We start from the raw sequence: 57671 nt of genomic DNA, 5'->3' as shown, positions 1-57671 counted from the left end.
CCTTGCTCGGCTATAATGCTCAGCTTGTTTTCAGCCCGCCAGAACCGTCAGTGGATAGGGTTATATGTCCGGAAAAGCGCAACAGCAGTCCCGTCTCAAAGAATTGATCCAGCGTGGCCGTGAGCAGGGTTACCTGACTTACGCCGAGGTCAATGACCACCTACCGGAGGATATTTCCGATCCGGAACAGGTGGAAGACATCATTCGCATGATCAACGACATGGGTATCAATGTATTCGAGGTTGCCCCGGATGCCGATGCCCTGTTGCTGGCCGAAGCCGATACCGATGAAGCCGCAGCCGAAGAGGCCGCGGCGGCACTCGCCGCTGTCGAAACCGACATTGGCCGCACCACCGATCCCGTGCGCATGTACATGCGCGAAATGGGTACCGTCGAACTGCTGACCCGCGAAGGCGAGATTGAAATCGCCAAACGCATCGAGGAAGGCATTCGAGAGGTGATGAGTGCCATTGCCCATTTCCCGGGCACCGTCGACAGCATCCTCGCCGATTACGATCGCGTCACCTCCGAAGGTGGGCGTCTCTCCGACATTCTCAGCGGTTATATCGACCCTGACGATGACGGCGCAGCCGGCCCGCAGGCAGAAGTTGAACCTGTCACACCGCAGGCAGCGGCAAAGCCGGCCGGTGACGACAAGGACGACGAAGACGAGGACGATTCGGACAGCGAAGAAGAAGAAGGCGATGGCGGTCCGGATCCGGAAGTTGCCCGCATTCGCTTCGGCGCCGTGGCTGAACAGCTCGACGTCGCCAAGAAGGCGCTGAAGAAGCATGGCCGCGGCAGCCAGCAGGCCACCGACGCTCTGCAAGAGCTGGCCATCCTGTTCATGCCGATCAAGCTCATCCCCAAGCAGTACGATGCGCTGGTAGAACGAGTACGTGACGCTCTGGCCCAGATCCGCGCTCAGGAGCGCGCAATCATGCAGATCTGCGTCCGCGACGCACGCATGCCGCGCGCCGACTTCCTGCGTCAGTTTCCTAACAACGAAACTGACCTTGATTGGGCTGACAAGCTCGCCAACGGCAAGAGCAAGTACGCCGAAGCAATTGCTGCACGCAAGGAAGACATTCAGCGCTGCCAGCAGAAGCTGCTCGCACTGGAAGAAGAATGCGTACTGGCGATTGCCGACATCAAGGACATCAACCGTCGGATGTCGATTGGTGAAGCCAAGGCTCGCCGCGCCAAAAAAGAGATGGTCGAAGCCAACCTGCGTCTGGTTATCTCGATCGCCAAAAAGTACACCAACCGCGGCCTGCAATTCCTCGACCTGATTCAGGAAGGCAACATCGGCCTGATGAAAGCGGTAGACAAGTTCGAATACCGCCGCGGCTACAAGTTCTCGACCTACGCCACCTGGTGGATTCGCCAGGCGATCACTCGCTCCATTGCCGACCAGGCGCGGACCATCCGTATCCCGGTCCACATGATCGAGACGATCAACAAGCTCAACCGCATCTCCCGTCAGATGCTGCAGGAAATGGGCCGCGAGCCCACACCCGAAGAGCTTGGCGAACGCATGGAAATGCCCGAGGACAAGATCCGCAAGGTATTGAAGATCGCCAAAGAGCCTATCTCCATGGAAACACCCATCGGTGACGACGAAGATTCGCACCTGGGTGATTTCATCGAAGACTCGGCCATGCAATCGCCGATCGACGTCGCTACCGTGGAAAGTCTCAAGGAAGCCACTCGCGAAGTACTCTCCGGCCTTACCGCACGGGAAGCCAAGGTACTGCGCATGCGCTTTGGCATCGACATGAACACCGACCACACCCTTGAGGAAGTCGGTAAGCAATTCGATGTCACCCGCGAGCGAATCCGACAGATCGAAGCCAAGGCGCTGCGTAAGCTGCGCCACCCGACGAGAAGCGAGCATCTGCGCTCCTTCCTCGACGAGTAAGACCAAAACCCCCGGCACGCGCCGGGGGTTTTGCATTTCTGGCCACTCAAAACAGTTCGCACGCACAGCTTCGCTTGGCGCACGCGCAACACCACCGGTATAATCCGCCCGCCTCTGAGGGCCTATAGCTCAGTTGGTTAGAGCAGAGGACTCATAATCCTTTGGTCCACGGTTCGAGTCCGTGTGGGCCCACCAACTCGAAAGCCGCGCACTGCGCGGCTTTTTATTGCTCGATGGAAAAGCCGCATCGCCAGCCCTATACGCTCCAAGGTACGAGTGCAGTCCCGTTCGCCTGTAACGCTTGGAGCACGCTCCACATCATCAAGCATTGATCGCTCTGGCGTCTCCGAAAATGCTGAAACGGGGCGCGCATTGATGCAAAGCCGAGCCAGCCGGCGGTGGCCCGCTGCGCAGGCGTATCGCACTCCACGGTGGCGCGCATCGAAACACTGGCCAAAGGCGATATGGGCATCTCAGTACTGGTTCAGCTGCCGGAAGCGACAGGCTATGTCGTCAAGCTGGCTAAGGCCGGACAGTAACGCACGGCTGAAGGCAGCCTCGACGAGCGGTGAACGCCATAAAAAAGCCGCGCTGATCAAGCTCACTCGAAACAAGCAGCCGGCTGGAGTTAGGCAGCGAGCTGAATCTCCACCGTTATTCGGCTCACGCGATGAGCCGAATAGGCTCGCTAATCGGCTCACTAAAAACACCCCCGAATGACAAGGTATGGATCAATACCTTAGGCATGGTGCGGGCACGTCCGCCGGACACCAACGCTTCGAACAGTGACCTCGACCACATCGAGAGTCACCGATACCGCCCAGAATGCACACCCCATGCACAAGGACGTTCAACCATGGCCAAACCCGCCGCTCGACTTACCGATCTAAATGCCTGTCCAAAAACCGGGCACGGCACCAACGCCACCACCAGCGGCTCTCCTAACGTGTTGATCAATGGGTTGCCCACTCTGAGGGTCGGGGACAGCACAGCCTGTGGAGACGCGGTGGCCGAAGGTATCGGTAGCATCTTGATTAACGGCCAGCCCATCGCCTTTCTGGGCAGCGCCACCGCTCATGGCGGGGTCATCGTTACCGGCTCTGGAAATGTCCTGGTCGGAACCCAATCGGGCAGTGCACCCTTCACCGCACCTGAAGTTTTACCCCGGCACAGCGAGCAATATCAGCTGATCGACAGCAATACCGGCCAGCCAGTTGAGGACGCGCTGTATTGCGTGGAGTGTGCCGACGGCCAGCGTTTCGTCGGGTACACCAACGCCTATGGCAATACCGAGCGCGTGTTTACCAACGACCCGCAGGCCGTGGTCGTTCGCTGGGGACGGGATGCGGCCAAACACCTCAAGCAACAGGGCATTCGCTTCTAAGGACAGATGCAATGACAGCACCACACCAAGGCAGGACCAACGCCGAGCATGCGATTCAGCAAATCCCCGTTTCGCTGCAGCGCGATTTCATTACCGTAGTCGGTGCATCGCATATGACGATCATCGAAAGGCTGCGGGGCCAAAAAGGCAACAAGATGCGCTTCATCAACCAAGGCATCCGCCAGGTCCGCCTCTACCCAGAAGCAAGCGCGGACGACGCTACACAGCGTATCTTCCTCATTTTTACCGAAGACTATGACCGCCCCCTGCTCGACGCTGTGAAGGAGGTGGTCGAAACCCATTATGGCGCCAAGTATAGGGAACTCGATTCGATCGCCCACCTGCTTGATTTCATCAACCTACGCATCAGCAAAAATCGAGAGATCAAGCAGCTCGACCTATTCGCCCATGGCTTGGTAGGGACCATCGAGTTTGGTTACGAACTCGCCAAGGCTGATAGCTACCGTATGCGCGACGCCCAGGCCCAGATGCTCAAGCCCGAAGCGTTCGACTTGAGGGGCAAGATTCACTCCTACGCGTGCCGCACCGGTCTCGGCATCGAGGCGGATCTGTACGTGAGTGAAGGTGAAGACCCACGCTATGACAGGAGCCTGGCGCAGATCATGGCCAATACCGCTCAAACCCCGGTCTGGGCGTTTGCGCGGCGCAGCAACTACGATCAGACCTATGGAAATTCTGAAGACCGAGCCGGACTGACAAGTGCCCGCTCTAGAGTCCAAGCGGACGCAAACGCTATGAGGGTGTACAGGCGCCAGCTGAGTCACTATCAAAAACGCCTGGACGCTCACCGTCAGGCGAGCAACGACCTCAGCGCCGAACACCCTAACGAGCCCAAACCACAGCCACCCCTCAAAACGGCCAGCGATCACGATAAGGCCCTCGTACGCCACGCCAACAGTCGTGACGGATATGAGCAATCCATAGGTTACCCATTGGACGCTGAAGGCGCGGTTCGCCCGGTTCGCGCGGGAGATTCGCCGACCGGGGTGCCAGCAACCTTGCTGGAATTCAAGCCGCTATGAAAACCGCTATCAGAACGCTACTCGGGTACGCCGCTATCGCCGTCAGCCTAGCCGCTGCGCCTAATCTAAACGCCAAGGAGGGCGAGATGCCTAAGAAAATGATGATGTACTACGGCGGTTTTGAAATCGAAGAAATGTTCGACGCGAGCCAATGGTTTACGCGCGGCATGTACACCACGCGCAACATCGAAGCCGACGGTGGCGCCAGCAATGTCACCATGCTACGTAGCCAGCCCAAGCCCTTTACCCGCGAGCAGCTGAGCGAACTCCCCTATGCCGCAGCCGAGGCATTCGATGGCAGCGACTTCGAACAGATCGATACCGAGGCACTGGTGCTCAACCCACCAGACCTCACCCACCGCATCCGCTACGCCTACAGCGCATTCGCCGAGCCGAACAAGCCGGAAGACTATTACTACCTCTATCTGGATCTAGCCGGTAGGCGTTTCGCAGTCACCTTCTCTCGCGACGCTCAAACGGGCGACAACCTCACCGGAAAGGCAATCAAGGAAATCGTTGGTGAGTACGCGTCGCAAGCCGAGCACCGAAAAGCCTTCGCCGAAATAGACGCGTTCGAGCGTAAAGCACGCTGATCACCTCCGCATTCGCCCACCTGGTGGCAACGAACCCTGACATGAACAAACGACTGCGCATTGCGCTCGCGGCCGGTTTGCTAATCCCACTGGCCGCGCTGGCAGTTTTTGCCGCCGTTACCCGCCTAGACCCCAACCCCCAGCATGCCGTGGGCGAGCCGCTCGATGAGCTAAACGGCGTAGTCATTTACTACAACGGAGGGGTCAACACGGTGCAAGGCCGTAACCTGACTCAGGACGGATACAACCTGGGCCTTCGCTATCAGTGCGTCGAGTTCGTCAAACGCTACTACTTCGAGCGCCACGGCCACCGCATGCCGGACAGCTACGGGCATGCCAAAGACTTCTTCGATCCACAGGTCGGTGACGGCGCCCTGAACGCCCGGCGCGGCCTGTTGCAATTCACCAACGGCAGTACCGCGCCGCCGCAAGCGGACGACCTGCTGGTGTTCGCCCCCTCGCTGCTCAACCGCTATGGGCACGTTGCGATCATTGCCAGCGTCGGCAGCGACACGCTGGAAATAGCCCAACAAAACCCAGGCCCCTTCGCCAGCGCCAGGGAATCAATCCCCTTCGCCCAGCGTGAAGGCCGCTGGTATATCCAGCATGACCGAGTGCGCGGTTGGCTCCGGCTGCCTGCTGCAGATGAGCAAAACCCAACGCTCGATCAAAGCGTCGGGTTGATTCAATAGCCACGGTGTGTAGGGTTCGCAGGAGCGACAAATGACGAATTCGAGTCTTCTTATGGGAGGCCTTTCGACACGGCATGACCAAGTCAGGCTTTGGGCAGCGCTCTCGGACGTATTCGTAGATAACGCCGTCGACTACGCCAGCGTTGCTAGAAACCTTAAAGGCTATGAACGCTCAGCCATCGAGACGGCGTTCTTCGTAGACGTCGCCCCCGCTTGCTACTCGAACATGCAGGCGCCCATTCCTCCCATCTGGACAGCGTTCGACTCCGCCTGGCTTGCTGAAACGATCGACTGCATCCATGAAGCGCGAGGGTCGTCTTCCCTCAGGCGTCTGCGCGACAGAGCCTTCATCGCCTATCTTCGCAATCGGCTCAAGCCTGAATGGCAGTGCATCGAAATGGCTCTGGATCAATAGAACCAAAGATTCATCCAACTACACTCGCTTTCGGTAAGCTCCGGCCAGTGGCTGAATCAATCGAGGCAGAGAAATGGACTTCACTCCCGTCATCGCGCAGGTTTGGGGCATGTTGGTCTGGTTTATCCCGGCAGCCCTGCTGCTCAGCCTGCTCAAGTCACCTTGGGCCAAGGGCCATATTGGCGAACTCCTGGTGCGGCTGTTCGCTCATTGGCAGCTGGACAAGCAGACCTACCGCCGCCTGCATAACGTCACGCTGAACACGCCAGACGGCACCACGCAGATCGACCACGTATTCCTCTCGCCCTACGGCCTCTTCGTGCTGGAAACGAAGAACATGAGCGGCTGGATCTTCGGCAGCGAAAAGCAGGCACAGTGGACGCAGAAGCTCTACAAACGCACCTTCAAATTCCAGAACCCGCTGCGGCAGAACTACAAACACCTCAAAGCCCTGGAAACCACCCTTGGCGTTAACCCAGAGCACCTGCACTCGGTCATCACCTTTGTCGGCGGCAGCACCTTCAAAACCGAAGTGCCAGCCAACGTGACCCAGGGCATCGGCTTTATCCGCTATATCAAGTCATTCCAGCAGCCGGTATTCAGCGAGTCTGAAGTCGACGCCATGCTGCACGCCCTGCAAACCGGCCGCCGCGCGCCGACCCTAGCCACCCACCGCGAGCATGTGCAAAACCTCAAACGCCGTAGCGACCCAACAGCAGAGCGGCAATGCCCGAAATGCGGCAGCGCGCTGGTTATACGCATCCGTAAAACAGGGGCCAATGTCGGCCAACAGTTCTGGGGCTGCTCAACCTTCCCCAAGTGCCGAACCATGCAGAGCCTTTAACCCCCCATCCATTGATACGCAGGACGCTCATCATGAAATCAAGCAAAACCTGGCTACTGGCGATTGCCGCTATCACACTCAGCGCTGGCGTACAGGCAGCGGACGATGGCTACAGCACCACCTACAGCGCCTTCATGGATGAGTCCGGCGGTGTGACGATAAATATGCTCGATTGCATGGGCAGCGAGACGGAACAGCAAGACGCACGCCTGAACCAAAATTACAAAGCCGCCATGCAATCGCTAACACCTGCACAGCAAACACAACTGCGCGACGCGCAGCGGCTGTGGATCAAATTTCGTGATGCTGATTGCGATTTACTAGGCAGCTTGACGGGCGGCAGCATCGACCGCATTAGCAGCGCCTCGTGCTTTATGGATATGACCAAGCAGCGCGCCGATGATCTTGCGAGATTGGCCGAGCCTAGTCTGTGAATGGACAACAGAAAACCAAAAATCAATCTGTCCCCTTTTCGCTAGAACTGATGTTTAAGAAAAGACCAACTATTCAAGCACTATAAAACTAATCATCAGTTACTAGTGCCAAGGAGAGACGCAGTATGAAGTTAGGCGTATTACATCTGAGTGATATTCACTTTCGTAGAGAGAATGATCCTGCAAGAAAATATTGCGAGTGCATAGCAAAAGCATGTTACCAAACAGCTCATCAAAGTGACGAATTTGTAATAGTAGTGACCGGCGATATTGCTTTCGGCGGGCAAGCTATTGAGTACCAATATGCAAGTGAATTCTTGGCGTCAATTTCATCGAAGCTGCAAACAGAAACCGGCAAAAAAATTAATGTATTTCTAGCCCCTGGCAATCACGACTGCGCACTGATACCTGAAGACGAAATACGAACCCTCACCATCAATAAGATCATTGAGACGCAAGGAAAAGACCTCAGTCAAGCGCTCATAGACAAATGCACCGAAGCCCAATTTGAATACATAAAATTTGAGGAAAAAATACGCCTATTGGAACCGGTCTTCGAAGATAGATTATGGAAAGAATTTGAATTGCCTGTAGGTGGAGGAATCCTGCGTATCTCGTCAATTAATGCGGCCTGGATGTCGACACTTCATGAAAGCGCTGGCCAGTTAGTTTTCCCTATTCAAAACTACGCTGAGCATTTGGAAGCGCCCTGCTCACTACGCCTAGCGCTGATACACCACCCTCTAAATTGGTACTGCCAAAGCACGTATCACCCGATGCGCAGGGCGCTAAAAACACACTGCAATGCTATTTTATCTGGACATGAACATTCGATTGGCTCGGAAATAGTATCAGACTTGAATGGTAGCACTCTCATACTTGAAGCCCCGGCACTGCAACCCCACGAGAGCAACTTAGAGCCGCAATTTAACTGCTTATTATTCGAAACCGAAAACAAAATCGTGTATGAAAATCGCTACAAGGCCACCGAGCATATGCCTTTGCCGGTAGAGCAAGAGCGTGAGCACAGCTTTGACACCAACGGCAAATGCACCAGATTAAATAAAATCAATCCTGATTTTTTAAAATTATTGATGGATCCTGGCGGTAATTTCACACACCCAGTCCGAGGGGCATTGAGCGCTGAGGAGATTTTTGTTTATCCACAGCTCGAAGAAAATGACTCTGAAGTTGCAAAAAAACTGTCTTTGCTGACGAAGTTTGTGCTGACTGGAAAGCTGGTAAAAAGATTTTAATCTTGGCAGACGACGAGGGCGGGAAAACTTTTCTACTGCGACGATACTTCTGTGATATTCATGAGCAGGGCGGCCTACCGATTTACATAAAAAGTGAGCATATCAAGTCAGTTACCGAGCGAGACATTGACAAGTTAATTGACCAGCTAGCAGAACAGCAATATTTAAATCCTGCCGAATTTAAATACGCAGAAAAGTCCAAGAAAGTAGTATTGCTTGATGATCTTGACCGAATAAAGGGCGATCTGAAAGTTCAAGAGCGCTTAGTTGAGATACTCCAGAATCGCTTCACCTCAGTTATTCTTACAGGCAGCTCTAGATATAAGTTGAATGAACTACTAGGCAGTGAAGCATCAAAATACATCATCGAGTATGAAACTTACAAAATTAGACCATTCGGACATCTTCTAAGAAATGCCCTAATCAAAAAATGGTGCCTGCTTGGCGATGTTAAAACCTTGGTGGAGTTCGACAGAAAAGTCCACGGGGCTGAAAAATTAGTAAATGGTATTCTGGGAAAAAGTATAGTCCCGGCAAAACCAGTTTATTTATTGATTTTCCTCCAAAGCAACGAACAGAATGAGCAAGGAGCACTACAAAATAGCAGCTTCTCTTATTACTATCAGTATCTAGTCACCAAAAGCCTGAAAGATGCCGGCTATAGATCAGATGAATTTGATGAGATGTTCTCTTATCTCTCACAAATGGCATGGTACTTTAAAGAAAATGGCCGAAAAGAGCTCAGCCTTTCCGAGCTACGAGAGTTCAACATAAAGTTTTCCAATGAGTTCACTTCGGTTGACTTCGACCAACGCATTGGTCTGCTGTACAACTCAAAAATAATCGCAAAAAGTGGCGAGCATTATCGCTTCACCTACTCATACATATATTATTTATTTGTGGGGAAATATTTAAGCGACAATCTTCATGAAGAAGCCGTGATGCAAACTGTGGAGCAATACTGCGAGCAATTGCACATCCGCGAAAATGCTAACATCATAATGTTCCTAACTCACCATACCAGCGACCCAAGAGTTATAAACAAAATTTCATCCACACTGGACTCTTGTTTTTCGGAGAATGAGCCACTTCATCTAAATGGAGACATGACTGCCATTAACAGTTTGGTCGAGTCGGCCGCCAGACTGGTAATCAAGGATCCTAATGTAAAAGAAAATCAGCTAAACAGCATGAAAAATAGAGATCAGTTTGAAGCTGATCAAGTCGAAAATGATGATCACGAAGCTAATCTCGAGGAAGCCGAAAAGGGAGAATCGTCAGCAACAATGCTCAGTATAAGTTCAGACATAAATCTAACAATAAAAACCTCTGAGATACTGGCAAACATATTAAAAAGCTACTACGGCTCGATAAAAAAAGACAGAAAACAAAAATACGTTACAAGCATTTTAGACAGCTCCCTTCGCACACTAAACAAATTATTTTCTGAAATACTAGAACAACCCGATAGATTTATCGCCGAAATTGAAAAGGAACTGGCCGACCGATTCCCGAAAATGCATGACATTGAGCGAACAGCACAAGCTAAAAAATTTGCATTTCAGCTTGTAGGCCTAATAATTACATCCTTTATAGCGCGGACTGGAAACTTGATTAGTTCGGAAAAAATCAGGGACGACGTGTCTCGCTGCGTGGCTGAGAAGGAGGGCAATGCCTATCGGCTTATTGAGGTCGCATCATGTTTGACTCAACCTGGACATATTCCATTCGATTATTTAGACAACTTATCCAGAGATTTGAAAGCAAATAAGTTTGCCTTTACGATCCTCCAGAGCCTTATCTTCTACCACCTGCATATGTTTCACACTACAGACCAAGATAAGCAGCGGCTGTCGTCGATTGCCCAAATCAGCATTCAGCAATCCCGTTCCATAGACCATAAATCTAGAAAAACAAAGGCAGATTCGTTGTAGTTCTGACAGGTCGGTCAATTAGCAATTGACTCTCTGTATCTACCCGTACGCGCAGGCGTTTCGGGCAGATACAGAGAGTTTGATTTAGTTAGAACCAATAGAGGTTCTGCCTGCTTCTACTCGCCCCACGCAATAGAAAACCTCAATTTTTTCTTGCCTACCGCTCTTGTAAACAGCTAATTAAAAATTACTGGAGTAAGCGAAAATAACGTCCTATGGGAAAACAAAACCTGACCGTTTCGCGGTACAAAAAACGGTACACTGACGGTACAGCTCCCAGCTTTTACAGTTTTCGCTAAATTACGCTTAACCCGCTCTACAGCGCTACTTTCAGCTAACTGTACCTACGCTAAGCTACTCACGGATTCACTAGGCTTGCAGCGTTTCTAGGCAGCTCGTAATCCTTAGGTCCACGGTTCGAGTCCGTGTGGGCCCAGCACCTTTAAAGCCGCGCTCTGCGCGGCCTTTTCGTTTGGCTTATCACCATTAGCTGCACAGGCATCATCTGGGCGATAGCTGCACCAACCTGTTAAATAGCCAAATCGCATATAAACCGAAATAAACGTTCCTAGACTCTCTAAGAGCCCGCTCCTATCGTTCGCGCGGGGCCGTTGTTTTGGCCGGTCGTTTCGCCACGTTAAGGACGTTCATGCTCTTCGATTCGCTGCCGCTGCCGCTGCTGTTCGTCTGCGCCGTGTTGCTCTGGGTGCTGGTGTCTTTCGTGCGGGAGACCTGGAGCCCGGATATCGTGGTGGCGATTGCGGTGGCGGTGTTGATCGCCAGCCAGTTGCTGACGCCCGCGGAGGTGCTGGGGGTGTTGTCCAACTCCGCGCCCGTCACCATTGCCTGCATGTTCGTGATCTCCGCCGCGCTGGAGCGTACCGGCTGCATCGATGCGCTGGGTAACTGGCTGGGCGGCTTGGTCGGCACCAGCCCGACCCGTGTGCTTGGCGGGCTGACGATTACCGCGCTGGTCATTTCGGCGTTTCTCAACAACACCCCGGTGGTGGCGATCCTGACGCCTGTGGCGATTTCGCTGGCTAAGCGGGCGGGCACCACGCCTTCGAAGCTGCTGATTCCGCTGTCCTACGCCACCATCCTGGGCGGCACGCTGACGATGATCGGCACCTCGACCAACATTCTGGTCGATGGGGTCGCGCGCAAGGCCGGGCTCGCCCCGTTCGGCATGTTCGAGATCACCGGTGCGGCACTGGTGCTGGCTGCGGCCGGGATGCTGTACATGCTGACCATTGGCAAGCGGCTGCTGCCCGAGCGCGACACTCTGTCGAAATTGCTCGGCCCGAGACTTGATCGCACCTTCATGAGTGAACTCCGGGTGCCGCAGGGATCGCCGGTGATCGGCAAGAGCATTGCCGAGGCCAATCTCAACGGTGGCAGCGGCCTGCAGGTGCTGCAGATCGACCGGGATGCCCAGGTGCACAGCCGACCGGAGCAGGATTTCACCTTGCTGGCCGGCGATGTGCTGGTGATCCATGGCCAGGTCAAGGACGTGGTTGAGCTGCGCGGCAGCGGCCATCTGACCTTTAACCGCAGCGATGCCTTCGAAACCCTCAGCAGTGAAAATGAAGTGCTCGCCGAGGCCATCGTGGGGCGCAATTCCCGTTACAGCCACCGGCCGATGCGCGATCTCGACCTCAGCGCCCGCTACGGCATCAATGTGCTGGCCGTGCACCGGCAGGACGAAAATATTCAGGGCAACCTCGACGACTTCCAGCTGCAATTCGGCGATGTGATGCTGGTCGAGGGCACGCCTGGGCAGATCAAACGGTTCGCCGACAACGGCGAGCTGATCAGCCTCAACGCCGTACAGGAACGCGCCTACCGCCGGGACAAGGCGCCGATCGCCATTGGCGCCACGCTGATGGTGATGTTGCTGGCGGCGTTTGGCGTGATGCCGATCGAAGGTCTGGCGATCATCGGCGCCGCCGCGGTGCTGGCGACCCGTTGCCTGGATGTCGAAGATGCCTACAAGGCCGTGGACTGGAAGATCCTCAGCCTGATCTTCGGCATGCTCGCCATCAGCATCGCGATGAACAAAGTCGGGCTGGTCGAGCTGATTGTCTCGGGCGTGGTGGACCTGACGCCCTGGGCCGGCCCGCTGTTCATGCTCTCCTTTATCTACCTGTTCACTTCGGTCCTCACCGAGATCCTGTCCAACAATGCCGTCGCGGTGCTGGTCACCCCAATCGCCATCGGCCTGGCCCAGCAGCTCGGGATCGATCCGCGCGCCTTTGTCGTCGCGGTGATGTTTGCGGCCAGCGCCAGCTTCGCGACGCCGATCGGCTATCAGACCAACACCTTCGTTTATAACGCCGGCGGCTATCGCTTCGCGGACTTCCTCAAGGTTGGTATCCCGTTGAACCTGTTGTTGTGGGTCGTCGCCACGTTGGTCATTCCCTGGTTCTGGCCGCTCACACCGCTTTGATGGGGGCGGTTGCCCTGGGTCATTGACCGCATTGGCGTTCAGTTTCATGCTCTCGGGCCTTTGCCCCATGAACAAGAACAAGGAGCGCCCCATGAAGCGGGAAACCCTCGCCGTCCATGCCGGTTACAGCCCGGACCCGACCACGCGCGCCGTGGCCGTGCCGATCTACCAGACCACTTCCTATGCCTTCGACGACACCCAGCACGGCGCGGACCTGTTCGACCTGAAGGTGCCCGGCAACATCTATACGCGCATCATGAACCCCACCACCGATGTGCTCGAGCAGCGCGTCGCGGCACTGGAAGGCGGTGTGGCGGCATTGGCTGTGGCGTCAGGCATGGCGGCAATCACCTATGCCATCCAGACCATTGCCGAAGTGGGCGACAACATCGTCTCGGTGGCGAAGCTCTACGGCGGCACCTTCAACCTCTTCGCGCACACGCTGCCGCGCCAGGGCATCGAGGTGCGCTTTGCCGCCCATGACGACATCGCCGCGCTCGAGGCGCTGATCGACGACAAGACCAAGGCGGTGTTCTGCGAGTCCATCGGCAACCCGGCGGGCAACATCATCGACATCCAGGCACTGGCCGATGCCGCGCACCGCCACGGCGTGCCGCTGATCGTCGATAACACGGTCGCCACACCGATGCTCTGCCGGCCCATCGAGCATGGCGCCGATATCGTCGTGCATTCGCTGACCAAGTACATGGGCGGCCACGGCACCAGCATTGGCGGCATCGTCGTCGATTCCGGCAAATTCCCCTGGGCGCAGCACAAGGCGCGCTTCGCGCTGCTCAACACGCCCGATGTGTCCTATCACGGCGTCACCTACACCGAGGCCTTCGGCCCCGCCGCGTTCATCGGTCGCTGCCGGGTGGTACCGCTGCGCAACATGGGCGCGGCGATTTCGCCGTTCAATTCCTTCCTGATCCTGCAAGGGCTGGAGACGCTGGCGCTGCGTATGGAGCGTCACTGCGAGAATGCAATGAAGGTGGCCGAATTCCTCCAGGCACACCCGCAGGTGGCGTGGGTTAAATATGCCGGCCTGGCCGATCATCCGGAGCATGCATTGGCGCGCCGTTATATGAACGGCACACCGGCGTCGATTCTCTGCTTTGGCATCGAGGGCGGCATGGAAGCCGGGGCGCGCTTCATCGATGCGCTCAAGCTCATCGTGCGGCTGGTCAACATCGGCGATGCCAAGTCGCTGGCCTGCCACCCCGCCAGCACCACGCACCGCCAGCTGAATGCCGAAGAACTCGCCCGAGCGGGCGTTTCCCAGGACCTGATCCGCCTGTCCATCGGCATCGAGCACATCGACGACATCCTCGCCGACCTGACCCAGGCCCTGAGCGCCGCCAAGGGCTAAAGCCAGCAGCCCAACGCCGCCGCCACGGCTTGATATCGGCCAGCGAGGCTCCACATTACTGCGACAGACCGCTGTGGAGCCTCGCCATGACCGACTCGCTGATCATCCCCTGCGCACACTGCGCCAGCCTCAACCGCCTCCCCGCCGACCGACTGCATGACGCGCCGCGCTGCGGACGTTGCAAGTCGGAGGCGTTGCCTCCTACGCCGTTCGAGTTGCAGCAGAGCCAGTTCGCCAACCAGATCAAGGGTGATTTGCCACTGCTGGTGGATGTCTGGGCCAGCTGGTGCGGCCCGTGCCGCAGTTTCGCCCCGGTCTTCAGCCAGGCGGCCACTCAACTGCAAGGCCGCTGCCGACTGGCCAAACTGGACAGCGAGGCCAATCCGCAATTGTCTGGCCAGCTCGGCATTCGCTCGATTCCCAGTCTGATCCTGTTCAAGCAAGGCCAGGAGGTCGCACGCCAAAGCGGTGCGATGCCATTGCCGCAGTTGCTGACCTGGCTGCAGCAGCACGGTATATGACGGATGCCGTCCGTGGGCCTGTTAGGCTGCCGCGCCTGGATAAAGGGTCGGCAGCCGAAAGAAGCCCCGACTTCACTCAGCAAAACTTTGAACAGACCACTGGATTCGACTCACAGTTCCGTGCATTAGGCCTGCCTTTTATCTGGATATTTCACGCAACGTTTGCCTAGGTTCCACCGCGATTGGATAATGCCGCCGTTTTCACGGCAGACATTTACCGATAGTCGCTGTACAGGGACGTCGACACGCCAATAACAAGGCTCGAGGATGAGCCGGTGAGTTCAGCGTGATTCAATTCGAAATCGATCAATGGCAGGCTTGGGCTCCAGGCCTGGCGAGCACTGACGACTGGGCCAAATGGGCCCGGGACCCGCGCGCGCTCGAAAACGATGACGTACAGCCGGATGTCAGCTTCCTGCCAGCCATGCAACGTCGCCGCCTGAGCCGCCTGGCGCGCATGGTCTTCGCCGTGGCCACGCCGCTGGCGACCGGCCGACCGCCAATGCCCCTGGTCTATGCGTCCCGTCACGGCGAGACCGCGCGGACCTTCGCCATCCTCAACGACCTGGCCAGTGAAGAGCCGCTTTCACCGACACAATTCAGCCTATCAGTGCACAACGCGATCATTGGACTCTGGTCCATTCATCAGCACAACACCTGCGAAATGACGGCGCTTGCCGCCGAAGGGGATGGGCTGGAACACGCTGTGCTCGAAGCCACCTTGTTGCTCGGCGAAGGTGCCCCGGAGGTACTGGTGGTGATCGCCGAAGACCAGCCCCCGGCGGTGTACGCGCCCTGGATCAACGACGTCAGCTTTCCCTATGCCGTGGCACTGTTGCTCAAGCCGGGCCAGGCCTGGCAGTTAAGTCTCGGCGCCGCCGAGCCAACCCCGATCTGCACCGTTCATCCGCATGCGATCAACCTGGTCCGTGCGCTGCTCAACAACCAACCGACCTTGCAACACCAATGGGGGAGCCGCCAATGGAACTGGCAGCAGCCCCATTGAACCGTCGATACAGCGCCCCATGGCTATGGCGCCTGGTCGCGACCGGCCTGTCGTTCATGCTGTTCGGCGTCGGCGGGCTCTGTCTGCGCCTGATCGTGTTCCCGCTGCTGGCGCTGCTGCCCGGCGATAAAGCCGAACACCGCCGTCGGGCGCGCCAGACCGTAAGCCGGCTGTTCTGGCTGTTCGTTCAGTTCATGTATCGCAGCGGCGTATTGACCTACGAGGTCGAGGGCGCCGAACGCCTCGGCCGCCCAGGGCAGCTGGTGATCGCCAACCACCCTTCGCTGATCGACGTGGTGGTGCTGATCGCGCTGATTCGCGATGCCAACTGTGTGGTCAAGCAGAGCCTGTGGGACAACCCCTTCACCCGTGGACCGATCCGGGCGGCTCAGTACATCAGCAACAACGGCAGCGCCGAGATGCTGGATGAAGCTGCAGACGCGCTGCGCCAGGGCCAGACCCTGATCATCTTTCCCGAAGGCACGCGCACCACGCCCGGCCAGGCACCGCAATTTCACCGCGGCGCGGCGGCCATCGCTCTGCGCGGTGCGCGCCTGGTGACACCGGTAGTGATCAGCGTGACGCCCACCACCCTCACCAAGGCCGAGCCCTGGTATCGCATTCCGGCGAGACGTTTTCATTTCCATCTGCGCGTCGGTGAGGATATCGACCCGCAGGTGTTCGCTTCGCGTGGCGCAGCACCCCTCGCTTCGCGGCAACTCAACGATCATCTGCACCGACACTTCATAAAGGAGCTCGCACTCGATGAGCCAACTGCAGCTTGAAATCAAGCAACTGATCATCGACGCCCTCGGTCTGGAAGACCTAGGCCCGGACGACATAGCCGCCGATCAGCCTTTGTTCGGCGACGGCCTCGGGCTGGATTCGGTCGATGCACTGGAGCTGGGTCTGGCGATCCAGAAGCGCTTCGGCATCAAGATCGACGCTGACGCCAAAGACACCCGCAAGCATTTCGCCAGTATCGACAGCCTGACCGCCTACGTCAGCGCCAACCGCGCCGTCACCGAGGAGGCCTGAAATGGAAAGCCGCAACGAGATCTTCCAGACCCTGCGCGATGCATTGGTCGAACTGTTCGAACTCGAACCCGAGCGGATCAGCCTGGACGCCAACCTTTATCAGGACCTGGAGATCGACAGCATCGACGCCGTCGACCTGATCGATCACATCAAGCGCCAGACGGGCAAGAAGACTGCCGCAGAGGAGTTCAAGTCGGTACGGACCGTGGGCGATGTCGTCGAAGCGGTCTATCGACTGGTGAACGCTCAGCCGGCCTGAGCCTCTCGATCAACCGAACAAGCATGTCCGGGGGGCCCAGCGCTTCCTGGATCACGCCTTTTATGCGCAAAAATGGACGGCATGATGCAACCTCCCACACGAACAGCTAAGGCGAACGCGAGCCGAATGACAGGGCTGGGCCTGTTGCTCGTCGGCCTCGCCTACCCGTTCGCCGTGTACCTGGGTTTGGAGCACCTGTCGCCTCGCCTGTTTGCCGTTCTGCTTGGCGCGCTCTGGGTGGCCAAACTGCTTAGCGGAAAGCAGACGCCGCTGAACTACACGATGGCCGCAAGCGCACTGCTGTTCTGCCTGCTGCTCGGACTGGCGGGCGAGCCCGCCTTGTTGCGCTGGTACCCCGTGCTCATCAGCCTGGCCCTGTTCGGCCTGTTTGCCGGCAGTCTCTGCACGGGAATGCCGATCATCGAGCGCCTGGCACGGCTCAGCGAACCCGACCTCCCGCCCGCGGCGATACGCTATACACGCCAGGTCACCTGGGTCTGGCTAGGTTATTTCATCATTAATGCAGGCATCGCCAGCGGCCTGGCACTCTGGGCACCGCTGAGCTGGTGGACGCTGTACACCGGATTGATCGCCTATCTGCTGATGGGGCTGCTGTTTGCCGGGGAGTGGTGTGTCCGCCAGCGCATCAGGAACGCGACATGAACTGGATTGCCCTCGAACACCTGCTCGACCAGACCCCCAGGTCGCGCCCGGTTGCCCTCAACCCCTCCCTTGATCATGCCGAGCTGCGCCAGCAAGCGCTGCGCCTGGCGGCCGGGCTGCGCAACCGTGGGGTGGCCCGGCTGGCTGTTCATCTGGAGGATGCTGCCGAGCTTGCCGTTGCGTTGCTCGGCGCCTGGCGAGCTGGGGTAACCGTGCTGCTGCCGGCCGACCTGCAGCCTGCCAGCCGCGCGCGCCTGGCCCATCAGGCTGACCTGTGGCTGACGGACCTGGACGGCGATGTGCGTCTGTCGGAACTGTTCGCCGAGCCGGTGGAAGGGGCGAAGTTGGATCTGGACGGGTGCCGACTGCTGCTATGCACGTCTGGCTCCAGTGGCGAACCGAAGCTGATCGAAAAACGCCTGCGCCAGCTGGCGAACGAGGTGGAAACGCTCGAAGCCTGCTGGGGAGCCGACCTCGGCGACGCCTGCGTGATCGCCAGCGTCGCCGCGCAGCACATCTATGGATTGCTGTTCCGGGTGCTCTGGCCATTGTGCGCTGGCCGGCCTTTTCTGCGCCGCGCACAGCCATTTTCAGAAGATATCCAGCTGGCCAGCCGTCAGCATCCGCGTTTCTGCTGGGTGGCCAGCCCGGCGTTGCTCAAACGGATGGGGGACAACCTCGACTGGCCGGCGTTGCGCAGCGTTTGCCGGGTCTTTTCCTCGGGCGGAGCCCTGGATACCGAGGCATCGCAGCGACTGGAGCAACGCCTGGGTCAGCTGCCGACAGAAATCTACGGCAGCTCGGAGACCGGCGGCATCGCCTGGCGCCAGGGCGGAATGCTCTGGCAACCCTTCACCGGCGTCCAGTTGAGCCAGGATTATCAGGGCGCGTTGCGCATCGCTTCGCCCTGCCTGCCGCCAGGGCAGATCGAACAGACGGCGGATGCCGCGCGCATCGAGGCGGACGGGCGCTTCGAATTGCTTGGTCGACTGGACCGCATCGTCAAGCTTGAAGAGAAGCGCATCTCCCTACCGATGCTGGAAGCGGCGCTGGCCGAACACCCGTTTGTCAGCGATACGAAACTCGGCGTCATCACTGAAAATCGTGCCTACCTCGCGGCGCTAGTTGCGCTCAGTGAGGCGGGCCTGCATGCACTGCGCAACGGGGGGCGGCGCGCACTGACCGAAACGCTGCGCAAGCACCTGGCGAAGCACTGCGAAGCGCTGGCCTTGCCGCGTCGCTGGCGGCTGGTGACCCGCCTGCCGGTCAACAGCCAGGGCAAGCTCCCCCAGGCGCAGCTCGACTCGCTGTTGCTCGCGCCCAGACCGCTGCAGCCCGAGCGGCTCAGCGTTTTGCAGGAAGGGGATCAATGGCAGCTCCAGCTGGCCATTCCGCCGGACCTGGCGCACTTCACCGGGCACTTTCCTCAAACCCCGGTTCTGCCCGGCGTGGTGCAAATCGACTGGGCCATCGGCCTTGCCCGCGAGCTGATCGCCGACCTTCCGCCACGCTTTCAGGGCATGGAAGTGCTCAAGTTCCAACAGCTTGCCCGTCCGGGTGATCGGTTGAGCCTGACGCTTCGCTTCGACCGCGAGCGCAGCAAGCTGCATTTCGCATACCGCAACGGCGAGGGAGATGCGCCCTGCTCGTCCGGCCGCATTCTGTTGGGAGATCCACTGTGACCACGCTAACCCCGCTTGAGCCTGCGATGGCGACCGTGCCCGTTACAGAAAGCCATCAACAGTTGTCGCTAGCGATTGACGACTGGTTCAAGCCCTGCGCGGTGGTGCCGGTGTACAACCACGAGGCCAGCCTGCCCGCTGTCGTTCAGGCGTTACTCGCCGAAGACCTGCCGTGCGTGCTCGTCGATGACGGCTCCAGCCCGGCCGCAGCAGCGGTTATCGATGAGCTGGCTGAGCATCCGTTGGTGCACCTGCTTCGCCACCGTCGCAATCAGGGCAAAGGCGCTGCGGTGGCCTCCGGCCTGCGCGAAGCAGTGCGCCTGGGCTTCAGCCATGCCTTGCAGGTCGATGCCGACGGCCAACACGACCTCGGAGGCGTGGCGCTGTTTCTCGACCGCGCCAGCCAGGCGCCGGATGCGCTGATCTGTGGCTATCCCCAGTACGATTCGAGCGTGCCCAAAGGGCGCCTCTATGCCCGCTACCTGACCCATGTCTGGGTCTGGATCAACACCCTGTCGTTGTCGATTCGCGACTCCATGTGCGGCTTCCGTATCTACCCGCTGCAGCCAACGCTCGCCCTGCTCGACACGACGAGGCTGGGGCAGCGCATGGACTTCGACACGGAAATCCTGGTGCGGCTGCACTGGCGTGAGCAACCGATGGTCTGGCTGCCGACGCGGGTACATTATCCAGTCGGTGGGATTTCGCATTTTCGCCTCTGGCACGACAACCTGCTGATCTCGTCGATGCACGCGCGACTGTTTGGCGGCATGCTCATGCGAGCGCCCGCATTGCTCTGGCGGCGGCTGTGTCGATGAGCGAAAAAGCCGCGGCCGGCTCGCACTGGGCCGCGCACCGCGAACGCGGCAGCTATGCCTTGATGAAGCTGACGGCCTGGGCCGTGCGCCTGCTTGGCCGACGCGCCATGGCGCCGCTGCTGTACCTGATCGTGCTGTATTTCTACCTGTTCAACCGCAGCGCGCGGCAGAGCGCCTGGCAGTACCAGCGGAACCTTGCGACCTATAGCGGCCGCGCCGACCTGACGCCTGGCTGGCGCTCGGTCTATCACCAATTCATGGCCTTCGCCGATGCCTTGCTGGACAAACTCGATGTCTGGGGCGGCCGCCTGGCACTGGATCGACTGGTGCTGCACGACAGCGCCGACCTGCACGCGGACCTCAAGGCGCCGCGCGGCCAGCTGTTGGTCGGCTCGCACCTGGGCAACCTGGAGATCTGCCGGGCCCTGGCGGAGATGGGCCGCAAGGTCAAGATGAATGTCCTGGTGCACACGCGTCACGCCGAGCAGTTCAACCGCTTGCTGGGTGAATCCGGTGCCAGCAACTTGCGGCTGATTCAGGTCAGCGAGCTGGACCCGGCGATCATGATGGAGCTGTCCCACCGGCTGGATCAGGGCGAATGGCTGGCCATTGCCGGTGACCGGGTGCCGCTGCAGGGCGTGCGCATTGCCACCGCTGACTTTCTTGGCCAGCCGGCCGCGTTTCCACAGGGACCCTGGCTACTGGCCGGCCTGCTGCAGTGCCCGGCGAATCTGTTGTTCTGCCTGAAACATGCAGGGCAATTCCATGTCCATCTGGAGCCCTTCGCCGATCGCGTCGAATGGCGCCGTGGCCAGCGCGACGCCGTGGTGCAGGCGTGGGTGCAGCGCTACGCTGATCGACTGGCGGCACGCTGTCTGGAAGCCCCTTTGCAGTGGTTCAATTTCTACCCTTTCTGGAACACCCATGAACAACGCTGAGCCCGTGATCTTTGGTGAACACCACCTGCGTATCGAAGACCTGCTGGCCGTCGCCCAGGGCCGTGCGCCCGCCCAGCTGCAGACCGACACGGCGTTCCGCGAGCGGATCGCCCGCGGCGCGCAGTTTCTCGATACCCTGCTCGACCGCGAAGGCGTGATCTACGGCGTGACCACCGGCTACGGGGATTCCTGCGTAGTGGCGGTGCCGCTGCACCAGGTCGAGGCACTGCCGCAGCACCTGTTTACCTTCCACGGCTGCGGCCTTGGCAAGCTGCTCGACGCCGAAGCCACGCGCGCAGTCCTGGCTGCGCGCCTGCGCTCGCTGACCCACGGCATGTCCGGGGTGCGCATCGAGTTGCTCGAGCGTTTGCAGGCGTTCCTCGCACATGACGTGCTGCCGCTGATCCCCGAAGAAGGCTCGGTCGGCGCCAGCGGTGACCTGACGCCGCTGTCCTATGTCGCGGCAACCCTGGCTGGCGAGCGAGAGGTGATGTATCGCGGCGAGCGCCGCAGCGCCGCCGAGGTACACCGCCAGCTTGGCTGGACGCCGCTGACCCTGCGCCCCAAGGAAGCCCTGGCGTTGATGAATGGCACGGCGGTGATGACCGGCCTGGCCTGCCTCGCCTATGCCCGCGCCGATTACCTGCTGAAACTGGCGACCCGGATCACCGCGCTCAACGTCATCGCACTGGAAGGCAATCCCGAGCATTTCGACGAGCGCCTGTTCGCGGCCAAGCCGCACCCGGGGCAGACCCAGGTGGCCGCCTGGATTCGTCAGGACCTTGCCATCGATGCACCCACCGCGCCGCTGCATCGCCTGCAGGACCGCTACTCACTGCGCTGCGCGCCGCACGTGCTCGGCGTGCTGGCCGACAGCCTAGGCCTGCTGCGGCAATTCATCGAAACCGAATTGAACAGCGCCAATGACAATCCGATCATCGACGCCGACAACGAGCGCGTGCTGCACGGCGGGCACTTCTACGGCGGGCACATCGCCTTTGCCATGGACAGCCTGAAGAACCTCGTTGCCAACGTCGCCGACCTCCTCGACCGGCAACTGGCGCTGCTGGTCGACACTCGTTACAACCACGGCTTGCCAAGCAACCTTTCTGGCGCGCCGGCTGCCACGGCGATGATCAACCATGGCTTCAAGGCGGTGCAGATTGGCGCCAGCGCCTGGACCGCCGAGGCTCTGAAAAACAGCATGCCGGCCAGCGTCTTTTCGCGCTCGACCGAGTGCCACAACCAGGACAAGGTCAGCATGGGCACCATTGCCGCGCGCGACGCATTGCGTAGTTTGGAACTGACCGAGCAGGTGGCGGCTGCCACGTTGATTGCCGCAAACCAGGGCGTCTGGCTGCGCCAACGTCAGCCAGCGGCGCGGACACTACCGGCACCGATCGCACGGATGCACGAAGCCCTTGGCGAAGACTTCCCACCGCTGATCGAAGACCGTGCGCTGGAAGGCGAGCTGCGCCTGTGCCTCCTGCGTATTCGCGCACAGCACTGGGGGTTGTATGCGTAAGGGCGGCGTACTGCAGGCAGAAATCGAAGTGCTGGTGCCCTTTTTCGACGTCGACTCCATGGACATCGTCTGGCACGGCCATTACGTCAAATATTTCGAGATGGCGCGCTGCGCCTTGCTCGAGCGCATCGGCCACAACTATGTACAGATGAAGGTCGCCGGTTATGCCTGGCCGATCATCGACGTGCAGCTGCGCTACATGCGGGGCGCCCGTTTCAATCAGCGCATCGTTGTTCGCGCCGATCTTGTCGAGTGGGAGAACCGCCTGAAGATCAATTACCTGATCACCGACGCCGAGACCGGCGAGCGCATGACCCGCGGCAGCACCGTTCAGGTTGCCGTGGAAATCGCCAGCCGCGAAATGCTGCTGGCCTCGCCAAAGGTACTGGTCGATGCCGTGGAGCGGGCACTGCTGTGATGCGCCGATCCGACCGCCCGTATTGGCGCACATTGCTTGCCCTGGGCCTGCTGCTGGCCGTGACCACCCGCGCCCATGCGTTCGACCTGCTCGAACTCAGTTTGCAACTGCGCGAGCCCTCGGTTGTTCGCGGCCGCTTTACGCAGGAAAAACACCTGCGCGCCCTGCCACAGCCGCTGGTCAGCGTGGGTACCTTCGTGCTGGCACGCGACAGCGGCCTGCTCTGGTTGCTGCAAGCGCCGGTGCAACAGGATTACCGCATCAGCGCTGCCGGAATCGCCCGACGCACGCCCAGCGGCTGGCAGCCGACCCGTCAGCAAGGGCCCGCATCGCGACAGAACGAGCTGTTCCTGGCCGTACTGCAGGGCGATACCGAAGCCTTGCAGCGCGATTTCAAGTTGCACCTGACGGGAACGGCAGAGGCCTGGACGTTGGCGCTTACACCGCGCGCGCCACTGCTTGCGCAGATTTTCTCCAGCATTCTGATTCAGGGAAGCGTCACCGCCGAGCGTATCGAGCTGCGTGAAACCCAAGGCGACAGCACCCTGCTGCAGCTGACCGACCTACAGATCGACCATCAGTTGAGCCCCAGCGAGCACCATGACCTCGCCGACTGATCATGCGCTCAGGCTGCCGGCCTGGCTCTCCTCATTCTTCTTTGTAGCCCTGCTCGGACTGGTCGGGTTGACCGCATGGCAATGGCGCGATGGCCCGCCGGTCACCGCTAATCTGCTGCAGTTGCTTCCCAGCGGGGCGCCTGGCGAGCTGGAGCAGCTTGCCGAGCAACGCGTGCAGGAACCGCTGAATCGCGACCTGATGCTGCTGGTTCAGCATGACGACGAAGACACTGCCGTCGCGCTGGCCAAGGACGTCGCAGGCAACCTCAAGGCCAGCGGCCTGTTTGCGCAGATTCGGCGCTCCGTGCAGGCCGATTTGCCCGCGCTGCGCCAGCAATTACTGGATCAACGCCTGGTATTGCTCGACAGGGCCAGCCGTGAAGCCCTGATTGCCTCACCCGAAGCGTTCATCCAACAGCGCCTGCAGCGCCTGTTCAGCCCCTTTGAAAGCACAAGCCTGGTGCCGGTGGAAGAAGACTGGTTCGGTTTGGCCGACCTGGCGCAGCGGCGGCTGCCCCAACCCGGCCATATCCACCCGCGCCTTGATGGCGCACTCGTCGCCGAACATGGCGGTCAGCGTTGGGCCGTTATTCACGCGCAGATCGACGGCGACGCCTTTGATGACAAGTTGCCGTTGCTGGTCGACGATCAGGTCCGTGACGCTCGCCGCTGGGTCGAAGCTCAACAGGGCGAGCTGCTCGCAGCTGGCGGTGTGCTCCATGCCGCCTACGGACAGCGTCAGGCGCGAGAGGAAGCGAGCCTGATCGGCAGCGTCTCGCTGGTCGCTACGCTCGCCTTGCTGCATCTGCTGTTTCGTACGCCGCGCGTCCTGCTGGTCGCTCTGCCGGTGCTGGTCGGCGCGCTCAGTGGTGCCGCGGCCTGCGTTGCACTGTTCGGCCAGATCCATGTGCTAACCCTGGTGCTGGGGGCCAGCCTGGTGGGAGTGAGCATCGATTTTCCGCTGCACTATCTGTCCAAGAGCTGGACATTGCAGCCATGGCAGGCCTTTCGGGCCTTGCGCCTGACACTGCCCGGTCTCGCGCTGGCGCTGGCAACCAACGTCATCGGCTATCTGGCCATGGCGTTCACGCCATTTCCGGCACTGAGCCAGGTCGCGGTGTTTTCTGCCGCGGGGCTGCTTGGCGCCTTCGCGTGCGCCACCTGCCTGCTGCCCTCGTTGGTGAACGTTCCGCTACAGCCCTGGGTCGCCCCGCTGAGCTGGGCTGAACGCGCGCTGAACTGGCGCCGCCGCCTGCTCATTCACGTCCCCTCGCGCTGGCTATTGGCCTGCTTCGTGGCGTTCTGTCTGGTCGGAATCAGCCAGGTGTCGTTCAAGGATGACCTGCGCCAGTGGACCAGCCGCGCGCCAACGCTACTACAGCAGGCTGAGCGCATCGGCAAGATCACCGGATTCGAGCCGACCAGCCAGTATTTCCTGGTTAGCGCGAAAACCACCGACGAATTATTGGAGCGCCAGGAAGCCCTAGGCATTCGCCTTGATGAGCTGGTGGCGAAGCAAACGCTGCACGGCTACCTGGCCCTGAGTCAGCTGGCCGCCTCGACCGTTGCTCAGGAAAGCCTTCATCTCGCCTTGCCACGTTTGCTCGAGAACAGCCAGCCATTGCGAGCGCTTGGCATGCCAAACGGGGCACTCGAACAGGAACTTACCGATCTAGAGACACGCCCGGTGACCGGCCTCGACCAGGTGCTGGCCGGGCCGCTTGCCGAGCCTTGGCGCCCGCTCTGGCTGGGCACCCGAAGCGACGGCTCGGTCGCCGGGCTGATCAGCCTTCAGGGACTTCGTGACAGCTCGGCGCTGCACGGCCTGGCCGACGGTATCGACGGCGTCCGACTCGTCGACCGGCCCGCTGACCTGAACCGTCTGTTCGCTGAAACCCAGCGTCAGGCCGCGCTACTCAAGGTGCTGGCGGCCGTGGTCATCTTGGCCCTGCTATGCCTGCCATTTGGCTGGCGCGGTGCGCTGCGCTGCCTGGCTGTTCCGTTGCTGGCGGCGCTGGGCAGTCTGGCCTGCCTCGGCTGGTTGGGCCAACCGTTGACGCTGTTTGGCCTGTTCGGTCTGCTGCTGGTCACGGCGATCGGCGTCGATTACGCGATTCTCATGCGTGAGCAGATCGGCGGCGCCGCAGTAAGCCTGGTGGGTACGCTTCTCGCGGCCACCACCACCTGGCTGTCTTTCGGTCTACTGGCCTTGTCCAGCACGCCAGCCGTCAGCAACTTTGGCCTGGCGGTGGGCATCGGCCTGGTCTTTGCCTTTCTGCTCGCACCGTGGGCAGCAGAACGCGTCGGAGACCCAGCATCTTGACCGTCCAGCGCCGCGCCGCGTCATGCCCACGCCAGGCCTGGGCCAGCACTCCTGCGCGGCCACGCCACGACGTTCGCCTGGATACCGAATCGTTTTACCCAACCCGCCGGCAGCAACCGGTGTCCGTCACCCTTGTCGAGTCGATTACATGAAGGCTTCCCCGCATTCAGAAAACCGTCGCGTTGTCGTTATTGGCGCCGGGCCTTCCGGGGCCATTGCCGCTGCGCTGCTCAAGCGTCAGGGGCACGACGTACTGATCATCGAACGACAGCGCTTTCCGCGCTTTTCGATTGGCGAGAGCCTGCTCTCGCATTGCCTGGATTTCATCGAGGAAGCCGGCATGCTCGAGGCGGTACAGGCTGCAGGTTTCCAGACCAAGCACGGGGCGGCCTTCGGTTGTGGCGAGCGCTATACGGATTTCGATTTTCGCGACAAATTTACCGAGGGCCACGGCAGTACCTATCAGGTGCAGCGCGCGGACTTCGACCAACTGCTGGCCGACCAGGCTGCCCTGCAAGGCGTCGAGATTCGTTACGAAGAGGAAATTACCGCCGCGGATTTCGGCGGGCCGCGCCCGAGTCTGCAGGTGCGCCGCCTCGACGGTAGCGACTACGCGCTGGAGGCCGAATTTGTCCTCGACGCCAGTGGCTACGGCCGGGTGCTGCCGCGCTTGCTCGATCTGGAAGCGCCGTCGAGCTTTCCGCTTCGCCGTGCGGTGTTTACCCACATCACCGATAACATCAACGATCCACACTTCGACCGCGACAAGATCCTCATCACCACCCACCCAGAATGGCGCGACGTATGGTTCTGGACCATCCCGTTCAGCAACGGCCGCTGCTCGCTGGGCGTGGTGGCCAGTGCCGAGCGCTACGAAGGACGTTCGCTGGACCTGGACAGCTGCCTCAAAGCGTTCGTGATGGAGGCCCCCAACCTCAAGCGCATCCTCAAGCATGCTGAGTGGGATACGCCGGCACGCCTGATCAATGGCTATTCGGCGAACGTCAAAGCGCTGCACGGACCCGGTTTTGCCCTGCTGGGCAATGCGGCCGAGTTTCTCGACCCGGTATTTTCATCCGGCGTCACCATTGCGATGCGCTCGGCGAGCATGGCGGCTGCGGTATTGCACCGACAGCTGAGTGGCGAGTCAGTGGACTGGGACAGCGAATTTTCGACGCCGCTCAAGCGAGGCGTGGAAACCTTCCGCGCCTATGTCGAGAGCTGGTACGACGGCAGCTTTCAGGATGTCATTTACTACGAACGTGCCCAGCCGGAGATTCGCCGAATGATCTGTTCGATACTGGCCGGTTACGCCTGGGACAACCGCAACCCCTATGTCGCCGAGCCCCGACGTCGCCTGCGGGTACTGGCCGAACTCTGCGCCACGCCGACGCCCGCATGATTGCGTTGAAGACCTACCTCTTATCGCTGACCTGGCTGTCGCTGCTGCTGTTACTCGGTGCCTGCGCGCAACAGCCGCCGCTGCCCAGCCATACGCCACGGCTGATGTTGCCGATGCAGCTGCATGTCCAGCGTCACCAGCAAGGCCAGATGGATGATTGGCTGTTGGTAATCCAGCAGGAAGAGGCAGCCTTGCGTTGGTCGCTGCTCACGCCCCTGGGCGTGCCGCTGGCGCGCCAGTTGCTGCGGGATGGGCGCTGGCAAGCCGATGGGCTGCTGCCGCCCAATGCTGAAGCCCGCACGCTGTTTGCCGCCTTGTTGTTCGCACTAAGCCCCGCCGAGCAACTGGACGCGCTCTATGCCGGCAGATCGTGGACGCTACGACAGCACAGCCGATCATTGGCGCAAGATACCGCGTCCTGGCAGGTTCGCTATTTGGACAATGGACGTTTCGAACTCGACGTCGGACCGACACTGACCTATCGTGTCGCGCCTATCGCCCCACCCGGACCGCCTCAACGATGACCGCCTACCTCAATGCACTCGGGCTGATTTGCGCCTTGGGACGGGGCAAGGCAGACGTTGCCAAATGCCTGCTCGAAGGCGACAACTCGGGTATGCGGCTACATCCGAGAACCATTGCCGGGCACAGCCTGCCGGTGGGCGCCGTTTCCGGCGAGCTGTCCGCGCTTGTCAGTGCACCGTTGCGGCACGTCACCCGCAACAACCAGCTGCTGCTGGCCGCGCTGGACGAAATCGAAGCCGACGTGCACCAGGCGATTTCCCGCTTTGGCCCAAGCCGCGTAGGCGTAGTCATGGGAACCAGTACCTCGGGTATTCAGGAAGCGATCGAGGGCATAGCCCGCCTGACACGTGACAGGCATCTCCCGTCCAGCTATCACTACAATCATCAGGAGCTCAGCGCCCCGGCCAGCTTTGTCAGCGAGCGGCTGCAGCTTAGCGGCCCGAGCTACTCGATATCCACGGCCTGTACGTCCAGTGCGCGCGCGCTGCTCAGCGGCAAACGGTTGCTCGACGCGGGCGTGTGCGATGCGGTGATCTGTGGCGGCGTCGACACCCTGTGCGATCTGACCCTGCGCGGCTTCAGCGCGCTGGAAGCGACCAGCACACATGTCTGCAATCCCTTTTCGGTCAACCGCGACGGCATCAACATTGGCGAAGCAGCTGCGGTGTTCCTGATGACCCGAGAGCACGCGCCGATTGCACTGCTTGGAGGCGGCGCTAGTTCCGATGCCCACCACATCTCAGCCCCCGACCCGCAGGGCCAGGGCGCAATAGCGTCAATGGACAAAGCGTTGAACAGCGCCAACACCCTCGCCGAACAGATCAGCTATCTGAACCTGCACGGCACCGCCACGCGGCATAACGATGCGATGGAGAGCCACGCTGTGGCCAGGGTATTTCCGAAGGGTGTGCCCTGCTCATCCACCAAGCCGCTCACCGGTCATACACTGGGCGCCGCTGGCGCACTGGAAGCGGCATTCTGCTGGCTGACCCTGTCCGACCATAATCCTGCACAGCGGCTGCCGCCGCATCGCTGGGACGGCGAGCAAGATGCCGAACTGCCGCGCCTGGACCTCGTAGTAGCCGGCACCGTGACGGCAGCGACGACCAGGCCACGACGCATGATGAGCAACTCCTTTGCCTTTGGTGGCAACAACATCAGCCTGATCCTGGGAGATGCACCATGATCGATTGGCCAGTCGCCGGACTGCTGCCCCACGCCGGAGACATGATTCTGCTTGATGCGGTCGAGTCGTTCGATGCGGATAGCATTACGACGCACCTGCGGGTCAAAAGCACCGGCCTGCTCAACCTGCCCGACGGCAGCCTGCCGGCCTGGGCCGGCATCGAAATCATGGCGCAGACGGTCGCCGCCTTTGCCGGCTGCCAGGCACGCCTGGCCGGGCAGCCAGTGGAACTGGGCTTTTTGTTGGGCACCCGCCGTTTCCAATGCAATGTCGAGCACTTCCCGGCCGGCAGCCAGTTACGCATCCATGCGCTGCGTTCGCTGCAGGATGACAACGGAATGGGCGTGTTCGAATGCCATCTCGACGGGCCCGGTATCCATGCCGAGGCGCGTCTCAACGTGTTCCGCCCGCCCGAAGTGGCGAGCTATCTGCAAGAGCCTTCCCCATGAGTAAAACCATCCTTGTCACCGGTTCCAGCCGCGGCATCGGCCGCGCCATTGCCTTGCGCTTGGCGCAAAGTGGCCATGACCTCGTCCTCCATTGCCGAACGCGACGAGACGAGGCGGAAACCGTGCAGGCGCAGATTCAGGACATGGGCCGCGCCGCGCGCATCCTGCAGTTCGATATCGCGGATCGCGCGCAATGCAGGGAACATCTGGAAGCGGATGTTGAAACCCACGGCGCCTACTACGGGGTGGTCTGCAATGCCGGGCTGACCCGCGACGGCGCCTTTCCGGCCTTGACCGAAGACGACTGGGATCTGGTCATGCGCACCAACCTGGACGGCTTCTACAACGTCCTGCACCCCCTGACCATGCCGATGATCCGCCGTCGCCAGCCAGGCCGCATCGTTTGCATCACCTCCGTATCGGGGCTGATCGGCAACCGTGGCCAGGTCAACTACAGCGCGTCCAAAGCGGGCGTGATCGGCGCCGCCAAGGCGCTGGCCGTCGAACTCGGCAAGCGCCGCATCACGGTCAACTGCGTTGCGCCAGGGCTGATCGATACGGACATGCTCGATGACGACCTGCCCATCGAGGAAATGCTCAAGATGATCCCTGCACAGCGCATGGGCACCCCGGAGGAAGTCGCCGGCGCGGTCAACTTCCTGATGTCGGACGAGGCCAGCTACATCACCCGGCAGGTCCTGGCAGTGAATGGCGGATTGTGCTGATGAAACGCGTCGTCGTCACCGGCATGGCCGGCATCACTTCACTGGGCAGCGACTGGGCCAGCATCGAGGCTCACTTCAGCAGCAACCGCAGCGGCATTCGCTACATGCCGGAGTGGGACCGGTTTACCGAACTCAATACCCGATTGGCGGGACCGGTGGATGACTTCTCCGTGCCTAAGCACTGGACGCGCAAGCAACTGCGCAGCATGGGCCGGGTGTCGAAGTTGTCGGTAAAGGCCGCCGAACAGGCCCTTGCTGATGCGGGCCTGCTCGATGACTCGTCAATCCGCGACGGTCGCATGGGCGTGGCCTGCGGTTCATCCACCGGCAGTACCGAAGAGATCAAGGCCTTCGGCAACATGCTGCTCAACTCGGTGGCCGACGGGCTCAACGCCAACTCCTACATCCGCATGATGCCGCACACCACAGCGGCGAATATCAGCATCTTCTTCGGCCTGACTGGGCGGGTCATTCCCACGTCCAGTGCCTGCACCAGCGGCAGCCAAGGCATAGGCTACGCCTATGAGGCGATCAAGTTCGGCCGTCTGCCAATGATGCTTGCGGGCGGCGCCGAGGAACTCTGTGCCACCGAAGCCATGGTCTTCGACGCGCTATATGCCACCAGCCTGAAGAACGACGCGCCGCATACGTCTCCGCGTCCCTACGACGCCGGCCGCGATGGCCTGGTGATCGGCGAAGGCGCCGGCATGCTGGTGCTGGAAGAACTCGAGCATGCCTTGGCCCGCGGCGCCACCATCCATGCCGAGCTGGTCGGCTTTGGCAGCAACGCGGACGGCCAGCACGCCACCAAACCGGAGCAGCAGACCATGCGCCGCGCGATGCAGCTGGCCCTCGAAGACTCCTGCCTACAGCCCGACGCCATCGGCTACGTCAATGGCCACGGCACCGCCACCGAACAGGGCGACATTGCTGAAACCCTGGCGACTCAATCGCTGTTCGGCAGCCGCATGCCAATCAGCTCGCAGAAGAGCTTTCTCGGCCATACGCTAGGTGCCTGCGGCGCGCTGGAGTCCTGGTTCAGTATCGAAATGATGAACCGCGACCATTACATTCACACCCTGAATCTGGACAGCATTGATCCGCGCTGCGGTGAACTGGACTACCTCGTCGACGCGCCGCGCACCATGCAGCACGAATATGTGATGAACAACAACTTCGCCTTCGGCGGCATCAACACTTCATTGATATTTCGCCGCTGGGCTTGACCCCTTCAACCAAAAACACCGCAAGGAGAATGCAATGAAGAAAAACACATGGATCGGCGCAGCACTGGTGCTCTGTGCATTACCCGGAATCAGCCAGGCCCGCGACACCACGCACTACCTGCCATTCGAGCAGGTCGTGGCCGAGGCAACCGCCTCCGGCAAACTCGATGGCAGCGTGCAGTTCTACCTGGCGGGCAAGACGCCGAAGGGCGCGCAGGTCATCCGCAGTGGCGTGACCACCAGCAAGAAAACCAACGCCTTCAACAAAACCGACGAAGGTGCCTGCAGCTGGGCGCTGCAGTCGGCGCTGATCAGCATGCAACAGGCCGCCAAGGCGGCTGGTGCCAATGCGGTGGTGGACATCGCCAGCAACTACAAGCACGTCGAATACAAAGACAGCCAGAAATATGAGTGCCATGCCGGCGCAATCATGGCAGGGGTAGCAATCAAGGGCAGCCTGGCCAAGGTCAAGTAACGCCACAGCGCTCGGGCCCTTCTAGGGGTACCGGGCGGTGCATTTACCCCAAGGATGACGATCCGGCTGTCGTCATTGCCGAACGAATAACTGGACCCGAGAGTCAACATTTGCAGACCCTGTTACCTCAAGGAGTTGCCCATGTTTGACAAACCAACGCACACATTCGAACTCAACTACCTCTTTCAGAACGAGCCGCGTAACCATCTCGTCGATTCGGAACATGAGCGCATGTCGCAAGCCAGTGCCGCTCGGCATCTGATCGAACTGCACAACGGCGATGCCGAAAACAGCTTGGTGATGCCAGAGGCGGGGGCTGACGAGGGCAAAATTCTGGAACAGGCGGAAGTCATCGGTATCACCGATATCGGGGTGAGCAAGCTGGTCCATGAACACGAGCCGGGCACCACCCCGGGCCATCACCAACAGCCATGAATGAAAAGAGCCGCTAGTAGCGGCTCTTTTCATTTCAGCATCGGGTCAGGCGTGATATTGCGCCGAGAGTTCGTGAACCGACTCGATGAAGGCGCCGGCGTGGGCCGGATCGACTTCCGGAGTAATACCGTGTCCCAGGTTGAACACATGGCCGTCACCATGACCGAAGCTGGCCAGGATGCGCCCGACCTCGGCACGTATCGCCTCCGGCTTGGCGAACAGCACGCTGGGGTCCATGTTGCCCTGTAGCGCAACCTTGTCGCCGACGCGGGCACGCGCGACGCCGATGTCGCAGGTCCAATCCAGCCCCAGTGCTTCGGCACCGGTTGCCGCCATGGACTCCAGCCACAGCCCGCCGCCCTTGGTGAACAGAATGACCGGTACACGGCGACCGTCATGTTCGCGAATCAGCCCATCAACAATCTTCTGCATGTAGGCCAGAGAGAATTCCTGGTAGGCCGCGGCGGAAAGGCTGCCACCCCAGGAATCGAAAATCTGCACCGCCTGGGCACCGGCGAGGATCTGCCCGTTGAGGTAGCTGGTCACCGACTGCGCGAGCTTGTCCAGCAGCGCATGCATGGCGTGCGGGTTTTCATAGAGCATCGCCTTGGATTTGCGGAAGTCCTTCGAGGAGCCGCCTTCGACCATGTAGGTCGCCAACGTCCAGGGGCTGCCGGAAAAGCCGATCAACGGAACGCGGCCGTTAAGCTCGCGGCGAATGGTACGCACGGCGTCCATCACGTAACCCAGGTCTTTCTCCGGATCCGGAATCGGCAGCGCCTCAATGTCGGCCATGTTGCTGACGACCTTCTTGAAACGTGGGCCTTCACCTGTCTCGAAGTACAAGCCGAGCCCCATGGCGTCCGGCACCGTGAGGATGTCGGAGAACAGGATCGCCGCGTCCAGCGGGTAACGCTCAAGCGGCTGAAGGGTGACTTCACAGGCCAGTTCGGGGTTCATGCACAGGCTCATGAAATCGCCGGCCTTGCTGCGGCTGGCTCGGTATTCCGGCAGGTAGCGTCCGGCCTGACGCATCATCCACACCGGGGTGACGTCGACAGGTTGCTTGAGCAAGGCGCGGAGAAAGCGGTCGTTCTTCAAGGCAGTCATGTCTGGGTTCCAGCAAAAAAGTGGCGGCATTGTCGCAAAGCGCAAAACAAAAGGCACGGCGAGCGCCGTGCCTTTTATCCGTGGGCTTGATTCAGGTCAGGCCCGTTTGGAGGCATGCTCCAAAGTAAAGCCCAGGATGAATGCGACGCTTACCAGCCACCGTGAAGCGGCTTGGTGATTCGGCAGCGCCTATCCACACGGCGAATCAGACCTCCAGGTAGTCAAGGATGCCTTCAGCGGCCTGACGGCCTTCGAAGATCGCCGTAACGACCAGGTCGGAGCCCCGCACCATATCGCCGCCCGCGAAAATCTTCGGGTTGCTGGTCTGATGCTTGAACTGGCCCATCTCCGGTGCCACTACACGGCCCTGGCTGTCGGTTTGAATGCTTTTGCCTTCAAACCAGTCAGCTGGACTCGGGCGGAAACCAAAGGCGATGACCACGGCATCTGCCGGCAATACTTCTTCGGAACCGGGAATTGGCTCTGGGCTACGACGTCCGCGCGCGTCCGGCGCACCGAGACGGGTCTCGACCACCTTGACGCCTTCGACCTTGCCCTCGCCGACGATGGCGATCGGTTGCCGGTTGAAGAGGAACTTGACGCCCTCTTCCTTGGCGTTCTTCACCTCTTTGCGCGAGCCCGGCATGTTCGCTGCGTCACGCCGGTAGGCACAGGTCACGCTCTTGGCGCCCTGGCGGATGGAGGTGCGGTTGCAGTCCATCGCCGTGTCGCCGCCGCCGAGCACCACAACCTTCTTGCCCTTCATGTCGACGAAGTCTTCCGGCGCCTTTTCGAAGCCGAGGTTGCGGTTGACGTTCGCGATCAGGAAATCCAGGGCATCATGCACGCCCGGCAGGTCTTCGCCAGGGAAGCCACCCTTCATGTAGGTGTAGGTGCCCATGCCCATGAATACGGCGTCGTATTCGGCGAGCAGCTGGTCGATGGTCACGTCCTTGCCGATTTCGGTGTTCAGGCGGAACTCGATGCCCATGCCGGTGAAGATTTCACGGCGACGACTGAGAACGGATTTTTCCAGCTTGAACTCTGGGATACCGAAGGTCAGCAGCCCGCCGATTTCCGGATTCTTGTCGAACACCACGGGCGTCACGCCGCTGCGCACCAGTACGTCGGCGCAACCCAGACCGGCCGGCCCCGCGCCGATGATGGCGACTTTTTTGCCAGTCGGCTTGACCTTGGACATGTCCGGACGCCAGCCCATGGCGAAGGCGGTGTCAGCGATGTACTTTTCCACCGAACCGATGGTGACCGCACCGAAGCCGTCGTTGAGCGTACAAGCGCCTTCGCACAAGCGATCCTGCGGGCAGACGCGGCCGCAGACTTCCGGCAGGGTGTTGGTCTGGTGCGCCAGTTCGGCCGCGGCCAGGATGTTGCCCTCGGAAACCAGCTTGAGCCAGTTGGGAATGTAGTTGTGAACCGGGCACTTCCACTCGCAGTAGGGGTTGCCGCAACCCAGGCAGCGGTGGGCCTGCTCGCAAGCCTGCTGCGGCTTGAAGGGTTCATAGATCTCGACGAACTCTTTCTTGCGCTGGCGCAGCAGCTTTTTCTTCGGATCCTTGCGCCCGACTTCGATGAACTGGAAGTCGTTATTCAGACGTTCAGTCATTTCAAAACCTCTTAACGGCAGCCGCAAGCCCGAGGCTGCTGACTGCGTGACAATCACGGAGCGGGGCAAGCCTCAGGCACATCGCCGAGGCTTGCCGCTTGAACCTGCTTTTTATTGGGGGTTGGCCCGAGTGCTCGACAGCAGTGACGCCAGGTTGGCCGCCTTTGGCTTGACCAGCCAGAAGCGACGCAGGTAGTCGTCGAGGTTTTCCAGGAGTTTCGCGCCCCATGCGCTGCCGGTTTCGGCGACATATTCGCGCAGCACGTCCTGGAGATGGCTACGGTGGGCTTCCATGGCCTCACCGGTGATGCGTTGCAGGTTGACCAGCTCATTGTTCACCCGGTCGACGAAGCTGTTATCCATGTCGAGGACATAGGCAAAACCGCCTGTCATGCCAGAACCGAAGTTGTAGCCGGTCTTACCGAGTACGCAGACAAAGCCGCCCGTCATGTATTCGCAGCAGTGATCGCCTGTGCCTTCAACGACCGCGTGCGCGCCGGAGTTACGCACCGCAAATCGTTCGCCGGCGGTGCCAGCCGCAAACAGCTTGCCGCCCGTTGCACCATACAGACAGGTGTTGCCGACGATCGCCGAATGTTGGGACTCGTACTCACTGGCCTGTGGCTGGGTTACTACCAGCTTGCCACCGGTCATGCCCTTGCCTACGTAGTCGTTGGCATCACCTTCCAGATACAGATGCAGGCCGCCTGCGTTCCAGACGCCGAAGCTCTGCCCCGCAGTGCCCTTGAAACGGAAGGTGATTGGCGCGTCTTTCATGCCCTGGTTACCGTGCACCTGGGCGATCTCGCCGGATACGCGGGCACCGATGGAACGATCGCAGTTGCAGATATCCAGTTCGAACTCACCGCCGCTCTTGGCGTCGATGGCCGTACGAGCCAACTTGACCATTTCCTCAGCCAGCAGCCCCTGATCGAACGGCGGATTCTTTTCCACCTCGCAGAACTGCGGCTTGTCGGCTGGAATATGGTCGCTGCCGAGCAGCGGCGACAGGTCGAGATGGTTCTGCTTGGCAGTTTCGCCTGGCAGCAATTCCAGCAGATCGGTGCGCCCGATCAGCTCCTGCAGGCTGCGCACGCCGAGGCGGGCCAGCCACTCACGGGTTTCCTCGGCAACGAAGATGAAGAAGTTGACCACCATGTCGACCGTGCCGATGAAGTGATCCTTTCGCAGCTGATCATTCTGCGTGGCGATACCTGTAGCGCAGTTGTTGAGGTGGCAGATGCGCAGGTATTTGCAGCCCAGCGCGATCATTGGCGCCGTGCCGAAGCCGAAGCTTTCTGCGCCGAGGATTGCAGCTTTGACTACGTCGAGGCCGGTCTTTAGTCCGCCGTCCGTCTGTACCCGGACCTTGCCCCGCAGGTCATTACCACGCAGGGTCTGGTGGGTTTCGGCCAGGCCGAGCTCCCAAGGCGAACCGGCGTAACGGATGGAGGTCAGCGGCGAGGCGCCTGTGCCGCCGTCATAGCCGGAGATGGTGATCAGGTCGGCGTAGGCCTTGGCGACACCAGCGGCAATGGTACCGACACCGGGCTCCGCTACCAGCTTGACCGACACCAGTGCCTTGGGATTGACCTGCTTGAGGTCAAAGATCAGCTGGGCCAGATCTTCGATCGAGTAGATGTCATGGTGTGGCGGCGGCGAAATCAGGGTGACGCCTGGCACCGCATAACGCAGCTTGGCGATCAGGCCGTTGACCTTGCCACCCGGCAGCTGACCACCTTCACCGGGCTTGGCGCCCTGGGCGACCTTGATCTGCAGCACTTCGGCGTTGACCAAGTATTCAGGCGTGACCCCGAAACGGCCGGTGGCCACCTGCTTGATCTTCGAGCTGCGCTCGGTGCGATAACGCGCCGGATCTTCGCCGCCCTCACCGGAGTTGGAGCGCGCGCCAATGCGATTCATCGCCGCAGCAATCGCCTCGTGCGCTTCCGGTGAAAGCGCGCCGAGCGAGATGCCTGCCGAATCGAAGCGTTTAAGGATCTGCTCCAGCGGCTCGACTTCTTCAAGCGCAAGCGGCTGCTCCGACACTTTGAGCTTGAGCAGGTCTCGCAGCATCGCCGCCGGACGCTGATCAACGAGTGAGGTGTATTCCTTGAAGCGGCTGTAATCGCCTTCCTGCACCGCAACCTGCAGCGCCGCGACGACATCGGGGTTGTAGGCGTGGTATTCGCCACCGTAGACGAACTTCAGCAAACCGCCTTGTTGGATCGGCTTGCGTACACTCCAGGCCTCGGTTGCCAGCGCTTTCTGTTCCGCTTCCAGATCGACGAACCGCGCACCCTTGATACGACTGGCGACCCCTCGGAAACTTACGTCGACAATCTCGTCCGCCAGACCCACGGCTTCGAACAGCTGAGCGCCACGGTAGGAAGTGATAGTCGAAATACCCATCTTCGAGATGATCTTCAGCAGACCCTTGGAGATCCCCTTGCGGTAGTGCTTGAACACCTCGTAGAGGTCGCCAAGTACTTCGCCGGTGCGGATCAGGTCGCCAAGCACTTCGAACGCAAGGAACGGATAGACGGCAGTTGCACCGAAACCGATCAGAACGGCGAAGTGATGCGGATCGCGTGCAGTCGCGGTTTCCACCAGGATGTTGCAGTCGCAGCGCAGACCGGTTTCGATCAGGCGGTGATGCACAGCACCTACGGCCAGCGATGCATGCACCGGCAGCTTGCCTGGCTGGATGTTGCGGTCGCTGAGGATCAGCATGACCTTGCCACTGCGCACAGCCTCTTCGGCCTGGTCCGCGATGTTGCGCACCGCCGCTTCCAAACCGAGGGATTCGTCGTAGTTGAGGTCGATCAGATGGCGCTCGAAACCGGGACGATCGAGTTCCATGATCGTGCGCCACTTCGCCGGAGAGATCACCGGAGTGGTCAGGATCGCCCGATTGGCGTGATCAGCAGTTTCTTCGAAGACGTTACGCTCTGCGCCCAGGCAGGTTTCCAGCGACATCACGATTGATTCGCGCAGCGGGTCTATCGGCGGGTTGGTGACCTGCGCGAACTGCTGGCGGAAGTAGTCGAACGGCGAGCGAACCCGACGCGACAGTACGGCCATGGGGGTGTCATCGCCCATGGAACCGACGGCTTCCTGCCCCTGCTCCGCGAGCGGGCGCAGAACCTGATCACGCTCCTCGAAGGTGACCTGGAACATCTTCATGTATTGCTTAAGCTGGTCGGCATCATAAAACGCCGAGCCATGATCATTATCGTCCAGGGTCGACTGGATACGCAACGCGTTCTGGCGTAACCAGGTCTTATACGGATGCTGAGATTTCAGGCGACTATCGATGTCGTCGGTATGCAGTACCTGGCCGGTTTCGGTGTCCACAGCCAGGATCTGCCCTGGGCCGACGCGGCCCTTGGCGATCACGTCTTCCGGTTTGTAATCCCAGACGCCAACTTCGGAAGCAAGGGTGATGTAGCCATTCTTCGTCGTGACCCAGCGCGCCGGGCGCAGGCCATTGCGGTCCAGCAGGCAGATCGCATGGCGGCCGTCGGTGAGCACTACGCCCGCCGGGCCATCCCATGGCTCCATGTGCATGGAGTTGAACTCATAGAAGGCGCGCAGATCGGGATCCATGGTCTCGACGTTCTGCCAAGCCGGCGGAATGATCATGCGCAAGCCGCGGAACAAATCCATACCGCCGGTGACCAACAGCTCCAGCATGTTGTCCATGCTCGAGGAGTCAGAGCCCGTACGGTTGACCAGCGGATCGAGGCCTTCCAGGTCCGGAAGCAGCTCATTGGCGAACTTCAACCGACGCGCCTGCGCCCAGTTGCGGTTACCGGTGATAGTGTTGATCTCGCCGTTATGAGCCAGGAAGCGGAACGGCTGAGCCAACGGCCATTGCGGCATTGTGTTGGTGGAGAAACGCTGATGAAACACGCAAATAGCGGTGGCCAGGCGTTCATCGCCGAGATCGGGATAGAACTGCGCCAAATCGGCCGGCATCATCAGACCTTTGTAGATGATGTCCTTGTCGGAGAGGCTGCAGACATAGAATTCCTTGTCGCTTGCCAAGGCCACTTCTGCCCGGCGGCGAGCAAAGAACAGTTTAATGGCGAAATCACGTTCGGACAGGCCTTCCGCCGAAACGAACACCTGTTCGATGCGCGGCAGGCGTTCCAAGGCAAGACGCCCCAGAACAGTAGTATCGACCGGAACCTCACGCCATCCGACCAGGGTCAGTCCCTGAGCTGCAATCTGCTCGTTGAGGCTCGCGCGCGCCGTCTCAGCCTTGCCCGCGTCCTGGCTGAGGAAAATCATACCGACGGCGTAAAGCGAGGGTAGATCGGCATCGAAATGCTGCTTGGCCATGGCGCGCAGGAAGGCGTCAGGCTTTTGCATCAACAGCCCGCAACCATCGCCGGTTTTACCGTCGGCGTTGATGCCGCCTCGGTGAGTCATGCAGGTGAGGGATTGAATTGCGGTCTGAAGCAGGTGATGGCTTGCCTCGCCCTGCATGTGGGCGATCAGACCGAAGCCGCAGTTATCCTTGAACTCTTCAGGACGAAACAGACCTGCTCTCATAGGCACTCCACCAGCTAAATACGTTGTAAATCAACCCCTTATTGACGGCGCACATAATCGCCCCGTCATACACGTGGGCAAAAGGGGGAGCAGTTTACAAAGCCCGGTAGAGCGACACAATTTTATTTTTGCAAGCCCCAAAACAGGGCGATACGCACCATTTTGGGGCGCTCACTGGCGGGTCTGCGAAATTTCCTGCTGCACACTGGCAAAACTCCGTGCCCAAGGCTTACCTGCCTGCAGCGAGGCCGGCAGCTTCTTGATAGCTTCCAAGGCAGCATTACGGGTGGCAAAACTCCCGTAGGTCACAACGTATAGAGGCTTACCCTGATGTTGCTTGACGAAATAACGGAAGCCCTCGCCCTGTCTTTTCACCAATGCCTCAGCGTTCGCCTGGGTCCGCGTACCCAGTACCTGGACTAGATAGTTGGTTTTCGACTGGCTGGCGTACCAATTCCCGGCTGCTGCAGGCTCATCTGCGGCAATCTGACGCACAGGCTCCCGCGGCACCTCTGCTACCCGATTGGGCTGAGCGGCCGGAGGCTGCACTGCGACTGGGGCAGCGATCTCTGCAGGGGCCTTAATATCGTCGACAGCCGGCTCCTCAACAGGTAACGGCTCCTCGATAGCCTGAGTAGATGAATCAGCCGCTTCTCCGCTACCGGCAGCAGCAAGTGGCTCCCGGATAACCGGCTGAGCCGGCGCGATCTCCGGCACAGCATCGACGCCCTCATCAAGCGCCTCGGTCACGGGGGCCGCCCCCAGCGGTAAAGCGGTGGTGGCAGGCGCTGTCGATGGCTCATCCGCGTCACGCATGAGCAAGGTGACCAAGACAATGAGAACAACCGCAACCAGAGCCAGCAAATGCTTCATGGGTAGCGGCAGATTCCACCCAGCCGACTTCCGACGCCCTTTGGATTGCTGCATCGTTTCAAGAAGCTCATCTCTGGCTGCCTGGTTTATGGCACCAGGCCAACCACCGGAATCAACATGGATTCGCTCGACCTGCTCCTCACTCAAACAGTCCAGCCCAGATCCAGCCCCTTCCAGGCGCAACGCCAGATATTCCCGCGTCTCATCTTGCTCGTACGGCTGAAGCGCAATCACATGGAAGCGCTCTTCGCCGTCTACCAATGCCTCAAGACGCGCTACCAGCGCATGCTCGCCGAAGAGAAAGACGTGCGGCCGCCCTTCCGGGTTGCCCTGAGCCAATCGCAGCAACGTTTCGACGGCTGCCCCAGTTAGTCGCTCAGCATCGTCAACCAGCAGATACACCTCCTGGCCGGTCAACGCCAATTGAATGATCTGCGCCATGATCGAGTCGAAGTCGGCGCGCTGACAGCCGACCGCTTGAGAGATCTGCTGCAAAAGAACATTCGAATCGAGCGTTTCCAGTGGCGAGATGACCACACTGTGGACAGCCTGCTTATTGCTGCTGGCTACGAGAGCCTGGCGCACCAGCGTTTTGCCACTCCCTTCTGGCCCGGTCACCACCAGCAGCAGCTGGCTGTAGCGGGCAAGGTGATGCAACTGCCCAAGCACCGGCTTGCGCTGAGCAGGGAAGAACTTGAAGCCGGGTACGCGTGGAGCAAAGGGATCATGACTGAAGCCGTAATGGTTCAGGTACGAATCGTCGGCAGACAAACTGGACATGGAAATCTCTTAGGTTCTGACTATTGCGTAAGCGCTTCGTAGTTGACGTTCAATGTGGCCTCAAGCACTTCCCTAGGAAAGTCGCTCGTCACCACGGCCCCCCCCAGGCGCTTGAGCAGCACCAATCGCAACCGACCATTCAGCACTTTCTTGTCGACCGCCATGTGCCTGAGAAAATCTTCGGCGCTCATGTCAGCTGGGGGCACAACTGGCAGACCGGCACGCGACAGTAACTGCACGGCCCTGTCTCGCTCCGCGGTGCTTATCCAGCCGAGCAATTTCGACATCTCAAGAGCCATAACAGTGCCCGCCGACACCGCCTCACCATGTAGCCACGCCCCATAGCCCTGATGGGTCTCGATCGCATGACCGAACGTATGACCAAGGTTCAGCGTGGCGCGAATACCAGCCTCGCGCTCGTCCGCGCCGACCACCTTGGCCTTTGCATCACAGGAGCGCCGTATCGCTTCGGTAAGCGCCTCCTGATCCAATGCACGAAGCCTGTCGACATTATCCTCGAGCCAGCCTAGGAACCGCTCGTCACAGATCAAACCGTATTTGATCACCTCGGCCAGGCCTGCGGACAACTCGCGCGACGGCAGAGTCGCGAGAGTCGATGTGTCGATCAGCACTGCCTGCGGCTGGTAGAACGCACCGATCATGTTCTTGCCGAGCGGATGGTTGATGCCCGTCTTACCGCCAACCGACGAATCGACCTGAGACAATAGCGTTGTCGGGACTTGAATGAAATCAACGCCTCGCTGATAGCTGGCAGCGGCAAAGCCAGCCATATCACCAATCACGCCACCCCCTAGTGCAATGATGGTGGTATTGCGATCATGTCTCGCCGTCAGCAGCGCATCGAAGATCAACTGCAAGGTCTGCCAGTTCTTGTGCACCTCACCGTCAGGAAGCACGATCGGAGTCACGTGGAACCCGGCAAGACTGCGCGAAAGGCGCTCCAGGTAAAGCGGTGCAACGGTATCGTTAGTGACTATCGCAACCTGCTTGCCACGGATATGGCTGGCCAACAGCTCACCTCGATCAATGAGCTGCTCGCCAATCAGAATCGGATAGCTACGCTCGCCGAGATCGACCTGAAGAGTCTGCATAGGAGCCCCACAATTAAAGGGAGCTAGGATAGCGCAGATCGCCCCAAGCTTTCACGAGGCCCGGGAGACTGAAGCCGACTGAGAATTTCCTGTACGACGAGGCGTGGTGGACGCTCGTCCGTCTGAATGATGATGTCAGCGATTTCGCGATACAACGGGTCCCGCACAGCCATCAAACCGGTCAGAACTTCGCGGGGATTCGGCGCTTGCAGCAATGGCCGATTACGATCCCGAGAGGTGCGATCAAGCTGCTGATCGACCGAGGTGCACAGATAGATAACTTGCCCCCCCGTCCGCAGAACCTCGCGATTGTCTTGCCTAAGCACCGCACCGCCCCCTGTTGCCAGCACGACGCCTCGCATCTGGCATAGATCCTGGATGGCGGCGTGCTCCCGCTCACGAAAACCCTGCTCGCCCTCGACATCGAATATCAGCGGAATGCCGGCACCGGTGCGCTGCTCGATCTCCTTGTCGGAATCCCGAAAGGGGAGACGAAGCTCCTTGGCAAGAAGGCGTCCGATGGTGCTTTTACCAGCCCCCATCGGACCCACGAGGATAATATTTTTCAATGACGTCAACGATTCACTGCGATGGCCTGATGGTTCAGGATTCTAGGTGTAAGGAACACCAACAGTTCAGACTTCGCATCCGTCACGACATCGCGACGAAATAAGCGCCCAAGATAAGGCACATCGCCTAGAAACGGAACCTTGTCGACGCTCTTCGACTGGCTATTGGAGAACACACCACCGATCACGACAGTTTCACCATCATTGACCAATACCTTGGCGTTCACTTCATTCTTATCAATCGGCGGAACACCATTCACTGCGTTACGGAAATCAGGCGCATCTTTCGTCACCTTGACTTCCATGATGATGCGGTTGTCTGGCGTAATTTGGGGCGTTACTTCCAAAGACAAGGCCGCCTCTTTAAAGGAGGTACTCGTAGCACCGCTGGAGCTGGCCTCTTGGTAAGGGACCTCCGTACCTTTCAGAATCTTCGCTGTTTCTTTGTCCGCCGTCATGACTTTGGGCTGGGATACGACTTCGCCATTTCCAGTTTTCTCCATAGCAGAGAGCTGAAGATCCAACAGGAGGTGGTCCGAAATAAAGCCGATGCCAACGCCCGAAGTGCTATTTAACACCCCCATGTCGACGAAAGGAACCGGAGCCGTGCCCTCGTCGAGGGTGAAGCTCCCAACTTTATCTGTACCGGGCAGCCGCAAACGCCCCTCATCATCGATGGACCTACTGCCGTCCTTACCGTAGGCACTCCATTGGTCGTTAACGACATTGCCACCCCAACGGACCCCAAGCGCCTTATCGTATCCGACGTTGGCCTCAACAATCCGGGCCTCAATCATGACCTGGCGAACCGGGATATCCAGCTGAGTTACGATGCGACGCAGCTCATCCAGTCGCTCTTGAGTCTGATAGGCGATGATGTTGTTGGTACGATCATCAACTGCGATGGAACCCCTCTCGTCAGACTGCCCATCAACCGAAGTCACCGACTGAAACAGCTGGGCAATATCCGCAGCCTTGGCGTAATTTACTTGCACGACCTCCCGCCGAAGGGGCGCCAACTCAGCAATCTGCCGCTTGGATTCCAATTCCTGACGCTCGCGCGCGGCGATCTCGTCTGCCGGAGCCACCAGCAGAACATTGCCCACTTGGCGCTTGTCGAGACCCTTGGTCTTCAGCACTAGATCCAGCGCCTGATCCCAGGGTACGTTCTGCAAACGCAATGTGATATTGCCCTGCACGGTGTCACTGGCCACCAGGTTCAGGTCGGTAAAATCTGCAATCAGCTGGAGAACAGAGCGGACGTCAATGTCTTGGAAGTTCAGCGACAGCTTCTCGCCGGAATAGGTGAAATGTTCAGCCTTGCGCTGCTCGGCATCAGCCTCGCTGAGCGGCTTGACGCTAATGGTGAGCTTGTCGTCAGTCTGGTAAGCCAAGTAGTCGTATCGGCCGCTCGGCTCGATGGCGATACTGGCACCATCACCTTTGCTGCTGGAATCAACAAATTTGACTGGCGTGGCGAAATCCTGAACGTCCAGCCGCACACGCAGCGATTCAGGCAACTGCGTTTTGGCAAAGGAAACGCGAATTTTACCGCCTTGCTCTTCAATGCTTGGGCTGACCGAAGGGTCAGACAAGGTGATAACTACGTTGCCTGCCCCGTCTTCCCCACGGCGAAAATCGATGTTGCTGATCGATTTATCTGCGGCCATCGCGATGGCCGGCGCTACCGGCATCGTCGAGACCAGAGGAGAAGCCTTTGCCGCTCCGGAACGCGCTGCGTTTTCTCCGAGCACTACGAATAGGTTATTACCGTCGACTCGAGTTGAGTAAGGGACCAGAGACGTCAGGTTCACGATAAGCCGCGTACGCCCCTGGGCCTCGACAACTGTCACGCTCCGCGCATTACCAACGCCAAGCTCATGGTTTTTCGATCCGAGCTTGCTGGACACTCCAGGTAGGTCAAGAGCGATACGTGCAGGCTGATCAAGCGTGTAGCCACGCGGGGTCGGAACCGGCTCATCGAAAGCCAGCTTCAGTTCAACGCGATCACCGGGCAATGATGCGACGTCAATTGAGTTCAGATTTGCCGCCAGCAATGCAGGTGAAATGAACGCTGCCAGCAACGACAAACCGAGACGAGTGAGAGTGGTATTCATAAAAGGCTTCCGTTGTGCAGACCGGTATAGGTTTTCCATTTTTGCCATGACTCAAGAACGCTCTTTCAAGGTCAGGCTACGCGGGCGCTCAAGCCACCCACCCTCTCCGTCCGGAACGATTTCAAGCACATCCACCTCGGCTTCGCTGATCTCAACGATACGGCCATGGTTGCGCCCCAGATAGTCACCGACCTTGACTCGGTGAACCCCATCACCACCTTTGATCAAGGCATAGTTGCCTTCGCCCCTGGCCAGCGTCCCAACCATGACGAAGTTTTCAATATTGAATTCTTCAAGAAACTGCTTAACGCGGGTTTCGTCGGGCCGAATGTCTTTTGTTCCTTTCTGCCGCTGAGTCAGATCAATCTTCATTGGCGGCTGGAAGGGATGACGTAACGACGCTGCGCTGTAGGTAAAGGCCTCGTATGGCAGAAATGCCGGAAGCGGCTCGATCGAACCTTTCGGCTTGGCTCGCACTTCATCCATGTAACTGCGCAGATCGTCGAAATCTCCGCTCACACCGCACCCTGTCAGCACCAGCGTGCCAAGGGCTATCGCTACAAGTCGGACTCCTTTCATTTCTGCAGCCCCTTGTCGTTATAGCGATAGGTCTTGGCCAGGATGCTCATGTGCAGCTTGGAAGACGAATCCTTACTGTTCGGCTTAATTTCGAAATCATGCAGGGTAACGATGCGTGGCAAGCTCGATACGCCACTGACGAAAGTCGCAAGATCGTGATAACTGCCTACAACCTTGATCTGTATCGGCAGCTCAATATAAAACTGCTGGGTCACTTCCGGCTGCAGCTTGATCTCTTCGAATTCGAGCCCGCTGCCCAAGCCAGTGCGGGTGATGTCTTCAAGCAAACCAGGCACCTCGGTATCACTCGGCAACTGCCGAAGCAATGCACCGAAGGATGCCTCCATCTCAACCATTTGCGCCTTGTACGCTTCAAGGTTCGCTGCCTGAAATGCCTTAGTGGAGAACTGCTGCTTGAGCCTTTCCTCCTCGGCCACTTGCTGATCCAGATTGGCTTGCAAGTCGCTGAGGTAGAAGTAATAACCACCCCCAAGCATCAGGGCCATCAGCAATATCGCCGCGATTACCTTTACCGCTGCCGGCCAAGACCCAAGGTTGTTCATGTCCAGATCGGACAAATCTACGCTACGGAGACTCTCCATCGAGCTAGCCAGACTCATGGTTTATCTCCTTCAACAGCAGCGACCGGTTGTGTCTGTTGCACCGTTAGCTGAAACACGTTCTCCTGATCGACCGCCCCTGCGGTGACAGCCTTCACTTCGTTCAGGTTCGGCGCGTCCAGCCAATCAGAGCCATCCAAATTACGCATCAGATTAGAGACTCGGTTGTTTGATTCAGCCGCGCCAACGATCGCGATGTTTTTCCCGGTCATCTTCAGCCCGGTGAAATACACACCATCGGGAAGCGTGCGAACCAGCTGATCGAATACTCTACCGATGATCGGACGGTTACCCTGAAGATCCTGAATGATCTTCATCCGCTCGAGCAGTTGCTGCCGACGCTCTCTCAATTCCTTGATTTCAGCGATCCGCGTATCCAGAACGGCAATTTCCTTGCGAACGAAATCATTCCGCGCATTCTGTTGCTCAATTGCATGGGTGAAGTACTGATCAGCAAGAAACAATAGCCCCACTGCAACTACGGCCACCCCGCCCAGCGACACCAGGAATCGCTGTTTACGCTCTTCGCGCTGCTGCTCGCGCCAAGGTAAAAGGTTAATCCGGGCCATCAGTCGAAACTCCTCAAGGCCAATCCACAGGCGATCATCATGGATGGCGCATCACTGGCGAGGGCACCTGCGTTGACCTTGCTGCTCAAGGCCATATCGGCGAACGGGTTGGCAACTAAAGTCTGGGTCCCGATTTTCTGTTGAATCAGACGATCCAGCCCCGGAACGGACGCCGTACCACCGGCCAGCAGAATGTAGTCCACATCGTGGAACTGCCCAGCAGCAAAGAAAAATTGCAGAGAGCGTGAAACCTGTTGAACAACTGCTTCCTTGAACGGCTGCAACACTTCACTGTCATAGTCATCAGGAAGACCTCCCTGCTTCTTGGCCAGGCCAGCCTCTTCCATTGACAGGCCGTAGCGTCTCTGAATCTCCTCCGTGAGCTGACGACCACCGAACAGCTGCTCACGTGTATAGATAGTCCGGCCGTTGTGCAGAACGCTCAGCGTGGTCATCGTCGCGCCGATGTCGACCAGCGCGACGGTCAGCTCATCGTGTCCAGCGCCCAACTGGGGCGCAAGCAAACCATAGGAGCGCTCCAACGCATAAGCTTCTACGTCGACAACCTTAGCGGTCAGCCCGGCCAAAGCGAGCGCAGCTTCACGTATTTCCACGTTTTCCTTGCGACACGCTGCTAGCAGCACTTCAACCCGGCCAGGCGAACGCGCTGCAGGGCCCTGTACCTCGAAGTCGATAGCGACCTCTTCTAAAGGATAGGGAATGTACTGGTCTGCTTCGATTTTCAGCTGATTTTCAAGATCGTCATCACTGAGCCCGGCTTCCATCTCGATGCTTTTGGTGATGACTGCTGAACCGGAGACCGCTACCGCAGCAGACTTGACCCCTGTTTTTGCCTTTATCAATAGCCGGGACAGCGCCTGCCCCACGCCCTCCAATTCAGCAATATTTTTTTCAACCACTGCGTTAGGCGGAAGTGGCTCGACCGCATAGGACTCGACCCGGTACCGGGAACCTGAACGGCTTAATTCCAGCAGCTTGACGGATGTCGAACTGATGTCGATGCCAAGCAGCGTGTTCGCTTTCTTAGTGAAGAGCCCTATCACGGCCGATTTCCTATCTCTATCCGCTACTTACGGATTAATTATGTTTGTCAGCATTAGATAACAGCCTTGACAGAAGCGCAAATGGCTCCCCTACAGAAAAACCGCTTATAATGTGATCGGTTTTTCCTTTCAGCACCGTCTGCGGCATACACCTCATTCCCCACCCTGGATCCAATGAACCCCGATGCGTTTTCTGAAGTTTTTCCTATGGTCGTGCTTGGCTATTTTCTGCGGACTGTTGCTTAGTCTAAGCGGCGCGTTTCTCTACCTCAGCCCCAATCTGCCGTCAGTCGAATCGCTACGCAGCATACAGCTCCAGATTCCGCTGCGTGTCTATAGCCATGATGACAAGCTGATCGCCGAATACGGGGAAATGCGGCGCTCTCCTATCAACTTCGATCAGATCCCCAAGGATTTCATCGCCGCACTGCTGTCAGCAGAAGACGATAACTTCGCGAATCATTATGGCGTTGATGTTTCCAGCTTGATGCGCGCTGCCACGCAATTATTGAAAACCGGGCACATTCAGACCGGTGGCAGCACCATCACCATGCAGGTAGCGAAGAATTACTTCCTAACCAGCGAGCGCAGCTTTTCACGCAAGATCAACGAAATCCTTCTCGCTCTGCAGATTGAGAGAGAGCTCAGCAAGGATGAGATCCTTGAGCTTTACGTCAACAAAATCTACTTGGGCAACCGCTCCTACGGAATAGAAGCGGCAGCGCAGGTTTACTATGGCAAATCAATCGGCGAGCTAAGCCTGGGGCAGCTAGCCATGATTGCCGGTCTGCCCAAGGCGCCTTCGGCATTCAATCCGCTCGCGAACAAGGAGCGCGCCAAAGAACGACGCGACTGGATTCTCGGCCGGATGTATCGGCTAGGGAAACTAGACGAGGCCCGCTATCAGCAAGCATTGGCAGAGCCTGTCGATGCCTCCTATCACGGCTACTCGCCCGAGCTTGATGCACCTTATATCGCCGAAATGGCCCGTGCCGAAATGGTCGGCCGCTTCGGCAGCACGGCCTACACTGATGGGTTCCGCGTCTATACCACCCCAAGCAGCGAGCGTCAGATCGCAGCTAACCAAGCACTTATTCAGGGGCTGATCGCGTATGACCAGCGCCATGGCTACCGAGGCCCGGAAGCTCATCTAACTGGCACAAATCAAACAGATTGGCTTAAACAGCTCGGCGACTATCGCGGCCAGTCTGGGCTGCAGCCGGCGGTCGTCAGTCGCGTATCGAAGGACTCCGCCCAAGCCATACTTCGGGACGGCAGCGAGCACAGCGTCAGCTGGGAGAGCATGAAGTGGGCTCGCCCGTTCATTAATACCAATAGCCTTGGCCCCCGACCCAAGACACCTTCCGAGGTGGTCAAGCTGGGAGATGTCATCCGGATTCGATTTGTCGACGGCGAAGCGCTGTTCAGCCAGATACCGCAGGCGCAGGGTGCACTGGTATCCCTCGATCCGCTTGACGGATCAATTGAAGCGCTGACCGGGGGCTTTTCCTTTGGCCAAAGCAATTACAACCGCGCCATCCAGGCCAAGCGACAACCAGGCTCAAGCTTCAAACCCTTCGTCTATAGCGCAGCCCTGGATGCAGGTTTTACCCCCGCCACGCTTGTCAACGACGCTCCGATCGTATTTGTCGAAGAAGGGCTGGATCGCGTCTGGCGACCTAAGAACGACAATAACACCTTCCTCGGCCCGATCCGCCTTCGAGAAGCACTGTACAAATCACGTAACCTAGTTTCGATTCGCCTGCTGCAAACACTTGGCATTCCTCAAACCATCAATTACATCAAACGTTTTGGCTTCAAGCCCGAAGATCTTCCAGCGAACCTGTCGCTGGCGCTTGGGACGGCAACCCTGACACCGATGGAAATCGCAACCGGCTGGACGGCATTTGCCAACGGCGGCTACAAGATAGAGCCCTATCTGATAGAGCGAATCGAGGACCGAGACGGGAAAGTAATATTCAACGCAGACCCAGTGCGCGTACCAAGGAGTGACATCAGTCAACAATCCCGGGCAGAAGAAAACGAGCCTATCGCCGTCGCTTACGCGCAGACAGACTCGCTCATTGACGACAACAACTCTGAGACAGACCGCCAACCGCCCAGGTATGCCGAACAAATTATCGATGATCGCACCGCTTACATCATGACCAGCATGTTGCAAGACGTCATAAAGCGAGGCACAGGCAGACGAGCCCTAGCGATGGGGCGTGGCGATATCGCGGGTAAGACCGGAACCACCAACGAGTCGAAAGACAGCTGGTTCTCAGGTTATAACGCCGATATCGTCACGACGGTTTGGACCGGGTTCGATCAACCACAGAGCCTAGGCCGCCACGAGTACGGCGGTACGGTGGCGCTACCCATCTGGATGAAATATATGAGCACGGTACTGGAGGGCAAGCCAGAGCACGCCCCCACCGAACCCGAAGGCATTCTGACCCTGCGCATTGATCCAGAGAGCGGTCGCGCAGCGCCCCCTGGAACGCCAGATGCCTATTTCGAAATCTTCCGGAGCGAAGATTCGCCTCCAAACATGGACGACGAGCTGATTCCTGGAGCGACCATTCCCGGCAGCCCTCTACCGGCTAGCGAAACAGCTCCAATGGATCTTTTCTAAAGGCCGGAGGCTACTTCAGATTGCAGCGGAGTGCCGCAAAGTTTTCTGCGGCGATCAACAACAAAAAACCGGCCAATGGCCGGTTTTTTTGTTGTCCGCCTCAACGCGGCGCCTTAGGCGGCCTAATCACCCACCAAATACATCGTCGACCGACTTTAGCGGATAATGCGATGGATACGGCAGAGTCGCCACACCGCTTTCGATGGCAGCCTTGGCAACGGCATCGGAAACCAGCGTAATCAAGCGCCGGTCCATGGGCTTCGGGATGATGTACTCACGGCCGAATTCCAGACTTTCCACACCGTAGGCAGCCGCCACTTCAGCCGGTACCGGTAGCTTGGCGAGATCACGCAACGCAAGCGCAGCCGCTATCTTCATTTCCTCGTTGATACGCTTGGCCCGGACGTCCAGAGCACCGCGGAAAATGAACGGAAAGCCCAGCACGTTATTGACCTGGTTCGGATAATCGGAGCGGCCCGTTGCCATGATCACATCGGAGCGAGTCGCGTGCGCCAGCTCGGGGCTGATCTCCGGATCCGGGTTGGAGCAGGCAAATACCACCGGGTTCGCTGCCATGCGCTTGAGACCTTCGGCAGTCAGCAAATTGGCGCCCGACAGTCCTACGAAAACATCTGCACCGTCCAGTGCGTCATCCAGGGTTCGCTTGTCTGTCTCATGTGCGAACACCGCCTTGTACTGGTTGAGATCATCACGACCCGCATGGATGACGCCCTTGCGATCGATCATGAAAATGTTCTCGATCTTAGCACCCATGCTAACCAGCAACTTCATGCAGGAAGTTGCTGCCGCACCGGCACCGAGGCAGACGATCTTCGCCTGTTCCAGCGTCTTACCGGCAATTTCAAGGGCATTGAGCATGCCCGCTGCTGTGACGATAGCCGTACCGTGCTGGTCATCATGAAACACCGGAATGTCGCACTGCTCGATCAACGTCCGCTCGATTTCGAAGCACTCAGGCGCCTTGATATCTTCCAGATTGATTCCGCCAAAGGTGATCGAGATGCGCTTGACCGTATCGATAAAGGCCTGGGGACTTTCTGCATCGACTTCGATATCGAATACATCGACCCCGGCAAATCGCTTGAACAATACGCCCTTGCCCTCCATGACCGGCTTGGATGCCAATGGCCCCAGGTTTCCGAGACCCAGAATGGCGGTACCGTCGGAGATCACTGCGACCAGATTGCCTTTACCGGTGTAACGATATGCCAACTCAGGGTCTCGGGCGATCTCCCGGACCGGCTCCGCCACGCCTGGACTGTAGGCCAGCGAAAGATCGCGAGCAGTGGAGGTGGGCTTGGTCAGCTCAACGCTCAACTTTCCTGGACGGGGCTGAGAATGGTAGTCGAGAGCGGCAGTTTTCAGGTCAGTCATGGGGCATTTCCGCTTATTTTTACTGGGACAGACAGGTGGTCGAGGATACGCCAAGATCAAGCGCCGTCACAAGGGAACGGGAAATCTGACTGTCAAGGCCTGGCGATACGACTTTTGGCGACCGCTTCAGGACAAAGGCACGAGCATCGACGGGTGGCTCAGCTTAAGCAACCAACGCGCCCGCAACGACCGATCACCACGACGTTTTCGATCGATGACCCACCCCCTGACCTCGACACCCTTTCCGACCAGGCCGCCGAGCGCATCATCGAAGGCGGCCACGGCGTGAGGGGGGATCTGCACCACAAGCGAACTACCCAGCTCCAACCAGACGCCTCCCCGGTTGGCTTCCATGTGCTCAACACGGCCCCGGACAATCGCAAACCCACCGCTGCGCACTCGTTCCGCATTGATCACCGGAAGTTGCCGCCAAACCCCTTTTCGAGCCGACCGCGCCTGTCGTTCTGCCTTTCGATGGCAGTCGACCAGGGAAACATTCGGTGCGATAGCGACAAAGAAGCCCAATCCCTCGGCGAGTATCAGTGCTTCCATGTTTTCGCCATGCCTGTCGAAGACATGGGCAAGAACGCGGCCGTAATGGTCTTTCGGCTGCTGACCAGGGCGTATAGCCACGTAACCGTCATTGGCGCTCACCAAAGATTGCAGCCGGCTCCTGGCAGCCTCCGCAAACGGCTCAGCGCGGCGCCCATCGCGACCCATTTCGGTTGCGTTCAACCCGATGAGTCGCACGCTGCGCCCGTCGGCCAGCCGCAGCGTATCCCCATCAATGACCCTAGCCACCTTCATGCGCGGGAGCCGCTCGCTTACCGAGCAAAGCGCCGCTGCTTGCAAACTGAAGAAGACAGAAACGAAAAAGGCGCCCACGAGGGACGCCTTTTTCAGCTCTGAGAATCTCATTGGATTCCCGTAGCGACGACAGCTTATTACTTGGCGCCGAACACACCAAAACGCTGCTTGAAGCGGTCGATACGGCCGCCGGTATCCAGCACTTTCTGCTTGCCCGTGTAGAACGGGTGGCACTCGGAGCAAACGTCGATGCTCAGGTCCTTGGCCAGCGTAGAGCGAGTCTTGATGACGTTGCCGCAGCTGCAAGTGGCGTCGATTTCTACGTAATTAGGATGGATATCGGCTTTCATGGGTAAATCCTCTAGGACTTGTGCCGCCACCCGACCCTATGTCGAGTACCGCACGGAAGGGCGCGAATAATAACAGAGCAACAAAGTGATGCAAGGGCAGCCGATCGGACAGACACCCGCAGCCCCTGCATGCATCCACACAGCCCGAAAGCATAGGCAAACCTGCTAACCGCCGGATCGTTTAACATCGGCATTCGCCGCCAAGGACTATCGCGTGCCTCGACCCATACTCCGCCTCGCGCTGCCATCGCCATTGCGCAGACTGTTCGATTACCTCCCCCCTGCCGGCGTTCCCGACGCTGGGCTGCGGCCTGGGGTGCGCCTGCGAGTGCCATTTGGGCGACGCGAAATCATCGGAATACTCGTCGAGGTCGTCAGCCGCAGCGAAGTCCCTGAGGCAAAGCTCAAACCGGCATTGGAACTGCTTGATGCGCGATCACCTCTGCCATCGCCGCTGTTCAAGCTGTGCCTATGGACCGCACAGTATTACCAACACAGCCTCGGCGACACCTTCAGCTGGGCGCTACCCGTTCTGCTACGCCAGGGCGACCCTGCCGAGGCGAGGCAGGAGCGATTCTGGCATGCGGCCAATGGCGCGCGGCCCGAAGACCCCAGACTGAGCCGGGCGCCGCGCCAACGTGACGCACTTAAGACCATCTCGCAGCATCCGCACGGCGTGGCGCACTCCCTGCTTTCCCAGCTTCAGCTGAGCAAGGACAGCCTTGACCTGTTGCTGCAGAAAGGCCTGCTACGCGTCGAAACCCGGCGCCGTCACCAGGCCCAACGACATCAGGGCAGCTGGCTGCTGCAACCGGAACTACCGTTGAACCAGCAGCAACGTGCCGCTTTCGAAGCCATTCGCGCCGGCCTTGATGGCTTTCAGACGTACCTGCTCGCCGGCGTCACCGGCAGTGGCAAGACCGAAGTCTACCTGCAGCTCATCCATCAAGTGCTTGAGGCGGGCAAGCAGGCGCTGGTGTTGATCCCGGAAATCAACCTCGGGCCACAGACCCTGGCGCGCTTCGAGAAGCGCTTCAATGCCCGCATCGCCTTGCTCCACTCTAGCGTCAACGACCGCGAGCGCCTGGATGCTTGGATCGCGGCGCGGGACGGCGAGGCAGACATCATTATCGGTACCCGCTCTGCGCTCTTCACCCCGATGAAAAATCCGGGACTGATCATTCTCGATGAAGAGCATGATGCCTCCTATAAACAGCAGGAAGGACTGCGCTATCACGCGCGCGACCTCGCCGTGGTTAGAGCGCGCCAGGAAAACATACCGATCCTGCTGGGGTCAGCAACGCCATCGCTGGAAAGCTTGCACAACGCGCACAGCGGACGCTACGGGCTGTTAAAGCTGACCGAGCGCGCTGGCGGGGCGCAGCCACCCCGTTTCCTTCGCCTGGACATCAAAAGTCGCCCCCTCGATTCTGGCATCTCAGGCCCGTTGCACCAGGCCATGGCGCAAACACTTGCTGCCGGGCAGCAGGTACTGGTGTTCCTCAACCGGCGCGGCTTCGCCCCTTCGTTGTTGTGTCACGACTGCGGGTGGATCGGCCAGTGTCCTCGTTGTGACGCCAGGATGACCCTGCATCAACGTCACAACGAGCTGCGCTGCCACCACTGCGGGCATGCGGAACGCCCCCCGCACAGCTGCCCGGACTGCGCCAAGCTCGACCTGAGACCCGTAGGCGCGGGTACCGAGCGTGCTGAAGAGCGGCTCATAACGCTCTTTCCTGACTACCCGGTGCTGCGCATTGATCGTGACAGCACGTCCCGCAAGGGTTCGATGGCGCATCTGCTGACCACCATCAACCGCGGCGAACCGTGCCTGCTGGTGGGCACTCAGATGCTCGCAAAGGGTCATCACTTCCCCCGAGTGACCCTGGTCGCCATTCTTGATGCCGATGGTGGGTTGTTCTCGGCAGACTTCCGTGCCAGTGAGCGCATGGCTCAATTGATCGTCCAGGTAGCCGGGCGCGCGGGGCGGGCCGAAGAGCCCGGCAAGGTGATCATCCAGACGCATCTGGCTGATCACCCGTTGCTGGTCCAGCTGACCGAGCAGGGCTATTTCGCCTTTGCTGAGCAGGCGCTGAGCGAGCGACGCGCGGCCGGCCTGCCGCCTTTCAGCCACCTGGCGCTGTTGCGCGCCGAGGCGACGAAACCAGGTCAGGCCGAAGACTTCCTCGACGAGGCCTGCAGCCAGGCCGAACAGCTGATGGAGCAACTCGGCCTGACGGGTATCGAATTACTGGGGCCAGTGCCCGCCCCGATGGAGCGACGCGCCGGACGTTTCCGTGCACAGCTACTGCTACAAGCCAACGCCCGCGGGCCTCTGCATAACCTCATGAACGCCTGGCTGCCGCAGGTGGAAACGTTGCCGGGCAGCCGCAGCGTTCGCTGGTCACTGGATGTCGACCCGATCGACCTGTTCTGATGTGGGCCGGCCACAGAGGCTCCAGCGCAACTAAGCGCCTTAAGCCTTGAAGGTTCGCCCTCGTGGCACCGATAATGCCCAGTTTTCGACCAAAGCCTACGGCCGACCGAGCACACCATGAAAGACAGCATCCGCCATCTGATCCAGCAAGCCCTGGCCCGTCTCACCGCTGAAGGCGTGCTGCCGGAGGGGTCGAACCCAACCATTCAGGTGGAGAACACCCGTGACAAGACCCACGGGGACTTCGCCAGTAATGTCGCGATGATGTTGGCCAAGCCCGCCGGGATGAAGCCCCGCGACCTAGCCCAGAAGCTGATTGACGCACTGCCGGCAGATCCTAGCGTGAGTAAAGTGGAAATCGCCGGCCCAGGCTTTCTCAACTTCTTCCAGAACAGCGCCGCGCTGGCTCAACGCCTTGATGCCGCCCTTGCCGATCCACATCTCGGCGTAAGCAAAACGAGCTCCACACAACGCGTCGTGGTTGACCTGTCCTCACCAAACCTGGCGAAGGAAATGCACGTCGGCCATCTGCGCTCGACGATCATCGGCGACGCCGTGGCGCGCGTACTTGAATTCCTCGGTGACGAAGTAATCCGGCAAAACCACGTAGGCGACTGGGGCACGCAGTTCGGCATGCTGCTGGCTTACGTGATGGAGCAACCCAAGGGTTTCGATTCACCCGAGCTGGCGGACCTGGAAGGCTTCTACCGAGCCGCGAAGCAACGGTTCGACGAGTCGCCCGAGTTTGCCGAACGTGCGCGCAAGCTCGTCGTAGAGCTTCAGGCCGGCGACACCGAATGCCTGCGGCTGTGGAAACAGTTCAACGAACTCTCACTTAGCCATGCCCAACAAGTCTACGACCGCCTCAACGTCCGCCTCACCCCGGACGACGTCAAAGGCGAAAGCGCCTACAACGCCGAACTGGCCGACATAGTCTCATCGCTCAAGGCCAAAGAACTGTTGAGCGAAAGCAATGGCGCCCAGTGCGTCTTTCTCGATGAATTCAAGAACGCCGAAGGCAACCCCCTTCCGGTGATTGTGCAGAAAGCGGGCGGTGGTTACTTGTACGCGACCACCGACCTGGCTTCCATGCGCTACCGCAGTCAGCAGCTGAAGGCTGATCGTGCGCTGTATTTTGTCGATCAGCGCCAGGCGCTGCATTTCCAGATGACCTTCGAGGTAGCCAGACGCGCGGACTTCGTCCGCAGCGACATGCAACTCGAGCACATGGGCTTCGGCACCATGAACGGTGCCGATGGCCGCCCCTTCAAGACCCGTGATGGCGGCACCGTGAAGCTGGTCGACCTGCTCGATGAAGCCGAGCAGCGAGCCTACAGCCTGGTTAAAAGCAAAAACCCGGTTCTGGAAGAAGAGGAGCTGCGACAGATCGCTCGTGCTGTGGGCATCGGCGCAGTGAAATATGCAGACCTGTCCAAGCACCGCACCAGCGATTACAGCTTCAACTTCGAGCAGATGCTCAGCTTCGAAGGCAACACTGCCCCCTACCTGCTCTACGCCTACACCCGAGTGGCCAGCGTGTTTCGCAAGCTCGGTACCGGCATGGACGGACTCGGCGGCGAGATCAACCTGGATGCCGAACAAGAGCAAGCGCTAGGCGCGAAGCTGGCTCAATTCTCCGAGGTGCTCAACGGTGTCGGTGAGAAAGGTGTTCCCCACCTGCTGTGCAGCTATCTATACGATCTGGCAGGGCTGTTCTCCAGCTTCTACGAACACTGCCCGATACTGACTGCTGAGAACGAGACGGTTAAACAGAGTCGCCTGCGCCTGGCCGCTCTGACCGGCAAAACGCTGAAACAGGGCCTTGACCTGCTTGGCCTGGAAACGCTGGAGCGGATGTAAGTGGCAGCCAGAAAGAAACCCGCCCCGAAACGTGGCGCGAGCCGC

General features: G+C 59.3%; 52 protein-coding genes and 1 tRNA gene (1 of these 53 only partly in view). 39 read left to right on the top strand and 14 right to left on the bottom strand.

The annotated features are described in order from the left end of the window. The first annotated feature begins 64 nt into the window (after window positions 1–64). The 35 genes from rpoD to AAGW23_RS16555 all read left to right on the top strand — a co-directional run bounded on the left by rpoD (window position 65) and on the right by AAGW23_RS16555 (window position 32562). A complete protein-coding gene (rpoD, locus tag AAGW23_RS16725; protein WP_342407469.1) occupies window positions 65–1921 on the top strand; it encodes an RNA polymerase sigma factor RpoD in 1857 nt (618 codons plus the stop codon). 118 nt (window positions 1922–2039) lie between these two features. After that, a tRNA-Ile gene (locus AAGW23_RS16720) sits at window positions 2040–2116 on the top strand. 203 nt (window positions 2117–2319) lie between these two features. Next, on the top strand, window positions 2320–2460 hold the full coding sequence (locus AAGW23_RS16715; protein WP_342407468.1) for a hypothetical protein: 141 nt from the start codon (window positions 2320–2322) through the stop codon (window positions 2458–2460). A gap of 131 nt (window positions 2461–2591) precedes the next feature. Then, on the top strand, window positions 2592–3305 hold the full coding sequence (locus AAGW23_RS16710) for a PAAR domain-containing protein (RefSeq protein ID WP_342407467.1): 714 nt from the start codon (window positions 2592–2594) through the stop codon (window positions 3303–3305). 11 nt (window positions 3306–3316) lie between these two features. Continuing rightward, the gene (locus AAGW23_RS16705; RefSeq protein ID WP_342407466.1) at window positions 3317–4348 is read left to right on the top strand and encodes a hypothetical protein; all 1032 of its coding nucleotides are present in this window, start codon (window positions 3317–3319) and stop codon (window positions 4346–4348) included. A gap of 86 nt (window positions 4349–4434) precedes the next feature. Then, window positions 4435–4941 carry a hypothetical protein gene (locus AAGW23_RS16700; protein ID WP_342407465.1) on the top strand — a complete coding sequence of 169 codons (507 nt, stop codon included), beginning with the start codon at window positions 4435–4437 and terminating at the stop codon, window positions 4939–4941. A gap of 41 nt (window positions 4942–4982) precedes the next feature. Next, window positions 4983–5633, top strand: coding sequence for a CHAP domain-containing protein (locus tag AAGW23_RS16695; RefSeq protein ID WP_342407464.1), 651 nt, complete (start codon window positions 4983–4985; stop codon window positions 5631–5633). A gap of 31 nt (window positions 5634–5664) precedes the next feature. After that, complete coding sequence (locus AAGW23_RS16690) at window positions 5665–6048, top strand: DUF7079 family protein (RefSeq protein ID WP_342407463.1); 384 nt, start codon at window positions 5665–5667, stop codon at window positions 6046–6048. 73 nt (window positions 6049–6121) lie between these two features. Then, on the top strand, window positions 6122–6892 hold the full coding sequence (locus AAGW23_RS16685) for a nuclease-related domain-containing protein (RefSeq protein ID WP_342407462.1): 771 nt from the start codon (window positions 6122–6124) through the stop codon (window positions 6890–6892). Between the two features lie 32 nt (window positions 6893–6924). Further along, window positions 6925–7326 (top strand): lysozyme inhibitor LprI family protein, encoded by a 402-nt coding sequence (locus AAGW23_RS16680; protein ID WP_342407461.1) that lies wholly within the window; start codon window positions 6925–6927, stop codon window positions 7324–7326. 125 nt (window positions 7327–7451) lie between these two features. Then, window positions 7452–8582 (top strand): metallophosphoesterase family protein, encoded by a 1131-nt coding sequence (locus AAGW23_RS16675; RefSeq protein WP_342407460.1) that lies wholly within the window; start codon window positions 7452–7454, stop codon window positions 8580–8582. 2 nt (window positions 8583–8584) lie between these two features. Then, window positions 8585–10516 carry a hypothetical protein gene (locus tag AAGW23_RS16670; protein WP_342407459.1) on the top strand — a complete coding sequence of 644 codons (1932 nt, stop codon included), beginning with the start codon at window positions 8585–8587 and terminating at the stop codon, window positions 10514–10516. A 649-nt stretch (window positions 10517–11165) separates the two neighbouring features. After that, window positions 11166–12962 (top strand): SLC13 family permease, encoded by a 1797-nt coding sequence (locus AAGW23_RS16665; protein ID WP_342407458.1) that lies wholly within the window; start codon window positions 11166–11168, stop codon window positions 12960–12962. A 91-nt stretch (window positions 12963–13053) separates the two neighbouring features. Continuing rightward, complete coding sequence (locus AAGW23_RS16660) at window positions 13054–14331, top strand: bifunctional O-acetylhomoserine aminocarboxypropyltransferase/cysteine synthase (protein ID WP_342407457.1); 1278 nt, start codon at window positions 13054–13056, stop codon at window positions 14329–14331. Window positions 14332–14417: 86 nt separating this feature from the next. Then, on the top strand, window positions 14418–14852 hold the full coding sequence (gene trxC, locus AAGW23_RS16655; RefSeq protein WP_342407456.1) for a thioredoxin TrxC: 435 nt from the start codon (window positions 14418–14420) through the stop codon (window positions 14850–14852). A 286-nt stretch (window positions 14853–15138) separates the two neighbouring features. Further along, window positions 15139–15858, top strand: a complete 720-nt coding sequence (locus AAGW23_RS16650) for a beta-ketoacyl synthase chain length factor (RefSeq protein ID WP_342407455.1) — start codon at window positions 15139–15141, stop codon at window positions 15856–15858. After that, a complete protein-coding gene (locus tag AAGW23_RS16645; protein ID WP_200636370.1) occupies window positions 15834–16643 on the top strand; it encodes a lysophospholipid acyltransferase family protein in 810 nt (269 codons plus the stop codon). Before AAGW23_RS16650 ends, AAGW23_RS16645 begins: the two co-directional genes overlap by 25 nt. Next, complete coding sequence (locus AAGW23_RS16640) at window positions 16624–16896, top strand: phosphopantetheine-binding protein (protein WP_342407454.1); 273 nt, start codon at window positions 16624–16626, stop codon at window positions 16894–16896. The genes AAGW23_RS16645 and AAGW23_RS16640 overlap by 20 nt, the downstream gene beginning before the upstream one ends. A 1-nt stretch (window position 16897) precedes the next feature. Further along, window positions 16898–17155: an acyl carrier protein gene (locus AAGW23_RS16635; protein WP_342407453.1), complete on the top strand. Its 258-nt coding sequence runs from the start codon at window positions 16898–16900 to the stop codon at window positions 17153–17155. Between the two features lie 126 nt (window positions 17156–17281). Next, complete coding sequence (locus tag AAGW23_RS16630; RefSeq protein ID WP_342407452.1) at window positions 17282–17818, top strand: hypothetical protein; 537 nt, start codon at window positions 17282–17284, stop codon at window positions 17816–17818. Then, window positions 17815–19500, top strand: coding sequence for an AMP-binding protein (locus AAGW23_RS16625; protein ID WP_342407451.1), 1686 nt, complete (start codon window positions 17815–17817; stop codon window positions 19498–19500). The genes AAGW23_RS16630 and AAGW23_RS16625 overlap by 4 nt, the downstream gene beginning before the upstream one ends. Beyond that, window positions 19497–20318: a glycosyltransferase family 2 protein gene (locus AAGW23_RS16620; protein ID WP_425540836.1), complete on the top strand. Its 822-nt coding sequence runs from the start codon at window positions 19497–19499 to the stop codon at window positions 20316–20318. Before AAGW23_RS16625 ends, AAGW23_RS16620 begins: the two co-directional genes overlap by 4 nt. Beyond that, window positions 20315–21256: a glycosyl transferase gene (locus tag AAGW23_RS16615; RefSeq protein ID WP_342407450.1), complete on the top strand. Its 942-nt coding sequence runs from the start codon at window positions 20315–20317 to the stop codon at window positions 21254–21256. Before AAGW23_RS16620 ends, AAGW23_RS16615 begins: the two co-directional genes overlap by 4 nt. Then, window positions 21243–22781, top strand: coding sequence for an aromatic amino acid ammonia-lyase (locus AAGW23_RS16610; RefSeq protein WP_342407449.1), 1539 nt, complete (start codon window positions 21243–21245; stop codon window positions 22779–22781). The genes AAGW23_RS16615 and AAGW23_RS16610 overlap by 14 nt, the downstream gene beginning before the upstream one ends. Next, the gene (locus AAGW23_RS16605; protein WP_342407448.1) at window positions 22774–23199 is read left to right on the top strand and encodes an acyl-CoA thioesterase; all 426 of its coding nucleotides are present in this window, start codon (window positions 22774–22776) and stop codon (window positions 23197–23199) included. Before AAGW23_RS16610 ends, AAGW23_RS16605 begins: the two co-directional genes overlap by 8 nt. Beyond that, window positions 23199–23816, top strand: coding sequence for an outer membrane lipoprotein carrier protein LolA (locus AAGW23_RS16600; RefSeq protein ID WP_342407447.1), 618 nt, complete (start codon window positions 23199–23201; stop codon window positions 23814–23816). The genes AAGW23_RS16605 and AAGW23_RS16600 overlap by 1 nt, the downstream gene beginning before the upstream one ends. Beyond that, complete coding sequence (locus tag AAGW23_RS16595) at window positions 23800–26139, top strand: hypothetical protein (RefSeq protein WP_342407446.1); 2340 nt, start codon at window positions 23800–23802, stop codon at window positions 26137–26139. Before AAGW23_RS16600 ends, AAGW23_RS16595 begins: the two co-directional genes overlap by 17 nt. Window positions 26140–26287: 148 nt before the next feature. Then, window positions 26288–27541, top strand: a complete 1254-nt coding sequence (locus AAGW23_RS16590; RefSeq protein ID WP_342407445.1) for an NAD(P)/FAD-dependent oxidoreductase — start codon at window positions 26288–26290, stop codon at window positions 27539–27541. Next, window positions 27538–28065 (top strand): DUF3261 domain-containing protein, encoded by a 528-nt coding sequence (locus AAGW23_RS16585; RefSeq protein ID WP_342407444.1) that lies wholly within the window; start codon window positions 27538–27540, stop codon window positions 28063–28065. The genes AAGW23_RS16590 and AAGW23_RS16585 overlap by 4 nt, the downstream gene beginning before the upstream one ends. Continuing rightward, the gene (locus AAGW23_RS16580; protein ID WP_342407443.1) at window positions 28062–29252 is read left to right on the top strand and encodes a beta-ketoacyl-[acyl-carrier-protein] synthase family protein; all 1191 of its coding nucleotides are present in this window, start codon (window positions 28062–28064) and stop codon (window positions 29250–29252) included. The genes AAGW23_RS16585 and AAGW23_RS16580 overlap by 4 nt, the downstream gene beginning before the upstream one ends. Next, window positions 29249–29701 (top strand): hotdog family protein, encoded by a 453-nt coding sequence (locus tag AAGW23_RS16575; RefSeq protein WP_342407442.1) that lies wholly within the window; start codon window positions 29249–29251, stop codon window positions 29699–29701. The genes AAGW23_RS16580 and AAGW23_RS16575 overlap by 4 nt, the downstream gene beginning before the upstream one ends. Continuing rightward, entirely contained in the window at window positions 29698–30426 is a 729-nt protein-coding gene (gene fabG, locus AAGW23_RS16570) for a 3-oxoacyl-ACP reductase FabG (RefSeq protein ID WP_342407441.1), read from the top strand. Before AAGW23_RS16575 ends, fabG begins: the two co-directional genes overlap by 4 nt. After that, on the top strand, window positions 30426–31652 hold the full coding sequence (locus AAGW23_RS16565) for a beta-ketoacyl-ACP synthase (protein WP_342407440.1): 1227 nt from the start codon (window positions 30426–30428) through the stop codon (window positions 31650–31652). The genes fabG and AAGW23_RS16565 overlap by 1 nt, the downstream gene beginning before the upstream one ends. 34 nt (window positions 31653–31686) lie before the next feature. Beyond that, window positions 31687–32127: an excinuclease gene (locus AAGW23_RS16560; RefSeq protein ID WP_200636344.1), complete on the top strand. Its 441-nt coding sequence runs from the start codon at window positions 31687–31689 to the stop codon at window positions 32125–32127. Between the two features lie 141 nt (window positions 32128–32268). Beyond that, on the top strand, window positions 32269–32562 hold the full coding sequence (locus tag AAGW23_RS16555) for a hypothetical protein (protein WP_342407439.1): 294 nt from the start codon (window positions 32269–32271) through the stop codon (window positions 32560–32562). A 45-nt stretch (window positions 32563–32607) separates the two neighbouring features. Here AAGW23_RS16555 and hemE read toward each other — a convergent pair whose 3' ends face one another. From hemE to AAGW23_RS16500, 11 genes are all read right to left on the bottom strand, one after another. Further along, window positions 32608–33672, bottom strand: a complete 1065-nt coding sequence (hemE, locus tag AAGW23_RS16550; protein ID WP_342407438.1) for a uroporphyrinogen decarboxylase — start codon at window positions 33670–33672, stop codon at window positions 32608–32610. A 205-nt stretch (window positions 33673–33877) separates the two neighbouring features. Further along, window positions 33878–35296 (bottom strand): FAD-dependent oxidoreductase, encoded by a 1419-nt coding sequence (locus tag AAGW23_RS16545; protein ID WP_342407437.1) that lies wholly within the window; start codon window positions 35294–35296, stop codon window positions 33878–33880. Window positions 35297–35407: 111 nt separating this feature from the next. Then, window positions 35408–39856, bottom strand: a complete 4449-nt coding sequence (gene gltB / locus AAGW23_RS16540; protein ID WP_342407436.1) for a glutamate synthase large subunit — start codon at window positions 39854–39856, stop codon at window positions 35408–35410. A 171-nt stretch (window positions 39857–40027) separates the two neighbouring features. Next, a complete protein-coding gene (locus AAGW23_RS16535; RefSeq protein ID WP_342407435.1) occupies window positions 40028–41509 on the bottom strand; it encodes an SPOR domain-containing protein in 1482 nt (493 codons plus the stop codon). Between the two features lie 20 nt (window positions 41510–41529). Beyond that, window positions 41530–42621 (bottom strand): 3-dehydroquinate synthase, encoded by a 1092-nt coding sequence (gene aroB, locus AAGW23_RS16530; protein ID WP_342407434.1) that lies wholly within the window; start codon window positions 42619–42621, stop codon window positions 41530–41532. Window positions 42622–42644: 23 nt separating this feature from the next. Next, window positions 42645–43190, bottom strand: coding sequence for a shikimate kinase AroK (aroK, locus tag AAGW23_RS16525; protein ID WP_342407433.1), 546 nt, complete (start codon window positions 43188–43190; stop codon window positions 42645–42647). 5 nt (window positions 43191–43195) lie between these two features. Next, entirely contained in the window at window positions 43196–45307 is a 2112-nt protein-coding gene (gene pilQ / locus AAGW23_RS16520; protein ID WP_342407432.1) for a type IV pilus secretin PilQ, read from the bottom strand. A gap of 51 nt (window positions 45308–45358) precedes the next feature. Beyond that, on the bottom strand, window positions 45359–45886 hold the full coding sequence (pilP, locus tag AAGW23_RS16515; RefSeq protein ID WP_342407431.1) for a type 4a pilus biogenesis lipoprotein PilP: 528 nt from the start codon (window positions 45884–45886) through the stop codon (window positions 45359–45361). Beyond that, the gene (gene pilO, locus AAGW23_RS16510) at window positions 45883–46506 is read right to left on the bottom strand and encodes a type 4a pilus biogenesis protein PilO (RefSeq protein WP_342407430.1); all 624 of its coding nucleotides are present in this window, start codon (window positions 46504–46506) and stop codon (window positions 45883–45885) included. The genes pilP and pilO overlap by 4 nt, the downstream gene beginning before the upstream one ends. After that, the gene (gene pilN / locus AAGW23_RS16505; RefSeq protein ID WP_342407429.1) at window positions 46503–47075 is read right to left on the bottom strand and encodes a type 4a pilus biogenesis protein PilN; all 573 of its coding nucleotides are present in this window, start codon (window positions 47073–47075) and stop codon (window positions 46503–46505) included. Before pilN ends, pilO begins: the two co-directional genes overlap by 4 nt. After that, the gene (locus AAGW23_RS16500) at window positions 47075–48139 is read right to left on the bottom strand and encodes a pilus assembly protein PilM (protein WP_342407428.1); all 1065 of its coding nucleotides are present in this window, start codon (window positions 48137–48139) and stop codon (window positions 47075–47077) included. Before AAGW23_RS16500 ends, pilN begins: the two co-directional genes overlap by 1 nt. 184 nt (window positions 48140–48323) lie before the next feature. Between AAGW23_RS16500 and AAGW23_RS16495 the strand changes: the two genes are divergently transcribed. Next, on the top strand, window positions 48324–50777 hold the full coding sequence (locus AAGW23_RS16495) for a penicillin-binding protein 1A (RefSeq protein WP_342407427.1): 2454 nt from the start codon (window positions 48324–48326) through the stop codon (window positions 50775–50777). 126 nt (window positions 50778–50903) lie between these two features. On the opposite strand, the gene AAGW23_RS16490 is transcribed toward AAGW23_RS16495, so the two are convergent. From AAGW23_RS16490 to rpmE, 3 genes are all read right to left on the bottom strand, one after another. Beyond that, the gene (locus AAGW23_RS16490; protein WP_342407426.1) at window positions 50904–52172 is read right to left on the bottom strand and encodes a malic enzyme-like NAD(P)-binding protein; all 1269 of its coding nucleotides are present in this window, start codon (window positions 52170–52172) and stop codon (window positions 50904–50906) included. A 126-nt stretch (window positions 52173–52298) separates the two neighbouring features. Beyond that, a complete protein-coding gene (locus tag AAGW23_RS16485; RefSeq protein WP_342407425.1) occupies window positions 52299–53090 on the bottom strand; it encodes a thermonuclease family protein in 792 nt (263 codons plus the stop codon). 26 nt (window positions 53091–53116) lie between these two features. After that, entirely contained in the window at window positions 53117–53329 is a 213-nt protein-coding gene (rpmE, locus tag AAGW23_RS16480; RefSeq protein ID WP_102837310.1) for a 50S ribosomal protein L31, read from the bottom strand. A 214-nt stretch (window positions 53330–53543) separates the two neighbouring features. Here rpmE and AAGW23_RS16475 point away from each other — a divergent pair, with 214 nt between their 5' ends. From AAGW23_RS16475 to AAGW23_RS16465, 3 genes are all read left to right on the top strand, one after another. Continuing rightward, window positions 53544–55766, top strand: a complete 2223-nt coding sequence (locus AAGW23_RS16475; protein ID WP_342407424.1) for a primosomal protein N' — start codon at window positions 53544–53546, stop codon at window positions 55764–55766. A 117-nt stretch (window positions 55767–55883) separates the two neighbouring features. Beyond that, a complete protein-coding gene (gene argS, locus AAGW23_RS16470) occupies window positions 55884–57626 on the top strand; it encodes an arginine--tRNA ligase (protein ID WP_342407423.1) in 1743 nt (580 codons plus the stop codon). Then, a protein-coding gene (locus AAGW23_RS16465; RefSeq protein ID WP_342407422.1) for an SPOR domain-containing protein crosses the window boundary here: on the top strand, window positions 57627–57671 show its 5' portion. It continues 621 nt past the right edge of the window; 45 of the gene's 666 nt are visible here — the first part of the coding sequence; the start codon lies at window positions 57627–57629; its stop codon lies off the right edge, out of view.

This window comes from Stutzerimonas chloritidismutans (assembly GCF_038562055.1).
GTDB classification, from domain to species: domain Bacteria; phylum Pseudomonadota; class Gammaproteobacteria; order Pseudomonadales; family Pseudomonadaceae; genus Stutzerimonas; species Stutzerimonas chloritidismutans_A.
This window is presented reverse-complemented; position numbering and strand designations above follow the sequence as displayed.

Bases quoted from the DNA above. Each gene is read 5' to 3' on its own strand.
- AAGW23_RS16635 (WP_342407453.1), top strand. From the start codon at position 16,898: ATGGAAAGCCGCAACGAGATCTTCCAGACCCTGCGCGATGCATTGGTC.
- AAGW23_RS16555 (WP_342407439.1), top strand. From the start codon at position 32,269: ATGTTTGACAAACCAACGCACACATTCGAACTCAACTACCTCTTTCAG.
- rpoD (WP_342407469.1), top strand. From the start codon at position 65: ATGTCCGGAAAAGCGCAACAGCAGTCCCGTCTCAAAGAATTGATCCAG.
- AAGW23_RS16705 (WP_342407466.1), top strand. From the start codon at position 3,317: ATGACAGCACCACACCAAGGCAGGACCAACGCCGAGCATGCGATTCAG.
- AAGW23_RS16495 (WP_342407427.1), top strand. From the start codon at position 48,324: ATGCGTTTTCTGAAGTTTTTCCTATGGTCGTGCTTGGCTATTTTCTGC.
- AAGW23_RS16710 (WP_342407467.1), top strand. From the start codon at position 2,592: ATGAGCCGAATAGGCTCGCTAATCGGCTCACTAAAAACACCCCCGAAT.
- AAGW23_RS16630 (WP_342407452.1), top strand. From the start codon at position 17,282: ATGACAGGGCTGGGCCTGTTGCTCGTCGGCCTCGCCTACCCGTTCGCC.
- AAGW23_RS16615 (WP_342407450.1), top strand. From the start codon at position 20,315: ATGAGCGAAAAAGCCGCGGCCGGCTCGCACTGGGCCGCGCACCGCGAA.
- AAGW23_RS16605 (WP_342407448.1), top strand. From the start codon at position 22,774: ATGCGTAAGGGCGGCGTACTGCAGGCAGAAATCGAAGTGCTGGTGCCC.
- AAGW23_RS16625 (WP_342407451.1), top strand. From the start codon at position 17,815: ATGAACTGGATTGCCCTCGAACACCTGCTCGACCAGACCCCCAGGTCG.
- pilQ (WP_342407432.1), bottom strand. From the start codon at position 45,307: ATGAATACCACTCTCACTCGTCTCGGTTTGTCGTTGCTGGCAGCGTTC.
- AAGW23_RS16565 (WP_342407440.1), top strand. From the start codon at position 30,426: ATGAAACGCGTCGTCGTCACCGGCATGGCCGGCATCACTTCACTGGGC.
- AAGW23_RS16610 (WP_342407449.1), top strand. From the start codon at position 21,243: ATGAACAACGCTGAGCCCGTGATCTTTGGTGAACACCACCTGCGTATC.
- AAGW23_RS16675 (WP_342407460.1), top strand. From the start codon at position 7,452: ATGAAGTTAGGCGTATTACATCTGAGTGATATTCACTTTCGTAGAGAG.
- gltB (WP_342407436.1), bottom strand. From the start codon at position 39,856: ATGAGAGCAGGTCTGTTTCGTCCTGAAGAGTTCAAGGATAACTGCGGC.
- AAGW23_RS16545 (WP_342407437.1), bottom strand. From the start codon at position 35,296: ATGACTGAACGTCTGAATAACGACTTCCAGTTCATCGAAGTCGGGCGC.
- AAGW23_RS16665 (WP_342407458.1), top strand. From the start codon at position 11,166: ATGCTCTTCGATTCGCTGCCGCTGCCGCTGCTGTTCGTCTGCGCCGTG.
- AAGW23_RS16680 (WP_342407461.1), top strand. From the start codon at position 6,925: ATGAAATCAAGCAAAACCTGGCTACTGGCGATTGCCGCTATCACACTC.
- argS (WP_342407423.1), top strand. From the start codon at position 55,884: ATGAAAGACAGCATCCGCCATCTGATCCAGCAAGCCCTGGCCCGTCTC.
- AAGW23_RS16660 (WP_342407457.1), top strand. From the start codon at position 13,054: ATGAAGCGGGAAACCCTCGCCGTCCATGCCGGTTACAGCCCGGACCCG.
- AAGW23_RS16600 (WP_342407447.1), top strand. From the start codon at position 23,199: ATGCGCCGATCCGACCGCCCGTATTGGCGCACATTGCTTGCCCTGGGC.
- trxC (WP_342407456.1), top strand. From the start codon at position 14,418: ATGACCGACTCGCTGATCATCCCCTGCGCACACTGCGCCAGCCTCAAC.
- AAGW23_RS16690 (WP_342407463.1), top strand. From the start codon at position 5,665: ATGACGAATTCGAGTCTTCTTATGGGAGGCCTTTCGACACGGCATGAC.
- AAGW23_RS16580 (WP_342407443.1), top strand. From the start codon at position 28,062: ATGACCGCCTACCTCAATGCACTCGGGCTGATTTGCGCCTTGGGACGG.
- AAGW23_RS16590 (WP_342407445.1), top strand. From the start codon at position 26,288: ATGAAGGCTTCCCCGCATTCAGAAAACCGTCGCGTTGTCGTTATTGGC.
- aroB (WP_342407434.1), bottom strand. From the start codon at position 42,621: ATGCAGACTCTTCAGGTCGATCTCGGCGAGCGTAGCTATCCGATTCTG.
- AAGW23_RS16640 (WP_342407454.1), top strand. From the start codon at position 16,624: ATGAGCCAACTGCAGCTTGAAATCAAGCAACTGATCATCGACGCCCTC.
- AAGW23_RS16645 (WP_200636370.1), top strand. From the start codon at position 15,834: ATGGAACTGGCAGCAGCCCCATTGAACCGTCGATACAGCGCCCCATGG.
- AAGW23_RS16685 (WP_342407462.1), top strand. From the start codon at position 6,122: ATGGACTTCACTCCCGTCATCGCGCAGGTTTGGGGCATGTTGGTCTGG.
- AAGW23_RS16535 (WP_342407435.1), bottom strand. From the start codon at position 41,509: ATGTCCAGTTTGTCTGCCGACGATTCGTACCTGAACCATTACGGCTTC.
- AAGW23_RS16595 (WP_342407446.1), top strand. From the start codon at position 23,800: ATGACCTCGCCGACTGATCATGCGCTCAGGCTGCCGGCCTGGCTCTCC.
- pilN (WP_342407429.1), bottom strand. From the start codon at position 47,075: ATGGCCCGGATTAACCTTTTACCTTGGCGCGAGCAGCAGCGCGAAGAG.
- AAGW23_RS16700 (WP_342407465.1), top strand. From the start codon at position 4,435: ATGCCTAAGAAAATGATGATGTACTACGGCGGTTTTGAAATCGAAGAA.
- hemE (WP_342407438.1), bottom strand. From the start codon at position 33,672: ATGACTGCCTTGAAGAACGACCGCTTTCTCCGCGCCTTGCTCAAGCAA.
- AAGW23_RS16695 (WP_342407464.1), top strand. From the start codon at position 4,983: ATGAACAAACGACTGCGCATTGCGCTCGCGGCCGGTTTGCTAATCCCA.
- AAGW23_RS16575 (WP_342407442.1), top strand. From the start codon at position 29,249: ATGATCGATTGGCCAGTCGCCGGACTGCTGCCCCACGCCGGAGACATG.
- AAGW23_RS16585 (WP_342407444.1), top strand. From the start codon at position 27,538: ATGATTGCGTTGAAGACCTACCTCTTATCGCTGACCTGGCTGTCGCTG.
- fabG (WP_342407441.1), top strand. From the start codon at position 29,698: ATGAGTAAAACCATCCTTGTCACCGGTTCCAGCCGCGGCATCGGCCGC.
- pilP (WP_342407431.1), bottom strand. From the start codon at position 45,886: ATGAAAGGAGTCCGACTTGTAGCGATAGCCCTTGGCACGCTGGTGCTG.
- AAGW23_RS16490 (WP_342407426.1), bottom strand. From the start codon at position 52,172: ATGACTGACCTGAAAACTGCCGCTCTCGACTACCATTCTCAGCCCCGT.
- rpmE (WP_102837310.1), bottom strand. From the start codon at position 53,329: ATGAAAGCCGATATCCATCCTAATTACGTAGAAATCGACGCCACTTGC.
- pilO (WP_342407430.1), bottom strand. From the start codon at position 46,506: ATGAGTCTGGCTAGCTCGATGGAGAGTCTCCGTAGCGTAGATTTGTCC.
- AAGW23_RS16485 (WP_342407425.1), bottom strand. From the start codon at position 53,090: ATGAGATTCTCAGAGCTGAAAAAGGCGTCCCTCGTGGGCGCCTTTTTC.
- AAGW23_RS16560 (WP_200636344.1), top strand. From the start codon at position 31,687: ATGAAGAAAAACACATGGATCGGCGCAGCACTGGTGCTCTGTGCATTA.